This window comes from Xylanibacter ruminicola Ga6B6 (assembly GCF_000687715.1).
In the GTDB taxonomy this organism is placed as follows: domain Bacteria; phylum Bacteroidota; class Bacteroidia; order Bacteroidales; family Bacteroidaceae; genus Prevotella; species Prevotella ruminicola_B.
This window is the reverse complement of record NZ_JHXD01000022.1, coordinates 1-51,573: the sequence shown is the minus strand read 5'-3', so window position 1 is coordinate 51,573 and position 51,573 is coordinate 1. Positions and strand designations below refer to the sequence as shown.

Below are 51,573 nucleotides of genomic sequence, written 5' to 3'. Positions count from 1 at the left end.
CGACTCGAAATCAGACCGGCCTTCACCTCGTCAACCTGGGCTACGCTCTTGGCGCGCAATCCGAATCGCATAGTACCCAGACCGGGCAGTGCTACGCTATGACCCTCGGTGGCCCACGCCTTGATCACTTCGCCGGCTGCATCCCAGCATGCCTGCATCACTCCCTTGCTCACTCCGCTGCGCAGAGCAGCCTCCTTAATCACCTTGTCCTGTGTCAGGGCGGTGTACAACTCCGGCATCATGATGTAGCGATAAGTGCCCTCATACTTGCCAATCTTCTGCAACTTTTCCTGTGCTTTAACTTTCAATGCCATAATGCTAAATTTTAAGTTTGTAAAAATAATTTTAATGGATAATGTTTAATGTTTAACGTTTCATGTTTAATGAGCTTCTAGCGCCCTCGTGTGGTAGAATTTCTTAGTGCACGTGGGAAATAGTTTTGCCGCACGTGGCCGCCATCTGTCTCATTCATTTCAACGATGCAAAGGTACAATATTTTGATTGCGGTCTACGAATAATTCCCCCATTTTTTTCATTTTTTCTCGAAAAAATTTTTCTGTGCAGTCAGTAGTCATTAATGTCAATAGTCATTAAGCCTCGAACAACCCTGTTTTTAAATAAAAGAATATATATAATATATTATATATATTCTTTTAATACTTACACCACATTTCCACTACTCTTAATGACTAATGACTAATGACTACTAATGACTGAAATAGCTCGTAGGATATTGAGGTTTTTTTCTAAAGAAAAACCCGAAAAAAATTGGATGCTATCCAAAAAAGATGTATATTTGCAGCGATAAATTTTAAATGATAAATGAATGGAGATTGTTCTGAACGATTATCACAAGAAAATGAACGCTATCAAGATAGCGAAGGTTGCATATTGGAAAGCGCATCCGCTTTCGCGTGCGGAGTCCTTAAAGAGATTGAGGAACTTGCGGGAACAACGTCTTGCAAATCTCTCCTAACGGTAGGCATGATATTTTTGATGCCGTTGATGGTAATGTACTCGTTGACGATGAGGGACATCTCTATTTTATTGATACCATCATATACAAATCGGGTACAGGCGGTGTAGAGGCATACAACAGTCTTTCGCCCAGAGCTAAATCGAAATAACAATCAATATAGCTTTACCTAGCAGGTAATGATGGTTAATGAGTAGAAACATTAGCCATCATTTAAAAAAACTTAAACTCGCAAATTTTAAAGAATCACCATACTTGAAACACACATTTTTTATTTATCTTTGCCATCGTTTTTGGGCTAACTTACCCTATACCAACTTCAACTATGAGTATTATACAACTAAATATAGTAGGTATTCCTTACCGTAAAGATCTTTATGGGCACGTCAGCGAGTTTCTTGCTGAGGCGCCTGGACATGCTATGACTCTCAGACCCGAAAGCGCTAACGACAATGACAAGGTGGCTGTGCGCGCTTACGATTGGCTAGGTCGGCATGTAGGATACGTTTCGTACAATCTACTGCCCATTGTGTGGGGCGCACTACGATGTACAGAAAATTTTAAACTAAGGGGTTTGATTGTTAGCTCAAATATCAAACACCCGTGTATCACGTTCGAATGCTCGGTGCCGGGATATAAAGGGCCTGCTACCGACCTCTATCCGCAGAAAATATTTTTAGAATGGAAATACACAGGTCCGGTGCTCGATGTCCCCGAAGAGTTCGACAACCTGGTATATATGCGCGATGAAATAATGGATAGACTGGGCGAACGTGATGATTGGGATGACGAAGCGCAAGCTAATTTTATTGCGTTGGTAAAACGCTTTGCTGCTTATCTTAAATATGATATTTCGGGCGAAATGAGCGACTATCGCCAGCACCTAATACAAAAGCTTGAGGATATCGGACGCTACGAGTTTCAGGAGATTATTGACGAGCTCACAATGTCGGTCGGACGTACAGGCAGAGAAACAAGTTGCGGTAGTGTATTGGATTTTTGGAAAGAGCAGATGCAGTCGGCCGATACACGAAAACATCTGATGGTGCACCAACGAAAGTATAATGCCAAGACGGTAGAAAAGGAACTGGAAGAGTTTCCCGAAAACTTGTACTTTGAATGGAAGGCTAACCCCGAACGCTTTGTTTCAAAACTATATTATCGGCATATTCCTCGCGAGGTTATATGGCGATTTGTTTCAGGCATAGCATTTGTAGAAATGACAAATGCTATCGCCAAGAAAGCCGAAGATGAAAAGGCTATACACGAAAAGCGTAATGTGATATTAACAGGCGATAATGCTAGTTATATAGAAAATAAAGAATAATAAGATACAATGGCAAGAAGAATAATAATGACGGGTGATGAGGCGCAGTATATAGAGCGTCGTGGTGCGAATGCACAGCCCGATGACGACCGCGAGATACGTATGGAGGGGCGGCACGCCCGCTACGAGGAGTGCTCGGTAGCCCAGGTGGCTCATTTCCCTATTAACAACAATGAGGCAGCGGGCAAACAGTGGTTCGAGTTCCTGATTAGAAATGGATTTATTGCTCCTGATACCGAGATGAGCTGCTGGCAGTATCTGATGGGCTTCTCAACCAATCAGCCAACTGACATTAAACCGATAGAGTGGATGAAAACAGTTGAGACGGCACGACTGATGCTGGTAAAGGTGAATAACGAGGTGCTTGCGAAGAAACAGATGACCATAGCACACATGAACGAACTGGCAGCACAATGCTTTACCAAACAGGGGCAATCGCTTAAATTGGCCAAACCACGAAAAGAGTTATCTGCCGATGCTGATGCAATAGAGAATTTTATTCCGACCATTTCCGACCTTTAACCGAAACACCTGTAAATACTAGGTTTTCGACATATTTCTCCCGACTGTTTCCGACTGCGAAATGGTCGGGAGATACCTTTATTTTTCTGCTTTTCAATGCCAAAAAGTGCTTAATTTTGCACTCGTAAACCTGAGGCTTCTCGGTGATTTACAAGTGTTAATTTGATTTATTGATACACATTATGGAAACAAAAATCTTAAAAGTGGTGCGCCAGGGCGAGGCCTTTGGCGTACAGTCGTCGAAAACAGAAAACGGTACCATCCAGAAGTGCAACATTGTGCTGCGCGAGATGGGTGGCGGGAAGTTCGAAAACGAGTATGTGTGCGCCATGCTGGGCAATCTGGCGGCGTGCAGGTTCTACGAAGGTGATGTGGTGGCAGCCACACTTCGTTTCTCTACACATGAGTATCAGGGGCAGGTGTTCCAAGAAATACTTGCGACCGATATCGTAGTTATTAAACATTAAACATTAATTTTCTGAGTTGAGGGTGAGGAGGATATTCTCGAGTAAATGGCCAAGGAATCCGAAACTTCTTCTCGCTTAAACACTTAGAAAAAATATGAAAACAAGAAAAAGCAGAATTTTAGGAGAACAGGTAATGGTTGAAGGTCTGATGACCTTTGGCAAGTTGGAAACAGGACTGCGCACACTTGATTTTGAGTGCTGCGAGGATGTGGCGGCCGAGGCTTTTAACGGACGCTTCAAGGTGCAGGGCATGCGCGATGGCAACGTGTATATGAGCGAGTTGCCTAAGCGACCAAAGAACAAACCGCTGTTTCGTGAGGATAATTGCTCGTTGTCGCACGGTCGTAACGGTCGCTACTATTTTGTATTCTCGCTGGATGATGATGAGGTAGGGCAGTTACCCCAGAAACTAACGGAACAGGCAAACGCCATAGCTAGCAAGATGATTAGGAAGTTGCTTTTGGAAGGAGGTGAGCTGGGATGAGTTGCCACTTAGTATATTACAAGGATGGGGCGAAGATGATGCGCCCCGTCCTTTCGAGAGAGGAATATCTGGCCTTGCGAAATGGTGGCGAGCAGCGGCAACTGGTGCAGCGTATCCGCAATGGTGAGGAGCCGCTGAAACATAAGTTGCTGCAGATGAACTACAGTTGCTTGCCTAACGAAGACGACACCTTGAAGGGGAGCACCCGCATGAGCACCACTGTAGGTATGGATATCGACCACCTGTCAGCCGATGAGATGCCTGCCATCCGCGAGCGCATCCTGAGTAAGAAAGATGAGCTGGGCTTGTTGATGCTCGAAGAGAGTGCTCGTGGCGGTGGCTACCATCTGGTATTTGCACGTAAGTCCGAACTGAGCCAGGAAGAGAACCTGAAATGGGCGAGCAATCTGATATCTGTGGCCTACGATAGTGGTGCCAAGGATATTACGCGCGTGTTTTTTACTACATCGGGCAATGAACTGATTTACCTGGATGATGCTATCTTCGAACTCGAAGAGGTTTTAGGCACGGATGACACGGATTTACACGGATTAATTAAGTCCTCGGATGATAATAATTCGTGTAATTCGCGAAATTCGTGCCAAGAAAAAATCCGTGTAAATCCGTGTCGCTCGGCTTTGCCGCTTGGCTCGTCCAAGAATCCGTGCCAAAATACATTCAAGGGCATAGCGTATAAGGATATTATTGCGGAGTTTTGGCGGCGAACGGGTGGGGTTCCTAACACAGGCGAACGCAACAAGCGACTGCATCAACTGGCTGCTAACCTGCGTTCTATTTGCGACGACAGCGAGGAGTGGCTACTGGCGCTGATGCCCAACTTGGGATTACCCGATCACGAGATGCGTTCGATTATCCATTCGGCCTGCAAGGAACCCACCAAGGGCTCGCGACTGATGGACCAGATTGTGGCAGCCCTCGCCACATCTACCTATGATACCATCGATACCGACGACCAGCAATTGTCAATTATCAATTCTCAATTGTCAATTAAGAAGTTGCCTCAGGGTGTTAAGGATTCGGTGGCAGCAGTAGGTCCCGAATTGGCCATGCCAATTATTACGGCGGTTTGTCCATGCATCGGTGCGCTGGCCACGGGTGTAAAGTTGGATGTACACGGACGTGTGCGCGGACTAAACCTGATATCATATATTGTGGGTGAGTTTGCCAGCCGCAAGGGCGATATCGACCCGGTGGTGGATGCCTGGATGAGCGAGGTGAGTGCTATGGACGAGATGTATCAGCAGCAGGAGGACGAGTATCGACGAAAGAAACGAGCCTCTAAAAACAAGAAGGAACAGCCCGAAGAGATAGAACTGCCCGTGCGATATATCGCCTTGAACAACACGGTGGCTAACCTGGCCGAGCGATTGGCTAACGTTGAAGGTAAACATGCATTTTCGTTTACACCCGAGGCTGATACCGTGGCACAGAAATGGCGTTCGGCTATGAGCGATTTCTCGGTACTGCTGCGTCAGAGTTACGATGGCAGTAGGTACGATCGTGAGGCCAAGAGTGCCGAGGCGGTGAATGTGCATATTAAGCACCTGCTGTGGAATGTGGTGATGTGCGGCACACCCGATGCACTGTACCGTGTAGTAACCAATTATACTGATGGGTTCCAGAGTCGTATCGCCCTGTCGCAAACGCCCGATAATACCTATGCCAAGCTGGAGGATAAGCCCTATGTACTGACTGACCGACAGACCGAACGCATACAGCAGGTGGCGCATCTGTTACCGCTGATGGCAGGCGAAGTGGTGCTGCAAAAACTGGAAGCTAGGGGTAGGGCTTGGCTTGAAAAAATACGACTCGAAGCCATGATGAACGACGACCGTGTAAAGGCTCGTGAGCGATTCCGTACCTGTGTTACAGCCCAGCGCATGGTATGCTGCTTGATGCTGTGTAAGGTGTGCGAGCAGCTGATACAGAAACACGGACTGAATGGTGCCGAAACCCAGCTGAAGCAGAAACCCTACTTATGGAAGGAGATGCTGCAGAAAACACAGACGCCGGCTATGCTGGATATGTACGACGTGATAGCCGACCAGCTGTTGGATAGTGCGTTGTATTATTTTCGCGATCGCATAGAAAATGCCTATCGCAGCAGGGATTATGCTGCCAGTAACAGTAGGAGTCGTCGTTCTAAGAATGATACCATCTACGAGCGCCTGGATGTGCAGTTCAGTTTCGATCAAGCCATGCAGTTCAGCGTAGCCATCAAGGGTGCCGATGTTACCCGCAACAGCGTGCAGCAGATGCTGAAAAACTGGCGCAAGCAGGGGTTGGTATCGCTGACCGATGATGGGGGGTATCGCAAGGTGAGTTAGTCATTATAGTCAATAGTCATTAGTCATTAAGAACATGGACATTCAGAATAATCAAGCATGCTTTGTGCAGCTCTGGCGTCAGCTGGAGCGCACAAGGCGCGTGCTTTCAAGCTGCTATAAGCGGTTCAGTGTGCGTAACGTACTTAAGTTGTGGTTCGGTGCTGAAGCTACCGACGACTTTATTTGGCAGGTGTGCAAACATACGGTGGTAAGCGAAGAGCAGGTGTGTGGCAACGATCTGTTGTTATCTCCGAGACACTATCCCCGCATACATCGAGAGTTGCTTAGGGCTATCGTAGCCACCAAATTAGGGTTAGGCCTACGTCACGTAAAACTACCCGATTTGGATGCCGCGTATAGCATCGCATTTCCAAATAGTACACCGATTAACGTAAACAAAAAGAAAAGAAAGTATGGAACCAATAGTACAGTTAAATAGTAAAGCAAATCTCTCCGAGCACTTCTTGCTCGGGGAGTTCACCAGGAGCAAGTATCCTGAAGTTTATAACATTCCCAGCCATGAGGCGATAGCTAACCTAAAGCGATTGTGTGTTTGGCTGGAGGTGTTGAGGGAGAAAGCCTCGCAACCTATCATCATTAATTCGGGTTATCGATCGCCGCAGTTGAATCGGAAGGTTGGGGGAGCGCCCACCAGTAATCACCTAACGGGCTGTGCGGTGGATATACGTACTAATGGTATGGAACAGGCCATCTGCTATGCGGCAACCCTTATCGATTATGCTAAAGAGACGCAGCAGGATTATGACGAACTGCTGATAGAGAAGAATCGCTACGGGGCCGTGTGGCTACACTTTGCGGTGCGACCTAAGGAAAATCGGCGTAAGGTGGCGTTTCTGAATGCTTAGCTGTCAGTTCAGGCACCCTGCGTCGCGATGGCGCGGGGCACTTTTTGTTTTAAAATAAATGCATATTTATTTGGTGTTGTGCTCTTTTTTATCTACCTTTGTCACGGAAATATTTAACTAACATGATATGATGATGAAGAAATTAATAATCTTTTTACTGATGATGTGTGGCTGCTGTGGGGTTAAGGCGGCCGGACTGGATGGAAAATACCTGTCGCAGAGTGGCGAACTGATGTTTGTGTTTAAGGGCGACAGCTTGTATGTAGACGTGGCGCAGAGCATGCGTAACCTGTCGGCCTTTAAACTGGTGAAGAACAGCCAGAATAAGGTTACCACGAGCTTTAATGCGTACGAGACATACCTGAAAAACGGCGCAGTAACCTATCGCGAGGTGCTGATACGTGTAACCAAACTGGAGGAGGAAAAGACGTATCTGCTGGAGTACTTTGGTAAGGATAAGGATAGGGAGTATAACTCGAACGAGCGATATCATATTAAAAAAGTTGATGGCGAGTAACCATCAACTTTTTCTAATATAATCGACGAAGGCGTAGCGCTGGGCGTGGCGATCGTCGACGTCGTGTGATTCGCGGGTGGCCTCTTTCCACTCATCTTTGTAGGGAGGGAAGAAGGTGTCGGCCTCCTTTGGGGTGTCGTCGATTTCTGTCAAGCAGAGGCGATCGGCCAAAGGCAGGGCCTGCTGGTAAACGCTGGCACCACCGATGATATACACATCCTCGTCGGGGGCGCAATGGGCCAGGGCCTCGTCTAACGATGGATACACATCGCAACCAGGAAAAGCACTCACACTACGGCTGAGCACGATGTTACGACGATTGGGCAGGGCGCCCTTGGGTAGCGACAGGAAGGTGTTGCGACCCATGATAATGGTGTGCCCGGTAGTGAGCGCCTTGAAACGTTTCAGATCGTTGGGCAACCAATATATTAACTTGTTCTGAAATCCGATGGCTCTATCCTGAGCCACCGCTGCAATAATATTAATCATACTGATACTTCGGCTTTGATGTGGGGGTGGGGATCGTAACCCTCTAACTGAAAGTCCTCGAACGTAAAGTCGAACAGACTCTTAACATCGGGGTTGATAATCATACGGGGCAGGGTGCGAGGCTCGCGGGTGAGCTGCAGCTTGGCCTGCTCGATGTGGTTGAGATACAGATGGGTATCGCCCGTGGTATGAATAAAGTCGCCTGCCTTAAAGCCTGTTACCTGTGCCATCATCTGCAGCAGCAGAGCATAGCTGGCAATATTAAAAGGTACGCCAAGGAAGGTGTCGGCCGAACGCTGATAGAGCTGCAGCGACAGACGATCGTCGGCCACATAGAACTGGAAGATGGTGTGACAAGGGGGCAGGGCCATCTTGTTGACCTCGGCCACATTCCATGCCGACACAATCATTCGACGTGAGTTGGGATTGTTCTTCAACTGGTCGAGCACATACTGTATCTGGTCGATGGTGCCACCATTATAATCGGGCCACGAACGCCACTGGTGACCATAAACGGGACCAAGCTCGCCATTCTCGTCGGCCCACTCGTTCCAGATGCGAACACCATGGTCCTGCAGGTATTTTACGTTGGTGTCGCCCTTGAGGAACCACAACAACTCGTAGATGATACTCTTAAGGTGGAGCTTCTTGGTGGTGAGCAAGGGGAAACCATCGTCGAGATTATAGCGACTCTGGGTACCAAAGATGCTGATGGTGCCTGTACCGGTACGGTCGCCCTTCTGGGTGCCCTCGGTCAGGATGCGGTTCAGGATGTCTAAATACTGCTTCATTTATAATGTAAAAATTTAAAAATTCAAAAATGTAAAATATTGGGGGCGGCGGAGGGCAGGTGGGTGCTCTTGATGCGCCAGGGCTTGGGGTAGAGGTTGTTGGCACGGTTGCCGATGTTTTTGGCAGGTCCGAGCGGTTGCCCCTGATAGGTGACGGTGACGATGCCGCGAGGGGTATCAGGCGGCAGCACAAGGGCCTCGCCACGCAGGTACTTAAGGGCTGTAGCGAAATCGACATCTACGCACACATCGCTCTTTTCGAATTCGGCATCAAGAACTTTTAACGCCAACTTTTTGGCATTGAAAGGCTTGGGCTCTAAAGAACCAGCCTTGCGCAGGGCGCAGACAAACAGGCCTTCGCCACGGGTGATGCCAGGGATGAAACGATAAACGGGCTCATTAAAACCCTGGAGCAGCGAACCTGTGATATTCCATGATGGATCTACTGGGATATCTAGCACCTGGGCATCGTAGGTATCCAGTATCCAACGGATATTCTCCTCGTTCTCCTTAGTATTATATGTACACGTACTATATATAAGCAATCCGCCAGGATTTAAGCACTCCCAGGCATCGGCCACAATCTCGCGCTGCAGTTGCCAGCATTTCTCCACATTCTGCGCACTCCACTCGCTGATGGCGTTGGGATCCTTACGGAACATGCCTTCGCCCGAGCAGGGCACATCGCACAGGATGAAATCGAACTTGAGCTTCGATTTACGGAAGTCGCGAGGGTAATTGTTGGTAACGATGTGGTTAGGTGCGCCCCATTTGGTAACGTTCTCAAGCAGAATCTGGGCGCGATTGCCCATGGGCTCGTTGCTGATGAGCACACAATCGGGGGGCAGCACACTACGCAGGGCAGTAGATTTTCCGCCAGGGGCAGCGCACATGTCTAATGCACTTTGCGGGCAATCGCCAGACTGCTGCAAAATGTGGGTTACGAACATAGAGGAGGCCTCTTGTACGTAGTAGCAGCCGGCATGGAGTAGGGGATCGAAGGTGAACTGAGGGCGATCGGCCAGATAATATCCCTCGCTGCACCAAGGCACTCTCTCGCCGTTGGCAAGAGATACTTTGGAAGGGTTCACACGAATAGAAGTTGGCGCTTCCTCGTCGAAAGCTCCTACAAAGCGATTATATCTCTCATCGCCCATGATACGGCGTGTTTCTGCTACGAAATCTGCTGGTAATTGAACCATTATATTGGAAATTTGTGGCAAAATTAAAAAAAATCTGAGAAAAATCACTATCTTTGCAACTAAATTTAATTTTGAAACGTCAAACAGATGTAGAATTTAAAAACAAAGGAGATATGAAACAGTATTTAATCGCAATTGCCATGGTGCTCGCACTTAGCACAAACGCTAATGCAACAGCACAAAAGCATCGCCACACCCCTCGCACTGAGCAGGTGAGCGATACAGTAAAGCACAACCAAGATGCCATCGAGGCATTCTCGGACACTACTGCTACTAACAACGCCAACGCTGACGACGACGACAACTACAACGGCTACCGCCGCCACGTGGTTTACGAGGGTGAAGACGCTGAGCGCGTGGTTAGTGGAATTTTTGGAGACATGGGCGGCGCTGCCTTTATGGGCATGCTGATTCCTATCCTGGCTATCGTATGTGTAGGATTCCTGTTGCCCGTTATCCTGGTACTGCTGGTGTTCTACTTTATCAATCGCAACCGCAAAGAGAAGTACCGTCTGGCCGAAATGGCTATCAAGAACGGACAGCCTATACCCGATGCGCTGCTGAAGGACAGTAAGAACGACGACTGGGACAGCACAAGCTATAACGCTGGTATCCGACAGATGTTTACAGGCGTGGGACTGGCCATCTTCCTGGGTATCGTAGCTGGTGAAGTAGGATTTGGTATCGGCGCACTGGTATTCTTTATCGGACTGGGTAAGTGGTATATAGCCCGACAGGACCGTAACAACCGCGATAATAATCAGACATTTAATAACAACAATAATATACAGAATTATGAATAAGCGACTGATGAGATCGAACGATAGAGTGTTTGCTGGCGTATGCGGCGGATTGGCTGAGTACTTCGATTTCGACCCAACAATGGTACGTTTGGCTTACGCATTCCTGACACTCTTTACCGCTTTTAGCGGACTGATATTCTACTTTGTACTTTGGCTGGTAATGCCTGAGAAGAACTATCTTCAAAATTGATAATTGACAATTAGATGGCAAGCATCGGCGACATAGCATTAGTGACACAGGTGGCGGTGTTCCACAACAAGCAGGCCTTCGACCAGCTTGTGAGGAAGTACCAGTCGCCTGTGCGCAGGTTCTTCTTGAACCAGACGCTGGGCGATGAGCAGCTGAGCGACGACTTGGCACAGGAGACCTTTATCAAGGCTTATGTGAACATTACCAAGTTTCGTGGCATGAGCAGTTTCTCGACCTGGCTGATGCGTATTGCCTACAACGTGTTCTACGATCAGGTGCGCTCGAAACACCAGACGGATGATATCGAGGACTCGACAGCCGCTATGCGACAGACAGCATCGACTGGCGACTCGAACATGAAGATGGACATACACGCCGCGATGGCGCTACTGAAACCCGACGAACGCACATGCATTACCTTGCAGCTGATTGATGGCTATCCCATCGACGAAATCAGCAAGATAACCGGCATTGCCGAAAATACTGTTAAATCGCATCTGAAACGAGGGAAGGATAAAATGGCTAACTATTTAAGAGAGAATGGATATGGAGGATAAGAATGATATTTTACTGAAGCAGTTGTTTGAGCAGGCTGCACAGCAGCAGATTGAGGACAACGGGTTTACCGAGCGGGTGATGATGAACCTGCCTGAGGTAAAAGAGAGCCGCGTGCGTTGCTATACACGACTCTGGACGATGTTCTGTGTGGTGATAGCCATACTGATATTCTGGCTGATAAGCGGCTGGGATATGATAGAAGGCATGATGACCGGTGGCAAGCACATGCTGATAAACACCATCGAGGTGTTTATGCTGACAGCACCTACAACCGAGATTGAGATTAATCCTTGGACGGTGGTACTGCTGCTGGGCTTTGTATTAGTTTTCCTGCCTTATCAAACATTCCGTAAGTTGTCCGCAACACTTTAAACTCGGTGCGTCGGTTCATCTGATGGCATTGTTCGTGCAGTTCCTCAGGGAGCGCGTTAATCATCTCTTCGGTGAGTACGTCGCCCTCCTTGAGGAACAGATATTTTTCGGCCACACGGGCTTTGATACGCTTAGGCATGCTCTCGCCATAACCCTTTGGTGTCAGGCGGTCGGCAGCGATACCATGGGCAATGAGATAGGCCACCACGCTCTCGGCGCGCTGCTGCGACAGGCGCTGGTTGTAGGCATCGGAACCACGACAATCGGTATGGGCCGACAGCTCGATGGTAACGTTGGGATTCTGATTGAGCAGCACCACCAACTGGTCGAGCGCCGTTTTTGATTCTGGGCGCAGCGTGGCCTTGTTGAAATCATAGAAAATATTCTCGATGAGCACAGGGGCTGAGATGTTGGCCAGGGGGAACTGCAGTACATACTCGTGCGAGGCTTTTGCAGGCTGCACGCGTATCTGCTCCTGGTGGTTCAGGTAGCCCTTGCAGGTGCCCAGCAGCACGTAATCTACATCGGGCTTGATCTCCTGCACAAACGAGCCGTCGCTACGCACGCTGAGCTTGAGGTTGGTGCCATCGTTGCCCACCATATACACCTGGGCAGCGGGCAGTTCGTAGCCATCCTGCTCGTACACCCAACCCTTGATGGTTTGTACAATCTCAGGATTATAGAAGCTGTAGATGTGGTCGAACCCACGCAGGTCGCCACGATTGGAACAGAAGAAACCCTGGTTAAGCTTGCCCTCGAAGGTCATGCCGAAATCGTCGGCCTGCGAGTTGAGGGGATAGCCTGGATGGTTTATTTTACGACCGTCGGTCGTAAAATAAACATCTAAGCCTCCGAGGCCGGGGTGACCGGAGGAAGAAAAATAAAAATCGCCATTGGGACGGAAGGTGGGAAACATCTCGTCGCCAGGGGTGTTAATGGGCGCACCCAGATTCTCCATCACACCTGCCTCGGTAGCACTCAGCAGTCGGCATCGCCAGATATCAAGACCGCCCATGCCGCCACTCATATCGCTGACGAAATACAGCCATTGTCCATCGGGACTCACAGCGGGGTGGGCGAAACTGCAGGTGGTATCGTTGGAGATGATGAGCTCTTGAGGTTTGCTCCAGGCGGCATCGCTACGTTTCGACACCATGATGCGGGCGTAACGTGGGTAGGTGGGGTCGGTTTGGCACTGGGTCAGGTACATGGTCTTGCCATCGGGCGAGAAGCAGCAGGCACCCTCGTCGAAGGCCGAGTTAAGCTCTGAGGCGATGACCTGTGGCTTGCCCCATTTGCCCTTCTCATCCTTCTGGGCATAGAAGATGTCGGCACTCTTGGTGCCTGTAATGGCATTGAGCTCGTCGCCCTGCGCCTGATTGCGGGTGGAGGTGAAGTAAAGTTGGTCGTCGGCATCGCCCGCCAGCATGGGGGCGTAGTCGTCGCGTCGCGAGTTAAACAAATCCATGCGTTTAACGGTATAGGCCGAGCCCTCTTTTTTCCACCCAGGAGCCTTCTGGGCCGATTCCAAACCAACCTTCGCGAGTTTTAGATGCAAGCTATCATTTTTTAAGCTATCGCTTGCCACAGCAAAAGCCTTGGCGGCCTCTTTATAATTGCCGTTGCGCATATACAGCTGACCCAGATACAGATGGGTGAGCGAGTCGTCTTTCTTGTAGCGTACCACATTCTTATAGGCGGTGATGGCCTTGTTGGTCTGGTTCAGGCGACGGTAGCACTCGGCTAGTTTCATGGCCCGTTCGCCACGGGTGGTGCGCTCCTTGTTGGGTGTTTGGGCATAGGCCTTGCGATACTGGGCAGCGGCATCGTAATATTCGCCCACAGCCCAGAACTTATCGCCCTTTTTCACAGCCTGATCGGCCCCACAGCCACCAAGCAGCAGGGTACACATTATTATATATATATAAGCAACGAAATTTCTCATACTATCATATAAACGAAAAAGCAGGCGTTTTATTGCCTGCCTTTTATCATTTATCGCCAAGTGGCGCTCTGAAAGTACAACCTTCTTTCCAGCGGGAGCAACCATAGGCTGTTTTGCCTTTGATGATGTGACCCTGACCGCATACAGGACAAACATCGCCCTCTTTCACGCTGCCAGCCTGGGCTTGGGGGGCTGCCTCCTGTTGCTTGGCTGCTTTAGCCTTGCGTGTGGCCTTGGGCTTGGGTGCCGTTTCGGCCTTGGGCGATTTCACCTTCTTCAGGTCGGCATCCGACAGTACGGTTACGCGACGGTTGGTGCTATCAGTCATCACTTCGTTGACGATTTCAGTAACCTGCTGTTTCAGTTCCTCGATAAACTGCTGGGCATCGTACTTCTGGTGCTCAATGTCGCGCAGCTTCTTCTCCCAGATACCTGTGAGTTCGCAACTCTTCAGCAGTTCCTCGCGAATCAGGTCGATCAGTTCGATACCTGTCGGGGTGGCAATCAGGCGTTTGCGTTCGCGTTTGATATAGTGGCGCTTGAAGAGCGTCTCGATAATGCCGGCACGACTAGATGGGCGGCCGATACCATTCTCCTTCATGGCAGCGCGCAGGGTCTCGTCTTCTACAAACTTACCTGCTGTTTCCATCGCACGCAGCAGCGAAGCCTCGTTATAGTAAGCGGGTGGGGTAGTCCATTTTTCAGTCAGCGTAGGCTTGTGGTCGCCACTCTCGCCTTTAACGAAGGTTGGCAAAGTCCTCTCCATCCCCGAGTCAAGCTCGCCTACCCGTAGCCCTTCGTCATCCTGCTGTGGCTTATCGTCGCCCTCTGCTTCTTTCTGCACCTTTCCGTAAATCGCACGCCAGCCTGGATCCAGTATCTCCTTACCCGTAACCTTGAACTCAACTGTTTCGTCGCCCTTAACCTCACCAAGAACGGTGGTGGTTGAGAACTTACAATCGGGCAGGAACACAGCGATAAAGCGGCGTGCTACCAGGTCGAACACCTTGCGTTCGAGATCGGTGAGGTTCTGTGGCACCACGCCTGTAGGGATAATGGCATGGTGGTCGGTCACCTTCGAGGTGTCGAACACACGCTTGGTCTTTTTCAGCGTTTTGCCGCCAATGGGCTTGATGAACTCAGCGTAAGGCTGAACGCCGTCGAACTTAGTTTGATACAACCCATTGAGCGTTTGCGGGCACTTGGGGTAGATATCATCGGACAGGTACTGTGTATCAACACGGGGGTAGGTGGTGTACTTCTTCTCGTACAGACTCTGTATGAGGTTGAGCGTCATCTCGGCCGAATAGCCGAACTTGCGGTTACAATCCACCTGCAGCGAGGTCAGGTCGTACAGCTGTGGGGGCTGCTCCTTACCCTCTTTCTTCTCAACCTTTGTTACCTCGAAAGGCTTGCCCTCGATGGTGGCAAAGGCTTTTTCGCCTTCTTCCTGCGAGGTGAACTTACCTTTGGTAGCTGTAAAAGTGGTATCGCGATAAACGGTGGCCAGCACCCAGTAGGGCTCGGGCTTAAAGTTCTCGATCTCCTTCTGACGGTTCACGATGAGCGCCAGGGTAGGTGTTTGCACACGACCGATGGATAGCACCTGACGGTTCTGACCGTACTTAAGCGTGTACAGGCGGGTGGCGTTCATACCCAGCAGCCAGTCGCCAATGGCACGACTCAAGCCTGCCAGGTACAAAGGCTGGTAATCGCCCTGATCCTTCAAGCTGGCAAAACCCTCCTTGATGGCCTCGTCGGTCATCGACGAAATCCACAAACGCTTAACGGGGCAGGTGGCCTTGGCCTTCTGCATCACCCATCGCTGGATGAGCTCTCCCTCCTGACCGGCGTCGCCACAGTTTACGATACCATCGGCCTTCTGCATCAGCCCCTCGATAATCTTAAACTGCTTCTCGATACCCTTATCGTTTATCAGCTTAATGCCAAAACGCTGGGGTATCATAGGTAGTTGGGTAAGCGCCCAGGGTTTCCAGGCTTGTGTATAATCGCCGGGTTCCTTCAGCGTGCACAGGTGTCCGAAGGTCCACGTTACCTGGTATCCGTTGCCCTCCATATATCCATCGTGCGAGCTGTTGGCCCCCAAGATTCTTGCTATATCACGAGCTACACTCGGTTTCTCTGCTATACAAACAATCATATTCCTTTATTTGTAATTTTGGATGCAAAGATAGTGTAAATCGGCCGAAAAACCAAATTTATGACTTGATATTAAACTTTTCGCATGTTTTTTCGTCATTTAGTATAGAAATTAATCACATTATTATATTTATATGAGAAAACTATTTATTATCGCTATCCTAATGGCCGCCACTACCGTAGGGCATGCCAAGTGCCGTAACGTGTTTGTTGAGATGGGCTACCAGCCTGCTCAGGTGGATGCTAAACTGAAAGAAGTATTTAACGATGTGTTTCGTGGGCCCAACAAGGTGTATTTCGAGGTGGGCGACTCGATGGGTTATGTATCCGACATTAAGAACCACGACGCCCGTACCGAGGGTATGTCGTACGGTATGATGATAGCCGTGCAGTTTGGCGAGAAAGATATATTCGACCGCTTGTGGCGCTGGAGTAAGAAGTACATGCAGCACCAGAGTGGCAACCGCGAGGGCTATTTTGCCTGGAGCTGTAAGACCGATGGCACACGTAATGCCGACGGTGCTGCCAGCGATGGCGAGCTGTACTTTATCACAGCCTTGATTTTTGCCTCGAACCGTTGGGGCGATAACACAGGCATTAACTACAAGGCCGAGGCGCAGCACATATTGAACTGCATTCAGCCTAAGGAATATACTCCAGAACCACGCAAAGGTGGTTTTCCAGGCTTTGGTCCACAGCAGCAGGGGCCTCAGAAGATGTATCTCATCGACCCTGAGACCAAACTCATCACTTTTACGCCTGATGGTTTTGGTAACCGCTATACCGACCCTTCGTACCACATTCCCGCTTTCTACGAGGTATGGGCTAGGTGGGCCGACGATGGCAGAGCCGATCTGTGGAAGGAGTGCGCCCAGAAGAGTCGTGAGTTCCTGCATAAGGCCACACACCCTGTAACAGGACTGAATGCCGATATGTGCCAGTATGATGGTAGCGAGATGCAGATGCCTCGCTGGCCAGGCATGCCTCAGCCCAAGCCAGGTGAGAAACCTCGCCGTAATGGTAGCAACAACTTCCGCTACGACTCGTGGCGTGTGCCCATGAACATTACACTCGACTACGAGTGGAGCGGGGCCGATGCGGAGTGGCAGCGTGGGTATGGCGAGAGAATCCAGAACTTCTTCTACTCGCAGGGCGTGGATAAGTTCGTAGATCAGTATCGTCCTGATGGCTCGCTGCCCGAGGAGAACGAGATACTGCAGGCTGGCGGTTTCCGCAAGCTGCGCCATAGCATCGGACTGGTTAGTACAGTAGCCGCTGCCTCGATTATGTGTAAACATGCCAAGAGCAAAGAGTTTGTTGATGCCCTTTGGAATGCCAAGCACGAACCTTTTGAAGATGGTTATTTTGATGCATATTATGATGGCTTATTAAGGTTGTTTGCATTTATGCACCTAAGTGGAAATTACAGAGAGATTGTTCCACAGAAGTGATGATGAGCCCCGCCGCGATGGTGGGGCTTTTCATTATTTTTAGGTATTGTGGGTATTCCTGAATTGTTGTACCTTTGCACCCGCTTTAAAAAGGAAAAATACTAGGGTAAAAGAGATTAATTTAGGAATACAAAATGCGCAAAATCAACACAACAAAAATGCTGTGCGCAGTGGCTGGACTTGCTTTTTGCAATCACACAATGGCACAGACTGATCTTCATGATTCTATCGATTTACACGAGGTGCAGATTGTGGGCAAGACCAAGGCGCGCAAAATGCACGAGCAGGCTTATGCCATCTCGGTAGTAGATCTGGCTACTAAGTATCAGAGTGCGTCGGCACTCAATCAGGTGCTCAACACCGTTACATCTATCAAAATACGCGAGGACGGCGGACTGGGTTCGAACTACAGTTTCGCCATGAACGGTTTCTCGGGTAATCAGGTAAAGTTCTTTATCGATGGTATCCCCATGGACAACTTCGGCTCGTCGTTCAATCTGGCTAATATCTCAGCCAATATGGCCGACCGCATCGAGGTGTACAAGGGTGTGCTGCCCGTTTACCTGGGTAGCGACGCGCTGGGTGGTGCCGTAAACATCGTATCGCGCACCAATGCCAACTATCTGGATGCTACCTATTCGGTAGGTTCGTTCAATACCCATCGTGCGGCTGTGAATGGCGTTTACACATCGAAGGGCGGCTTTACGCTGCGCGCCAATGCGTTTGCTAACTATTCAGATAACGATTATAAAGTGTTTGCACCAATCGTGAACCTTTCTACCAACAAGCAGGAGGGTGAAGAATGGGTGCGACGATTCAATGATGGCTACCAGTCGTACGGCTTGAAGCTCGAGGCAGGTGTGGTTCGCAAATCGTGGGCCGATTATCTATTGTTTGGTGTTATTGCTTCGGCCGATAAGCGCAACGTACAGACTGGTGCCACTATGGATGCTGTGTATGGTGGCGTAAAGAATCGCAGCTGGAGCCTTATACCCAGCGTGCGCTATAAGAAGAACGACCTGCTGCTGCCAGGTCTCTCGCTCTCGCTCTACGGCACCTACAGCATGGTGAATACCTATAACGTGGATACTTTGGCACGCCGCTATAACTGGTATGGCGACTATGTGGCCAGCACCAGCGCAGGCGAGGCTTACCTGACTGATGCTACCATCAGCGAGCGCCAGTGGCAGGCTAATGCCAACCTGAGCTACATTATCAGCGATCACCACTCGCTGGTACTCAATAATGTGTTCTCGGCCAACCGCCGCAAGAGCAACGACGAGATGTATCCCGACGATGAGATGAACAACGTGCCCCAGCAGCTTACTAAGAATATTACAGGTCTGGGCTACCAGATACGCTATAACCGTTGGAATGCCAACGTGTTTGGAAAGATGTACCGTCTGTACAGCTCGACCAATAAGCTGATTGACCAGTTTACTGAGAACCAGCGCTGGGAGAAGCTGAGCGATCGCAAGCAGCGTTACGGCTATGGTGCTGCCGCTACCTATTATATCTTGCCATCGCTGCAGGCTAAGGTGAGCTTTGAGCGCGCCTACCGTATGCCCGAGGCCGTTGAGATGTTTGGCGACGGACTTGTACAGAAGGCCAACCCCGACCTGAAGCCTGAGAGCAGTAACAACCTGAATGCCGGATTGCTGTACGATCAGACCTTTGGCGCCCATCGCGTGCAGGCCGAGGTGAACTACATCTATCGCGACACCAAGGACTTTATCCTGAAGGGCGTAACCATGTCGAGCAATCCTACCACCAGCTACGATAATATCGGCAAGGTGCAGACACGTGGTATCGAGGCTTCGCTGGGTTATGCCTATAAGCGCAACTTCCACATCAATGGTAATCTCACCTATCAGAATATCAAGGACAAGATGAAGTATCAGGAGTCGCAGAACACCTTCGTGGGCGATGGCATCAGCGAGAACATCACCTACGGTCAGCGTCTGCCTAACATCCCTTACTTCTTTATGAACGGACACGCCGATTACCAGTTCTTTAACTTGGGTACCAAGGGCAATAGTCTTACCTTGAACTACGATATTCAGTATATTCACGACTACTATCTCTCGTTCACAGGTCTGGGTGCCAAGGCAACCAAGAAGGTGATTCCTGAGCAGCTGAGTCACAACATATCGGTAGGCTATAGCTTGTGCGATGGACGCTACAGCGTGGTGGCTGAGTGTAATAATCTGACTGATGCCAAGCTGTACGACAACTACCGCTTGCAGAAGCCTGGTCGCTCATTTAATGTAAAGTTCCGTTATTATTTAAGTAAGTAAAACTCAATAAGTTATGAAGAATATCTATAGTAAAGCTATTATATTGGCCGCGCTGGCTGTAGGCACTCTGACATCGTGCGACGACGACCTGGCAGCCGAGCAGGAAACACCTAACGCTCCCTATGTTCTGAGCCTGGGCGTAACCTCGAATGGTAACACCACTTACTATGTGGTTAGTACCGATAATCTGATGGAGGGTACCATTAATGCCGTGGGTAAGGGCATTGAGCAGAACGGCTATCACGACTACCAGAAAGGTGGTAACAGCATCTTCTGTATTGGCGGTCTGGGACTTACCAGCGCTACAGCCGTAGTGCGTGGTGCCGACGGTATGCTGAAGGAGCAGGGCGAGTTTGTGTTTGATAACTCGTTGAGCGGTTTCTGTCAGGTGGATGCCAACACAATGGTAGGACTGGAGTTGCCCACCAACAAGGAGAGTGGTTCGCAGCTTACTTTCTATACCGTTGATGCCAACACCGCCGCCATCCTCTCGAAGAATACCAACACCGCCGTTGATCCTATCGATCGCTTGGACTGGCCTTCGATTACTGGTATGATGTATAGTGGGGAAAATCTGTATGTAACCTACACCCCGATGAACAGCATGACCTTTGAGACGGCTTATACCGATACCTGCTTTGTGGCTGTTTACAGCTATCCTGACATGCAGTTTGTAAAGCTGATGAAGGATACCCGTGTGGGTCCTGGCGGCTCGTGGGGTGCGTTTAACGGCTTGATGAAGGACGAGAACGACAACCTGTACGTGATGTCGAACTCGGCTATCTCTAACGGTTACTCGCAGAGCACCAAACATGCAGGTTTTCTGCGTATCAACAAAGGCGAGACTGAGTTTGATGACGATTACTTCTTCGACTTCGAGGCCCTTACAGGCGGTTTGAAGCCTGCCCACGTGGCTTATGTAGGCAATGGTCTGGTGTTTGCCGAGGTGAGCACCCTGAACCCACAGACTGCCAACGACCGTTGGGGTGATAAGAGTTTGAAGTGCTGCATCATCGATCTGGTGAACCAGACGGTAACAGATGTAGAGGGCATACCCGTGCATAATGGCAACGGTGGCCGACGTTTTGCATATTTAACCGAGGGAAATAATGTATACCTTCCAGTATCCACATCTGATGGGGTTTATATCTATCGAACCGACGTTACTACAGCTAAAGCTGAACGTGGTGCGAAGGTATCAACTACATTCGTTGGTGGTTTCTTTCGACTGTGAGTAGACGACGAAACTGGTAAAAATACTGCCTGTTTTGGGGTATTTTATATCCAAAATTCGTTAAATCTTACTTTTTAAACAAAATTTAACGGTGTTTTTCTTGTTTGTTTCAAAAACTTGTCGTATATTTGCAGCAGAAAAAGATTTTAATGGTTAAGGTTTATGGTTGATTAATTTAGTTTTTTAAGTAATTTTTTTGAGAAAGTGGTTCGTTGTGAAACGAGCCACTTTTGATTTATCCAGGTGCCCAAACTGGAAGGGAAATCATGCATAAATATAAAATTCTATAAGAAATTTGCGAATATTTTTGGCAAATTGAAAGAAAAGTAGTACTTTTGCTGCCGCAAGGAACTAAATAATCGGAAAAAGATGACTAAATGAAACGTAAAACTTGCAAATTGAAAACGCTTGCTATTCTGGCAGCAATGGGATTGTGCACCATGGCAAACGCACAGCAGAAAGACAGCGACATCGACTGGATGAAGGATTTTACCAGTCGTATTACTCTGAATGGTTATGCTCAGGGCGGATGGAGTTACCAAGATCCAAATGGGCAGAAAACCAATGCTTACAACCTAAAACGTACGTTGCTTTGGGCTAAGGCCCGAATCACCGACAGATGGTCGTTTATGTTTATGCACGACTTCTCGAGCGTGGTTCAAGAGTTCTACACCGATTATCGTTTGTCAAAAGGTAACGAGATGACGGTGCGTTTAGGACAGTTCAAACACTCGTACACGATGGAGAACCCCATGAGTCCCACGCAGTTGGAGCTGGTGGATGTGTACTCGCAGGCGGTATTGTATCTGGCAGGCGAGGGACCCGACCCGCTGAATGGCGTAAACTACGGTCGTGATATGGGACTGGAGGTTTATGGCGACCTGGCTAAAGGCGTGCTGCACTACGAGTTGGCGCTGATGAGCGGTCAGGGAATCAATCGTAAGGATCTGAATAATCAGAAGGACTTTATTGCCAAGTTGGAGCTTCGTCCCGTTGACGGCTTCCGCGTGGTAGCATCTGGTTATCTGGGTACAGGTTGTGCTGTGGGTACAGCTAAGTGGAACCCTGATATCCAGGTGGGTGATAATTATAAGCGTAATCGCTACAGCATAGGTGCTGAGTACAAAACACAGGCCTATACGGGTAGTAAATATAAAGAGGCGCGTCCAGCATCGGTACGTGCCGAGTGGTTAGGCGGACAGGATGGAAAGGTGGGTAGCCGAGGTGGTTACATTACAACCTGCATACCTGTGGTTGATGCCCTCGATATCGTAGCCAGTGGCGAAACCTTTGATCGTAACACCAAGGTGGATGGCTGGGATCAGACTAATCTCACCATCGGTTTGCAGTACTGGTTCTACAAAAAGTGCCGTATGCAGCTGCAGTACACCCGTTGTCTGTGTGGCGAGAATATCAGTAGTAAGGACTACAACTGGGTGCAGGCTCAGATGCAGGTGGCCTTCTGAACATGAAACATTATAGATTAAACATTAAAGATTGAAGATTAAGTATGGTTATCAAGATACTTTTTACAGTTATATTTCTGGCCGTGATGATTGGGGTAGGACTTTACACCCGCAAGCAGGCCAGTAGTGTCGAAGGTTTTGTGTTGGGCGGTCGTGCCGTGGGTCCTTGGCTCACAGCCTTTGCCTTCGGAACCAGTTATTTCTCGGCTGTTGTATTCGTTGGTTATGCTGGTCAGTTTGGCTGGAAATACGGTTTGTCGTCGGCCTGGATTGGTATTGGCAATGCCATCATCGGTTCGCTGTTGGCCTGGCTTATCTTGGGTCGTCGTACCAAACTGATGACACAACATATCGAGAGTCGCACCATGCCAGATTTCTTTGGTACTCGCTTTAACGATCAGGGCTTGCGTGTGGCAGCATCAATCATCGCCTTTGTATTCCTTATTCCCTATACCGCTGGTGTATATAGCGGCATTTCGCGCTTGTTCGAGATGGGATTCAGTATCCCTTACGAGTATTGCGTGGTGATTATGTCGATACTCACAGCTGTATATGTGATTTTGGGTGGATACAAGGCCACAGCCATGAACGACTTTATTCAGGGTATAATCATGCTGTTTGGTATTGTGGCTGTGATTGTGGCTGTGCTGAATGTGCAAGGCGGTTTGGTGGCTGCTGTAGATAAATTGGCTGCTATGCCATCTGATGCCGATCCAACGATGAATGGTGGTTTTGCTACGCTGTTCGGTCCCGATCCCTGGGGCTTGTTAGGTGTGGTTATACTCACGTCGCTTGGTACGATGGGTCTGCCCCAGATGGTGGGTAAGTTCTACTCGATTACAGATGAGAGTGCCATTAAGCGTGGTACCGTTATCTCAACCGTGTTTGCCTTTATCGTGGCTGGCGGCTGCTACTTCTTAGGTGGGTTTGGTCGTCTGTTTGGCACACCACCTATGCTGCCTAACGGTAAGTTGGCTTTCGACTCGATTGTGCCTTCAATGCTGGTAACATTGCCCGATATATTGATTGCTCTCGTTGTGCTACTGGTGCTGAGTGCTTCGATGTCAACCTTGGCTTCGTTGGTACTCACCTCATCAAGTACCATGACACTCGACTTGATTTATCGTGATAAGAAAGCGTTGCCAGGTGAGGTAGAGGATGGCGAGATTAACGATATCGTATCCGAGAAGGTTGAGCGTCGTAAGGTGATCGTGATGCGTGTGCTCATCATGTTCTTTATCGCCATCTCGTTGCTCATCGCCCTTAACCCACCAACGTTTATTGCCCAGCTGATGGGTATTTCGTGGGGAGCTTTGGCTGGTGCATTCCTGGCACCATTTATGCTGGGTTTGTATTCACGTCGCATCACTACCATGAGTGTGTGGGCTTGCTTTGTTTGGGGCGTTGGTCTTACCGTTGTCAATATGCTGGCTGGCAACCCCATTAACCCAATTAACTGTGGTGCCATAGCCATGGTAGGCGGTTTCCCTGTGGTTTGGTTGGTAAGTATGTTTACTCGTCAGATGTCGAAGGCCCGCGTGGATGCTATTTTTGAGTGCTACAATAGACATTAAACATTTTATATAACATTAAGATTAAAAATTAGACTTTATGAAGAAATCCGTTTTAACCGTTACTTTACTGGGGGTGGCCATCACATTGATGGCTGCCTCGTGTGCCAACAAACCAAAGGCTGCTGCTGCCCCTGCTGCAGAGGCTACCGAGGTGGCTGTGGATGGCGAGCTGGCACCCGATTTTGAACTGCCTAATCTGCAGGGGTCGACTACCAAACTGTCGTCGCTGCGTGGCAAATATGTAGTACTCGATTTCTGGGGTTCATGGTGCGTTTGGTGCATTCGTGGTATCCCACAAATGAAGACGGCTTACACCAAGTACAAGGACAAAATGGAAATATTAGGTGTTGACTGCCGTGATACTGAGGAAAAGTGGAGGGCTGCCGTCGACGAGCACCAGTTGCCTTGGTTGCAGGTGCGTTGTCCTGATGAGCAGCTGCAGACAATCGCAGCACAGTATAGCATCGAGGGCTTCCCCACAAAGGTTATCATCGATCCAGAGGGAAAACTCGTAAGAACGGTAGTAGGCGAGGATCCTGCCTTCTACACCTTCCTTGATGAGTTGTTCAAGTAGTTTTTTTTAGGCACGGATTTACACGGCTTAAATAAATTTAAAACACGGCCTTAGTTACAATGCTAAAGCCGTGTTTCTTTATAAAAGAGCCGTGTAATCCGTGCCTAATAATTAGTAAGCGTGGTCGTCACCTTGGAGTTCTTCCTTGGTGATTTTTTTCTTGTCGATAGCGCGCCAGGCGTAGATGATGTAAGCCAGTACAAATGGTACTAACAGCGATACATAGAACATGGTGCGCAAGGTGAACTCGCTTGAGCAGGAGTTAGCCAAGGTGAGCGAACTCTGCAAGTCGGCTGTCGAAGGATAGTAAGCGGTATGGTTCCAGGCACAGCTGAGCAAGAGTGCCAGAACGGTTAGCACAGTACCTATGCCTGCAGGCCAGATGCCACCATTATACCCCTTACTGAAGATGGTCTTACCAATACCAAACAGCACCAATACTACACCTATTAATAATAATACCAACAGGTACCACATCTCCAGGAAATTGTTCAGATACTTGTAGGGCTCCATGTAGATAACACCCTCGTCGTTATAGGCAAAGCCGTCCTTCAGCAGTACATGTACCAAATAGGCTACAAACAGCAGCAGGAAAGGTACGGCTGCACCCACCAATCGCACGCTGCCACGCGAACGGATATCCTCGTCGGCAACGTTGTTCATGACGTAGAGTATACCTAAAACACGTGCTAAGAACACCACAGCAAAGCCCAGAACCAGTACCCAGGGATTTAGCAGGGCATCCAGTCCGTGCGAGGCGTTGGCCCAACGACTGATGATAGGTGTGATGGCACCAGCATCAACCAGATTGTCCTTGGCGATGATAAAGTTGGAACCCTCGAAGAAAGTGGCTACAGCACCCCCCAACAACAGCGGACCAACGATACCATTTAGTGTAAGGAAGAATTGGAACGTCTTGGGACCCAGGAAATTACCGATCTTATTCTGAAACTCGTAACTAACGGCTTGCAGCACAAATGTAAACAGGATAATCATCCACAACCAATAGGCGCCGCCAAAGCTGGTAGAGTAGAATAGAGGGAACGAAGCAAAGAATGCACCCCCAAAGGTAACAAGTGTGGTAAACGTGAACTCCCACTTGCGACCAGTAGAGTTATACACCAGTCGGCGTCCCTCTTCGGTATAGCCTAACGAACGGGCTACAGAATTGGCTCCCTGAACAAAAAGCAAAAATACCAGTATCGCTCCTAACAGCGAAACGATAAAACACCAATAATGTTGTAAGAAATCGTATGTCATAACTCTGGCCCTTTCTTAATTTGTTTAAGTAAAATATTTATCTCAACCGCCAGCATGGTGGTGAAGAGTACGAGGAACAGGAAGAACGTAATGATAACGCTCTGTGACTGCAGATCGCTCACCGATGCCCATGTGGGCAGCATGTCCTGGATGGTCCAAGGCTGGCGTCCGAATTCGGCTACCAACCAGCCGCATTCTGAACCGATATAGGCCAGCGGGATGAGCAGGATGGCTACCCAATAATGCCAGGCGGGTAGGGTGGTAATGTCGTACTTCTTGAACAGCGCCTTGGGGAACTTGTAGGTTACAGCCAGGATAACAGCAAAGAACAGAATGAACAAGCAACCCACACCTACCATCACTCTGAATGCCCAGAAGTTTACCAGAACAGGTGGTACCAAGTCGGCCTTATCCTTTACATAGCCATAACCAAAGTACTTCATGTTCTCGTTGATGGTTGTCAGGTATTGGGCAATGGTGGCTTCGTCAGCACCATCGGCTTTGGCCTTACGATAGGCAGCAAGTGCCTCGATGGCCTTCTTGCCTCGTGCAATCTTCTCGTCGGCACTTGGCTCTGTCTTGCCATCGGGTGTGGTATAGCCGTTCAGCAAGTCGTTAATACCTGGCACATAGCCCTTGGGGTCGTTGGTGGCCATGATACTCAGTCCGTAAGGCACCTCGATACCCTCGATAAGCTTCAAACCTTGTTCGGTTCCGCCATCGTAAAGCGCCTCCATAGCAGCCAGCTTCATGGGTTGAACCTCGGCCACATCCATACCCGACTTATGACCGGTAGCGCCTGCCAACAGGGCAGCCACCAGACCTACGCCAGCACCAATCTTCATACTCTCTACGGCCAATCGGGTGTGACGTTTCTTCATCAGATACCAGCAGCAAACGCCTACGCAGAAGATACCGCCGATAATCCACGATGAGGTAACGGTGTGGCAGAACTTAGAGATAGCGAAGGGCGAGAGGGCCACTTCGGCAAATGATACCATCTCGTTACGCATGGTGTCGGGGTTGAACTCGCAACCCACAGGATACTGCATCCAGGCGTTGGCCACCAGAATCCACCAGGCCGATATCGTGGCTCCTAAGCCTGTAAGCCACGTTGATGCCAAGTGGAAGCCTGGCGAAACCTTTTTCCATCCAAAGTACATCACGGCAACAAAGGTGCTCTCCATAAAGAAAGCCACAATACCTTCTACGGCCAGCGGGGCACCAAAAATGTCGCCTACAAACCATGAGTAGTTACTCCAGTTGGTACCAAACTCAAACTCGAGAATGATACCCGTAGCCACACCCATGGCGAAGTTAATGCCGAAAAGCTTCTGCCAGAACTTGGCTGCTTCTTTCCAGAACTCATCTTTTGTTTGGTAATACTTGGTCTCAACAATCCCCATGATAACTGCCAAACCCAGCGTCAGAGGCACGAAGAGCCAGTGGTAGATTGCCGTCAGCGCAAATTGTGCTCTCGACCAGTCGATCGTTCCGGCATCAATGTTTAGTAATAGGTTTTGTAGCATAATTATAATGTTTAATATTTAATGTTTAATCTTTAATGTTCAACGTCTTCCAACAATTGCTTTGCCACATACTCTGGCTCATTGCCATCGGCATGCGTTTTCAGAAAATCAGGGAAGAAAAAGAGCTTAAGCACCACGAAGATAATAAACAATTTGATGAGAATGATGACCCAAAGCGTCTTACCAAGCGTCATCGAGCGGAACCCATCGTAATACAGATGGAACACCTTACTGAAAAAGTTGTTCTTACTCATGCAGATTGTTGTAAAATGATGTGGCAAATATACATTTTTTATTCTTACGTTCCAAATATTTAAGGTATAAACTGCAAAAATTGGTCTAAATCACGCTATTTTTCTAATTTTTAATGTTGCTTAAATGTTTGAAACATAAAATTCTTTGTTATTTCAATGAAATAACCTATATTTGCACCCGAAAATATAAAGAAAGTTATGAATAAGAAAGTTTTAATACCCCTGATTGTTGTTATTCTGGCACTCTGTGGTGCTGCTACATGGTTGTTTTTGAGTCTGCAGGAACAGAAGCAGGTTGTGCAGGACATGGAGGAACTGGCCGAACTCGACAAGCAGGAAATGGAGAATGAATATGAGCGTTTCACCATGCAGTATAGCGAGATGAAAACGCAGATTAACAACGACTCTATTATCGCCCAGCTGACCGAGGAGCAGATGAAGACCCAGAAGTTGCTGGAGGAGTTGAAGCAGGTAAAGGCCAGCGATGCACGCGAGATTGCCCGACTGAAGAAGGAGTTGGCAACCGTTCGTGAGGTGCTGCGTGATTATGTGTATCAGATTGACTCGCTGAACCGTTTGAACGAGAATCTGAAGGCCGAGAACAGTCGTGTAAACGCTGAGTTGAACGAGCGTAACGCACAGGTGGCAGGCTTGAACAGCGAGAAGGCATCGCTCTCAGAGAAGGTGGCTATTGCAGCCCAACTCGATGCAACCAATATCCAGATGCAGATTCTGGGTAAGAACGGTAAGACAGCCAAGAAGTTGAAGGATTGCAAGCAGATGCGCGTAAACTTCACTATTACCAAGAATGTAACCGCCTCGAACGGTAACCGTACCGTTTATGTTCGTATTCAGAACCCTGGTGGTAACACCCTGAGTGGCGGCGGCAGCTTTGCTTACGAGAACCGTAATATTGAGTGCTCGGCTAAGAAGGTGATTGAGTACACGGGTGAGGAGACTCCTGTAACCGTTTATTGGAACATGACACAGATGCTGGAGGCTGGTGACTACCGCGTTAGCATTTTTGTGGATGGCAATATGATTGGAACGAAGACATTTAGTTTTAAATAAGAGATATGATGAAAAAAACTTTTGGAATTTTTCTGCTTTCGGCAGTCATCACGCCTGTTTGGGCTCAAAGAATATTGAGCTTGGACAGTTGCCGACAGATGGCGCTGAGAAACAATAAGCAGTTAGGCATTTCCAAACTTAAACAGGATGTGGCCGAGAATGCTCGTAAGTCGGCGCGCACCAAGTACCTGCCCCACGTGAGTGCTATAGGTACCTATGAGTTTACGAGCGAGGAGATATCGATTCTTAATGATGGTCAGAAGGCTGCCTTAGGTGGTCTTGGTACTGTTGTTGGTGGTACCCTGCAAAACACATTGGGTTCGTTGGTAGCCACGTTGCCACCAGCCGCCCAGATGCAGATGGCGCAGGATATGGCTAATGTAACAGCTGGTTTGAACCAGAAGGGCCAGAACATCGTAGATGCTTTCCGTACCGATACCCGTAACATCTTTGCAGGTTCGGTTGTGGTTACCCAGCCCGTATTTATGGGTGGTGCCATCGTGGCTCTGAACAAGATGGCCGACATCACTACCGAGATGGCCAAGAATTCGATGGATGCCCGTCGCCATGCTACGTTGTATCAGATTGATCAGGCCTATTGGCAGGTGGTATCGCTCCATCATAAAAAGGCTTTGGCCGAGAGCTATCTCGAACTCGTTAAGAAGTTTGATAGCGATGTACATAAGATGATTGACGAGGGAGTGGCTACACGTAGCGACGGACTGAGCGTTGACGTGAAGGTGAACGAGGCCGAGATGACCCTGACAAAGGTGAACGACGGTTTGGTACTCTCACGTATGCTGCTCAATCAGTTGTGCGGACTGCCCTTGAATGAGTCTGTGATTCTTCAGGACGAGCAGACTGATAATATTGCTGTAGTAGAGCTGACCCCACAGTTGGATGTTGAGAATGCTGTGGCACATCGCCCAGAGCTTAAGATGCTGCAGAATACAGTAGATCTGAGCAAGCAGGCCACTAACGTGCTCAAGGCTGCTAACCTGCCTCAGGTAGCGCTGATGGGCGGCTATGCTGTTAGCAATCCTAACGTGCTGAATGGTTTCGAAAAGAAGTTTGCAGGTTACTGGCATCTGGGCGTTATCGTCCGTGTGCCCATCTGGAACTGGGGCGATGTCATGTATAAGGTTCGTGCCTCGAAGGGCGCTACCGCCATTGCTACTCTCGAACTCGACGAGGCGCGCGAAAAAATTGAACTTCAGGTTAACCAGACCACCTTTAAGGTTGATGAGGCTAACAAGAAGCTGACGATGGCTCAGAAGAACATCCAGCGCGCCGACGAGAATCTTCGTACCGCTAACCTGGGATTCCAGGAGGGTGTTATCAGTCCTACCGTTGTGATGGAGGCTCAGACAGCTTGGCTGCAGGCCCAGTCGCAGAAGATAGATGCAGAAATTGATGTTAAACTTAGTCAGGTTGACCTGCAGAAGGCCCTTGGCACATTAGAATAAAGGATATTATGACAGAACAAGCAAAACGCCAGCATAACAACATTCTGCTTGCCATCGTTGGTTTTGCGGCAGTAGTGATTATCGTGGCTTTAATTGGATTCTTTGCGCTGGATCGTGATCCAGACGTTATCCAGGGACAGGTAGAGGTTACAGAGTACCGTGTATCTAGCAAGGTGCCAGGTCGTATTCTTGAACTTCGCGTAAAAGAGGGCGACTATGTCAAGGTGGGTGATACACTTGCTATACTTGATGCCCCTGAGGTGCGTGCCAAGATGGAACAAGCCCAAAGCGCCGAGAGCGCCGCTGCGGCTTTGGAGTTGAAGGCTCAGAATGGTGCTCGCAAAGAGCAGATTCAGGGCGCTTTCTCTGTTCTTCAGCAGGCTAAGGCAGGACTTGAGATTGCAGAGAAATCTTACAATCGTGTGCAGCGCCTGTTCGACGAGGGCGTGATGAGTGCCCAGAAACGCGACGAGGCCTTTGCCAATTACAAGGCGATGGAGGCACAGGTGAAAGCCGCTCAGAGCCAGTATGACATGGCTGTGAATGGTGCGCGCCGCGAGGATAAGATGGCTGCTGCTGCTCAGGTGGGGCGTGCCCGTGGTGCCGTGCAGGAGGTTAACTCTTATATTCACGAGACGGTTCAGGTGGCCCAGATGGAAGGCGAGGTTTCTGATGTTTATCCAAAGGTAGGTGAGTTGGTTGGTACTGGTTCGCCCATCATGTCGATAGCTGTGATGCAGGATCTCTGGGGTACATTCAATGTGCGCGAGGATCAGCTGAAAGGTATGCAGATGGGTAGTGAGGTTAATGCCTATGTGCCTGCGTTCGATAAAATCATCAAGATGAAGGTTTACTACCTGAAAGATCAGGGTTCATATGCCGTGTGGAAGGCCACCAAGGCTAATGGTCAGTACGACCTGAAAACCTTTGAGGTTAAAGCCCGTCCGGTTGAGAAGATGGAAGGCTTGCGCCCTGGCATGAGCTTGATTATTAAGGATTGAAGAGTTTAAGAGTTGAACAATTGAAGTACTTAGCTTTGATATGGGAGATAGCTTTGCGTGAGATGAAGATTCTGAAAAAGAATCCCATCTACGGCTTCTGTATGGTGGTTTTCCCGCTGTTGACGATGGTGTTTTTTACATCGCTGCTCGACGATGGCCTGCCGCAGGACTTGCCAGTGGGTGTGGTTGATCTCGACAATACCTCGACTACCCGTGCGCTTACTCGTAAACTCGATGGCTTTCAGAATTCGCGGGTAGTGGCTCATTTTCAGTCGGTTGCCGAGGCGCGTCATGCGATGCAGGAGAACGAGATCTACGGTTTCCTGTATTTCCCCAAAGGCACTACCAGCAACCTGATGTCGGCCCGTCGCCCAAAGATATCTTTCTATTATAGTAATGTGTCGTTGGCGGGTGGTTCGATGGTGATGAAGGATCTGAAAACCGTTACCACCCTTGGTTCGGCTGCGGTAGGTATGGCTACCCTTCGTGCCAAAGGTGCTACCGACCAGCAGATTCAGGCTTTTTTGCAACCCATCCGTATCGATCTGCACCAGGTGGCCAACCCTTGGAGCAATTATAATGTGTATCTCTCAACCGTGTTTGTGCCGGGTGTGATGATGCTCTTTATGTTCCTGATATCAGCTTATTCGTTGGGTATGGAACTCAAGTTTAATCGTGGTAAGGAGTGGATCGAGAAGGCCGATGGTCATATCGTGGTAGCCATTCTGGGCAAGTATCTGCCGCATGCGGTGGTATTCCTGCTGCTGATATCGTTCTATCAGTTCTACATCTATCATGTGCTCCAATTCCCACATGTTGGTGGATGGGCTATGATTATACTTCTGTCGGTGCTCTGCGTGTTTGGCTCAATCGGCTTTGGTATCTTTGCCTTTGGCTTGATGCCATCGTTGCGTATGAGTATGAGTGTATGCTCGTTGTGGGGCGTTCTTAGTTTCTCGCTGGCGGGTTCTGCTTTCCCGGCAATGGGTATGGATGCTCCTCTGCAGGCGCTCACGTGGCTATTCCCGTTGCGCCATTATTATATGCTATTCCAGATAACGGTATTTAATGGCTATCCGCTTATTGATGCCTGGTTCCATCTGGTAGCGCTGATAGGTTTCACGCTGATGCCTTGGTTTGTTATCAGTAAGGTTAAAAATGCTATGCTCACTTATGTCTATATTCCATAAAATCATACAGGCTTTAAATGATGCCGCTTATATCTGGCGACAGGAGTTCAAGCAGGTGCTTCGCGACGAGGGCGTGCTGATTTTCTGTGTCATTGTGCCTTTGGTTTATCCGCTGCTTTACTCGTGGGTTTATAATAATGAGACCGTTCGCGAGGTGCCTGTAGTAGTGGTCGATATGTCGCATTCGCATCAGTCGCGCCAGTTTATCCGCATGTGCGATGCTTCGCCCGATGTGCAGGTGGTTAGTCATGCTGTAGATTTGGATGAGGCTAAGAGTCTGGTGAGTCGCCAGGTGGCCAAGGGTATCTATTATATTCCCGAGGATTTTGCCACGAAGCTGAATCGCATGGAGCAATCCACCATTAGCGTGTATTGTGATATGGCGCTGATGCTTACCTATAAAGCTATTTATCAGACGGCGATGGCTGTGAGCACCAAGATGGGTGCGCAGATGCAGGTGGCGCTGGCTGGCAACTATACTGCGCGCGAGGATGTGATAACCGTTAGTCCACTCGAAGTAGAGGAGGTGCCGATGTTTAATCCCCAAGGTGGTTATGGTACATCGGTTTTGCCTGCCGTGCTGATGCTGATTATCCAGCAGACGTTGGCGCTTGGTATCGGTCTGGCTGCAGGTACGGCCCGCGAAACCAATCCTTATGGCGATCTGGTGCCTGCGCATCCCGCTTATTCGGGCATCTATCGTATTGTAGGTGGTAAAGCGCTTTGCTATCTCATGGTGTATGCCGTGATGGGGGCTTATCTGGTAACGGTGGTGCCCAGAATGTTTGATTTCCTACAGATAGCGCCTTGGCAGAGTCTGTTGGCTCTGATGACACCTTATCTGCTGGCCTGCGTATTCTTTGGCATGACGGTATCGTGCCTGGTACGCTATCGCGAGAATGTGATTCTGCTGATGGTGTTCATCTCGCTGCCGCTGCTGTTCATGACGGGTGTGTCGTGGCCGCAAAGCAGTATTCCAGGCGCTTGGCAGGGTGTGTCGTGGTTGTTCCCCAGCACCTTTGGTGTTAGAGCTTATCTGCGTTTGAACAGTATGGGTGCCAGCATCGGCGATGTAGCCCTCGAGCTGCGTTGTCTCTGGATTCAGGTTGCCTTCTACTTCGGAATGGCATGTCTGGTATATGGTCATCAGTTGCGCGAATCGCGCCGTCACAATTTAGCAGCATAAAAGAATATGAGAAAGTGGTTTGTCATCGCATTTGTTTGTCTGACCGCCGGCGTTAAGGCGCAGGAGGTTGAGCGTGGTGCGTTGTTACAGCCCGATACCACCTTCTCGTTATCCCCGCTTACGTATCGTGGCACGATTGCTACCTATCCGTACTTGGGGGCTATGTACACCGGTCTGGGCAATTGGGACTTGCATCCCGGACTGAATGCTTCGTTCTCGGCATCGGCTATTTTCGGGGTGGGCAAGCATTCCAGTAGCGGCTTTGCCAATAGCGCGGCTGTGATGTATGCCGGCCAGCTCTCGCCAAAACTCTCGTTCTCGATAGGTGGCTATAGCTCGTTCATGGACTATGGGCACCACCAGATGAAGGATGCCGGATTAACGGCAATGCTTAACTACCGCTTTGATGAGCATTGGGAGGCAGGCGTGTTCGGCCAGAAATCGATGATGCAGCCCAATATGCCACTACAGAATATGTGGTGGCTGGGTAACGACTTTGGCGACAAGATTGGCGCTATGGTAAAATATAACGTGAATCCCAACTTTAGCTTTCAGCTGAGTGTGTGGAATCAGCGAAATGGTTTTGATAATAGATGGTAAAAAGATATTTTATTTGGTTGAGTTACGATGGCACCAACTATCACGGTTGGCAGGTGCAGCCTAACGGTATCTCCGTTCAGGGCGAGCTGCAACGCGTACTCTCAACCTTACTCCGACAGGAAATCAGTATTACTGGCGCAGGCCGAACGGATGCAGGTGTGCATGCCCGTGTGATGGCGGCGCATTTTGAGATAGAGGGCGATATCGATTGTAAGCAGCTGGCTTATAAGATGAACCGCATGTTGCCACAGGATATCGTGGTTGATAGGATAGAGGAGGTTTCGCTCGATATGCATGCCCGTTTCTCGGCTACCGAGCGTACGTACCATTATTATATACATATGCGAAAGTGTCCGTTCGAGCGCCACTATTCGTGCGAGATTCATTACCCCTTGGATTTCGAGAAGATGAACGAGGCTGGACGAATCCTTACCACCTACGAGGACTTTGGTGCTTTCTGTAAGGCGCATAGCGATGTGAAAACCACCCTTTGCCACGTAACGCGTGCCGAGTGGATACAGACAGGCGATACTACCTGGTACTTTGTGATTACGGCCAACCGTTTTTTGCGTAACATGGTGCGTGCCGTGGTAGGTACGTTGGTAGATGTGGGGCGTGGCCGACTGACGCTTGATGAGTTCCGAAGCGTGATTGAGGGCAAGCGCCGCAGCGATGCTGGCGAATCGATGCCTGGTAACGCCTTGTTCCTTGAGGATGTGAAGTATTAAGAATAGAAGGATTGTAAGATTTAGATATTGAAGTTTTTAGGATAACAGATTATGTGGTTATTATTGGCGTTTATGTCGGCAGCTTTGTTGGGCTGCTATGATTCATTAAAGAAACAGGCCCTGAAGGGCAATGCGGTTATTCCCGTGCTGTTTCTCAATACGTTGTTTTCAAGTTTGTTTTTCCTGCCGTTCATCGTGCTGAGTGGTACTACCCAGGTGCTTGATGGCAGTATATTCCATGTATCGGCAGGCGGTTGGGATATGCATAAGTATATCCTGCTCAAGTCGCTCATTGTGCTGTCGAGCTGGATTCTGGGCTATTTCGGCATGAAGCATCTGCCACTTACGATTGTGGGGCCTATCAACGCAACACGTCCTGTGATGGTGCTGGTGGGTGCGCTGTTGGTGTTTGGCGAGCGACTGAACCATTGGCAATGGATAGGTGTGCTGCTGGCTATCGCCTCGTTCCTGCTGCTGAGTCGTAGCGGAAAGAAGGAGGGCATCGACTTTAAGCACAACAACTGGATATTTATGATTGTGGGTGCTGCCATACTGGGTGCTGTAAGTGGTCTGTACGACAAGTTCCTGATGGCGCCAGTAGAGAATGGTGGCGTGGGACTCGACCGTATGATGGTGCAGTCGTGGTATAACATCTACCAATGCTTTATGATGGGTGCTATGCTGTGGTTGCTGTGGTGGCCTAAGCACGAGCAGACTACACCGTTCCATTGGTCGTGGTCGATTGTGGGTGTGAGTCTGTTCCTGAGCATCGCCGACTTTATGTACTTCTACTCGCTCTCGTTGCCCGAGGCCATGATTTCTATCGTATCGATGATTCGTCGTGGTAGCGTGATCGTAAGCTTTACGTTTGGTGCGATGTTCTTCCACGAGAAGAATCTCAAGGCCAAAGCTTTCGACTTGGCGCTTGTGCTCCTTGGAATGGTATTCCTCTACATCGGTAGCAAGTAGTTTTTTTAGGCACGAAAATCTCTCTGTGCCTATTTCTTTTCTTTGCGTTTACGTTTCTTCGACGAGAACAGATCGCGGATACCGTTGAAGTCCTTCTTCATGATAAGGCCGATACCTTGCGTGTTAAGACTCGACTTGGTGAAATAGCGATCGTTTGTCTGGTTGTATACCTTCAGGGCTAAGTTGCCGTTGGGGTAGAGGAGGTATTGCACGTCGAAGTCGCCTATAAACGATGGGTTGGCCTGTGTGGCGTTGTCGCGATAGCCAAACTGACCGTTAATCAGCAATCGGTTGTTCAGCATGCGTCCGTTAATAATGCCCTCGTATTCGGCATTATGCCAGCCCTCGTTACCTGTAGATATGTTGGCGCCAAAGTTCCAGTTGTCGTTCTTGATAAACTGGTTGATGAGCGTGTTGATCTGCGACGAGAGCGTACCCGACAGGAAACTCTGCATGGCCAGCGATGTCTGGTCGGTTCGCTCGCCTGTGGCGCTGGTGCTGTTGTTGGCGCCCTGATTGTAGAATCGGCCGATAGCCAACAGATATACCACCTGCTGGTTCATCTCCTGCTGTCCGTTGATAACCGAGCGTACCATCTGCTGCTCGTCGGCATTTACCGTTGGCATCTCCAGGTCGAAGTCAACCTGTGGTGCTGCGGGCTGTCCGCCGATGTTCATCAAGCAGTTTACGCGGATGGTGTTGCTGCTGAACGAGTTGCCGATGTTCAGGTCCGACAGACTCACGCCGCTAACGGTATAAACGGCCTGCAGGTTGAGTGCTGCCTGATAGGGATCGCCACCAAACACGATGGTACCACCACGGTTAAACGTAAAGTTCTTCTTGATAATATTCTGGATGGTGATGCCGTACGTGCCGTGATCAACGGTGTAGGTACCAAACATGTTAAACGAGCCCTTGTTGTGGAACGATGCACGTATAGAACCGTTACCATAAAGGGTGATGTAATCCTTGGTACCCTCGTCCATCAGCAGCTTTAGGGCGGCGTTGGGCGTGGCGTTAATCTGGAAGTTGATGTAGATATCCGTATCGTCGGCCCTAGAGCTAGTTGGGCTAGATATGCTCGATTGGCTGGTAATACCAGATTCTCTAGTTGGTTGCTCCCATGTAATAAACTCCTGATTGCTGATGGCATCTGGACTGGCGGCATTATATACAAACACGCTACCAGGCTGTGGCGTTACGTTACAATCTATAATCACATCGTTGCCATGACCGCTGATGGATACGTTACCACCAGCATAAACGGTGCCGTAGAAGGTTGACTCGCTACCATCGGGATTCGTAAAGTCCTTAAAGTCGTAGGCCAGCAGGTTGTCGGTCTCTACAAACAAGTCGAAACTCAGGTTGGTCAAGCTCTGGTGATGTATGCCACCCGAGAGTATAGCCTTGTTGCCTAAGGCGTCGTAGATAGGCATGTGGCGCAACTCAATCTCGTTGGGTACCATTACTACTGTGTCGCGTACTAACTTATAGGTGGTGTTCAGCGGCGTAACGGTAGCCTCGCCATCTACAATCAGCTTACCCGTCAGGTTGATGTCGTCGAGCGTACCAGCCACACGGGCCAGACCCTCGCCACGTCCGGTAATGCTCGAGAGGAAGCTCTTGGTAAAGTTGTGCATGAACTCGATGCTGGTACCATCGGCTTCGATACCAAGATCGATGGTGTTATGTACGGGCGATACGTAGCCGTTGATACGTGTCTGGGCATCGGGTCCGTCGTCGGCCACCGCATGTATATCAATCTGCTGTGCCTCGTGGTTCCAGTTGGCAAGGGCATGCAGCACACCCATGCGGCCGCGCTCAAACTTAAACTCATCTACGGTCAGGTCGGCATTAGCCTTAAACTCGTCGAAGAGCGACCAGGCGCGTGCCTTACCCGTGGCCTTTCCGCTGAACTCTACGCTGTGGAAGTTTACCAGGTCGAGAATATACCCCACCTCAACCTCGCGCAGATCCACGGTGAGCGAGTCGGTAGCGTTCTTCGAGGCGATACCATCCACGATGATATGCTGGCGTCCGTGTTGAACCGAGAAGTGGTCTACCAGCAGGAACTTATCGCTATACAGCACATCCGATGGTTCTACATCCCAACCCTCGCCACGCAGGATGATGTGCGACGGCATGAAGCGCAGGTGCGCCTCTTGCTTGCCTGCCACGTTGTGATAAAGCTGCATGATGGTGTTCAGCTCGCCGCTCATGTGCTCGCTCTCGTTGTGGTTGTCCCAGTAGAGCGATGTGGTGAGGTTGTTGTTGGCGGCATGAGCCGAGAGTCCCAGATCCAGGTGCTGGCCGTTGTCCATCAGCTTGCGGATGTTCAGGTTGCAGCGCATGGTGTCGGCTGGCGACGAGATGTTTACGTAGCCATCGCTATACCACGAGCCGTTGTAGGCAAACGATGGGATATCGCCATTCAAGTATAGCTCGTTGGTAAAGTCGTTTACGCGGGCTTGCAGGGTTACGGGCTGTCGCAACTGCAGGTCGACGTTGAATACACGTCGCAGCCAGTCGCTCTTGCTTACCATCAGGCGTACCACAAAGTTATTGTGGGTCTTGGTGGTGGTAGCAGGCAGAATGGGCAGGGTGGGCAGCTTGCTCTTCAGCAGGTTTACAAACGAACCAGCCAGCGTGCTAAAGTCGAACTGACCTTTCAGCTCTGCATCGGCAAAGTCGCTTTTCACGGTAAGGAAGTGGATACCATCCTCGCGTCCGGTCGTGATGTTCAGATTATCCAGACGGTAGGCAGGATGCTGCTCGGTAGCCGAGATGTTGAAGTTACTCAGTCGGATGTTACCTTGCGCATCGTTCAGGGTACGAGCGGCCAGATTGGCCTCCAGCTGTCCACTCAGCGTAGCGCCGCCCCATTGGTCGGTCAGATGCAGGGCGTGCGGGTTGTATCGTTCGATGTTTGCCTGCAGCTTAATGCTGTTAAGCGGCTTGTCGTTCAGGTGCTGGTCGGCCAGCTCTGCTGTAATCTGCGCCTCCAGATTGGGGTCGTTAATATCAAAGTTACCGGTTATCACACCCTGATTGTAGCCGCCGTTAAGCGCCAGGTTATGATAGGTATAGCCCTTGTAGTCGAAATCGCTGATAATGCCATCCACATTCACGTCGGGCTTCTGCCCCTCGTGCAGCTGACCCTTCAGGGCGAGGGTAGTGGTTAGCTTGCCCAGGTCGTTGCTGGCCAGCAGCTGCTGCAGGTTCAAGGCTGCAACTTCAACCGTACCGGCAAACGATTGGTCGGCTGCCAGGTTCATATCCACCTTGGCATCGCCGGCGCCTGAATGCACATCGGCCTGCAGGTTGCCCGCCCCTTGCTGGTTGCGCTCGCTTTCGGCCGATAGCTGTACGCCACCCAGTCGTGTCAGCTCCTCAGGAATCTGTGGAAAGGCGTTGGCAAGCGTGGCCAGATAGCCCTCCGAAACCGCCAGGCGGTTCAGCTGTACGCTCCACGATGGGCGCTTCTGCCAGTCGGCCACCCAACCATGGGCGTTGATGTCTAATTCGTGTCCTGCCGACGATATCTGTAGGCTTGGAACGGTTACTTTTGTATCGGTTCCATTAAAGCTGGTGGCGATGGATAAACGGTTTGATAATCCCTTTAGCTGTGGAACGAAATAGCCTAGCTCTGAGGGAGTTATGCTGGTGTTAGAAATCTTTCCATAGTAGTCTAACGAGCCCTTCTGCAAGCCGCTGTCGGTCATCAGATAGGTGGCGTTCAGCGTGTCGATCTGCAAGCGCGACAGGGGGAGCTCTACCAGCAGATTCTCTAATTGCGACTGCTTCTTGCCGGCTGCCAAGTGGAACTTTAAGCGCTTTACCACCAGTCCGCAACGCTCCTTCAACTCCAGTCGTTTTACGTTCACGTTCAGCGAGTCGTCGGTCAGCGCCTTCAGGTTGATATGCGCGCTCAGGTCGCTTATCTTCAGGTGCGAGGGATTAAACACGCCGATGGTTACGGGCTTGTATTTCTCGTCGTAGGTTACGCTGGTGCGACGTACGATGAGCGAGTTGATACGCAGGTCGAGTGGGGTATGACTGGTGGTATCTTTTGATGCCAGCGAGTCGAGTACGAACTGAAAGTTGGTTTTGCTGCGCTCGTTCTCCTTATATAATATAAGATGTGCTCCAAACAGCTGGGCCGACGAGATGGAAATCTTGCCATCCAGCAGCGGCAGCAGTTCCAGGCGTACCGACAGGCGGCCTACACGCAACATGTCCTGCTGCTGTTGGTCCTTAATTCGCACATCATCTATAATCACACGGTTAAATAGTCCCAGATCAACGCGGCCGATGCTTACCTGGGTGCCTAATTTATCGGCAATAGCATCGGCTACCTTGCTGCCAAGGTAGTTCTGAGCCTGGGGTATATATGAGACGGTCATGAGTGCCACATTAAGTAGAATGACACCCCAAATTGTCCAACTAACGAATCTTTTGAGTAACTTCACGAGGCAAAATTACGACTTTTTGTTGTGATTTTGGCTTTTTTTTCTCATTATTTGTTATTATGTGGCTTTTTTTATGTAATTTTGCACTCGCAACGACACTATTCAATAAAATTTCTGATATAAATGGCAAATGTGATTAAGTTACGCAAAGGCTTAGACATTACCCTTGAGGGCAAGGCCGAGGAGAAGAAAATCCAGCTTAAATCGAACGGCAAGTTTGCGCTTGTACCCGACGATTTCGAAGGAGTAACTCCAAAGGTTGTTGTCAAGGAGGGCGATCATGTCAAGGCCGGGGATGCCTTGTTTATCAACAAGCAGTATCCTGAGGTAAAGTTTGCCTCGCCTGTAAGCGGAACCGTCCGCGAGGTGGTGCGTGGTGAACGAAGAAAAGTGCTCTGCGTGAGAGTTGATGCCGACGAGAAGCAGGAGTTTACCGACTTCGGCAAAAAGAACGTCAGCAAGCTTGTAGACGAGCAGGTTATTAATGCGCTGTTAGAGGCAGGTATCTTCGGATACATTAACCAGTTGCCCTACGCTGTTTCCACCAATCCTAGTGTGAAGCCGAGGGCAATTTTCGTTTCTGCCCTGCGCGATAAGCCCCTGGCTTGCGATTTTGAGTACGAGGTAGAAGGACAGATTGACGATTTCCAGACTGGTATCGACGCCCTGTCGCGTATTGCTAAGGTTGTTTTGGGTGTAGGAGTTGGTTCTAAACTCGAGAACACCAAGAATGCCGAGGTATATGTATTCGATGGTAAGTGCCCTGCAGGTAACGTAGGCGTACAGGTTAACAACATCGCTCCTGTGAACAAGGGCGAGGTGGTTTGGACCATCGGCGACCCATCGGTAGTACTGTTCATCGGTCGCCTGTTCAATACAGGTAAGGTTGATTTGCGCCGTACCGTAGCCCTGTGTGGTAGCGAGGTTAAGAATCCTGCCCACGTGGATATGCTGGTAGGTGAGGAGCTCTCAACCCTGTTGAGCAACAGCTACGATGCTCAGAAGAGCGTACGTATTATTAATGGTAACGTGCTTACTGGCCGTCCAACAACCAAGGATGGTTTCCTGGGTGCACACACCAGCGAGATTACCGTTATCCCCGAGGGTAACGATGCCGACGAGATGCTGGGTTGGATTCTGCCACGCTTTAAGCAGTTCTCGGTTAACCGCAGCTATTTCTCTTGGCTGTGTGGCAAGAAGAAGTATGCTCTTGATGCCCGCGTAAAGGGTGGCGAGCGCCACATGATTATGAGTGGCGAGTACGACAAGGTGCTGCCTATGGACATCTATGGCGAATACCTGATCAAGGCCATCATCGCTGGCGATATCGACCGTCAGGAGGCTCTTGGTATCTACGAGGTTGCTCCAGAGGACTTTGCACTTGCAGAATTCGTAGATTCTTCTAAACTTGAGTTGCAGCGCATCGTGCGTGAAGGTCTGAACATTTTACGTAAAGAAAACGCATAATAATATGAGCTTTTTAAGAAATTATCTCAATAAGATCAAGCCGAACTTTGAGGAGGGTGGCAAGCTTCATGCTTTCCGCTCGGTGTTCGACGGCTTTGAGACCTTCCTTTATGTGCCTAACGACACAGCGAAGGCTGGTGGCGTGAATATTCACGACTCTATCGACTCGAAGCGCATTATGAGTATGGTGGTTATCGCCCTGATGCCTGCCATGCTGTTTGGTATGTATAACATCGGCTATCAGAACTATGCTGCTGCCGGCACATTGGCAAGCGCAAGTTTCTGCGAGATTTTTGCTTACGGCTTCCTGGCTGTTCTGCCAAAAATCCTGGTTAGCTATATCGTAGGTCTGGGCATTGAGTTTGCCTGGGCACAGTGGAAGGGTGAGGAAATCCAGGAGGGTTATCTCGTATCGGGTATCATCATCCCATTGATTATTCCTATCGGCTGCCCTCTGTGGATGCTGGCTCTGGCCTGCGCATTCTCAGTTATCTTCTGTAAGGAGATCTTCGGTGGTACAGGTATGAATATCTTCAACCCCGCTGTTGCAGCACGTATGTTCCTGTTCTTCGCTTATCCTTCGAAGATGACTGGTGATACCGTTTGGGTAGCCCAGAACTCTATCTTCGGTCTGGGTAACGACCTGCCCGATGGATTCACAGCTGCTACACCGCTCGGTGAGCTGGCACAGCACATCACTCCCGATGCCTCAATCCTGGATATGGCCCTCGGCTTTATCCCCGGTTCAATCGGTGAGACATCGCTTGTGGCTATCGCTATCGGTGCTGCTATCCTGCTGTGGACAGGCATCGCCTCTTGGCGTACCATGCTCAGCGTATTCGTGGGTGGTATCGCACTCGCCGTACTGTTCGAGCAGACTGGTCAGGGCATGACATGGTGGCATCACCTGGTAATGGGTGGCTTTGCATTCGGTGCTGTGTTTATGGCTACCGACCCTGTTACATCATGCCGCACAACCACAGGTCAGTACATCTACGGATTCCTGATTGGTGCTATGGCCATCATCATCCGCGTATTGAATGCCGGTTATCCTGAGGGTATGATGCTCGCCATCTTCTTTGGTAATATGTTTGCTCCTACTATCGACCACTTCGTTGTGGAGCGCAATATCTCTAACCGTTTAAAGAGAGGAGGTCGCAAATGAAACTGAATACAAACTCTAACGCGTACATTATTATATATAGCGCGATACTCGTTGTTATCGTGGCCTTCCTGCTGGCTTTCGTTTATCAGGCCTTGAAGCCTATGCAGGATGCTAACGTAGCACTTGATGTGAAGAAGCAGATTCTCTACTCGCTCAACATCCGCAATCTGGATGGTGCCGAGGCCGAGGCCAAGTATGCCGAGGTGGTAAAGACCGAGAAGGAGGACGAGAATAATGGTCAGAAGGCCTATGAGTGCCAGATTGATGGTAAGAACGTTACTGTAGTTAGCCTGAAGGGTATGGGCCTTTGGGGTGGCATCAGCGGTTATCTTGCTATCGACGAAGAGGGCAAGGTTTACGGTGCCTACTTCAACCACGAAGGTGAGACCGCTGGTCTGGGTGCCGAAATCAAGGACTCTCAGGCTTGGCAGGAGAAGTTCATCGGCAAGAAGATCTGGGACGAGAACGGCAACGTAGTACTCTCAGTTGTGAAGAAGGTTGAGGATCCCGCTACTCAGGTCGACTGTGTAACTGGTGCAACCCTTACTTCGAATGGTGTTGACGCCATGCTGAAGGACGGATTGAAAGGTTTCCAGACCTATGCTATCGGCCGAATGCTCGAGACTGTTGCAAATACTGATTCAACTAAAGTAGTGGAGGAATAAACTATGGCATTATTCAGTAAACAAAATAAGGAGGTTTTTACAAACCCATTGAACGTCGACCATCCTATTCTGGGACAGGTGCTGGGTATCTGCTCGGCCTTGGCTGTAACATCGCAGCTTAAGCCTGCCATCGTAATGGGACTCGCCGTTACTGTGATTACCGCATTCTCAAACGTAATTATCTCAATCATCCGCAACACTATCCCTAACCGCATTCGTATTGTGGTTCAGCTGGTGGTTGTGGCTGCGCTGGTAACTATCGTTAGCCAGATTCTGAAGGCTTTCGCTTACGATGTGAGCGTTCAGCTGAGTGTATATGTAGGACTGATCATTACCAACTGTATCCTGATGGGTCGCCTCGAGGCGTTCGCCATGCAGAACAAGCCTTGGCCTTCGTTCCTCGATGGTGTAGGTAACGGTCTGGGCTACGCTATGATTCTGGTGATTGTTGGTGCCGTTCGTGAGTTGCTGGGCCGCGGCAGTCTGCTGGGCTTCCAGATTGTGCCCGATGCCTGCTACGACTTCGGTTACGTTAACAACGGTATGATGACGATGCCTGCAATGGCGCTGATTCTCGTGGGATGTGTGATTTGGGTTCATCGTGCTTACTTTTATAAGGAGAAATAAGATATGGAACACGCAATATCATTACTATTCAGGTCGATCTTTGTCGACAATATGATCTTCGCCTTCTTCCTCGGCATGTGCTCTTACCTGGCTGTGTCGAAGACTGTGAAGACTTCGTTAGGACTCGGTCTCGCTGTAACCTTCGTGCTTACCGTTACCGTTCCTGTTAACTATCTGTTGCAGACCAAGGTGCTGGGCCCCGACTGTCTTGTCGAGGGTGTTGATCTCAGCTACCTGTCGTTCATCCTCTTCATCGCCGTTATTGCCGGTATGGTGCAGCTGGTTGAGATGACTGTAGAGAAGTACTCACCATCGCTCTATGCAGCGCTGGGTATCTTCCTGCCTCTGATTGCCGTAAACTGCGCTATCATGGGTGCTTCGCTGTTCATGCAGCAGCGCATCCTGATGGACCCCTCTAACTCGCAGGCCATTACCAGCGTTTGGGATGCCATCGTTTATGGCTTCGGCTCTGGTATCGGTTGGGCGCTGGCCATCGTGGCTATGGGTGCCATCCGCGAAAAGATGCAGTATAGCGACGTGCCCAAGCCTCTGCAGGGCCTCGGCATCGTGTTTATCACCGTGGGCCTCATGGCTATGGCGATGATGTGTTTTAGTGGACTTAATATCTAATGGAGAGTATGGCACAGTTTATAGCATATAGTATAGGGGTTTTCCTCGCGGTAATCATCCTGCTGGTGATTATCCTGTTGGTGGCTAAGAAGTATCTCAGCCCCAGCGGTAATGTGAATATTACAGTTAACGGAGATAAGGTGCTGAACGTACCACAGGGCAACAACCTGATGGCTACCCTCAACGAGAACGGCATTTTCCTGCCTTCGGCTTGTGGTGGTAAGGCCAGCTGCGGCCAGTGTAAGGTTCAGGTACTCGAGGGTGGTGGCGAGATTCTCGACTCTGAGAAGCCTCACTTCACCCGTAAGCAGATTAAGGACCATTGGCGCCTGGGTTGCCAGTGTAAGGTTAAGGGCGACCTGAAGATTCACGTAGATGAGTCGATCCTGGGTGTTAAGGAGTACGAGTGTACCGTTATCTCTAACAAGAACGTGGCTACCTTCATCAAGGAGTTCAAGGTGCAGCTGCCTGCTGGTGCTCACATGGACTTCCTGCCTGGATCGTATGCCCAGATTAAGATTCCTAAGTTTGATTGTATCGACTACGATAAGGATATCGACAAGAGCCTGATTGGCGACGAGTATCTGCCCGCATGGGAGAAGTTCGGTTTGTTCCCACTCAAGTGTAAGAACCCCGAGGACACCATCCGTGCTTACTCAATGGCCAACTATCCTGCCGAGGGTGATGTGTTCATGCTCACCGTTCGTATCGCTACACCTCCATTCAAGGCCGACCGTTCGGGCTTCATGGATGTTAACCCTGGTATCGCTTCATCTTACATCTTCTCGCTGAAACCTGGCGACAAGGTAATCATGAGCGGACCTTTCGGCGACTTCCACCCACACTTCGACTCGAAGAAGGAGATGATTTGGGTTGGTGGTGGTGCCGGTATGGCTCCTCTGCGTGCTCAGATCATGCACATGACCAAGACGCTGCACACCACCGATCGCGAGATGCACTACTTCTATGGTGCACGTGCGCTGAACGAGGTGTTCTATCTCGACGACTTCCTGGGATTGGAGAAGGAGTACCCCAACTTCCACTTCCACCTGGCTCTCGACCGTCCAGACCCAGCAGCCGATGCAGCTGGCGTAAAGTACACTCCAGGCTTTGTTCATCAGGTAATGCTGAACACCTATCTGAAGGACCACGAGGCTCCCGAGGATATCGAGTACTACATGTGCGGTCCTGGCCCAATGTCGAAGGCCGTTGTATCTATGCTCGACTCGCTCGGCGTAGATCCCGAGTCAATCATGTACGATAACTTCGGCGGATAATCCGTTATCCCCCGCAAATCATAAAGTGCAGCAACCACCAACGGTTGCTGCACTTATTTTATTGTGTAATCCCCATTCGATTTGGGCTATTATAAAGCAACATCTGCCTCAACCTTCTGCTCTAAAGCATCCTTAATATAGGTGTTTAGCGTTTGTCCAGCCTGGCGTGCAAGGATGGCAATCTGGCGATGGATAGCAGGTGTGAGCCTAACATTTAGTACGCCGCTATAGCTTTTATCAGGCTCGATGCCCTCATCTTCACAGTAAGCCAAATAGTCATCAACAGCTTCATGAAAAGCATCGGTCAACTCCTTCACGCTATCGCCCTCAAAGTTCACCAATCCGTTAATGCCTTCTACTTTTCCGAAAAACACATTGTCCTTCTCGCTAAAAGCTACCGATCCGATATATCCTTTGTAAGATGTACAAAATGGACAGAGAAAAATGCATAACCAAAAGCAGCGTCTTTAGTGTGATACGCTGCTTTTGGTAAAATTTAAATTCTTATCCTGTCAAAACTTTGATATGGGAATCACGTCTATGGTGTAGCCGGCTTTCTCTATGGTGCGCTCTTCGTCGCGGGTGACAATGGTGAGATGGCTGCACTTCAGTTCACCAGCGCATTCCACGATGCTGTCAATCTCGCGCTTCTCCGTTTTAGAACTGCTCATATCATAGCACACTTGCACCAGGCGCTCTATCTTTGCGCCTTTGCGTAGCACAAAGTCTACCTCCTTGTCGTTGCGCGAACGATAATAGAACATGGTCTTATCGGTATCATATCCGCGACGTATAAGTTCTACAAAAACCTGATTTTCAAGCAAACGACCAAGATTCTCACTCACGGCAAAAGCCTTGGCGGCCACAAATCCATTATCCACCACATAGACCTTCCGTGGGGCCTTCTTCATCAGTTTAAGTTTGTTGTTGTAGCGCGACAGATAGTAGAATAAATATGGTTCGTGCAGATAGTCCATGTATTTCTTGGTAGTGCTAACACTCGATAATCCCAATTCTTCTGAGAGGTTGTTGGCACTCAGCGGATTGCAGAAGTTGGAAACCAAATACATGGCAAGGTTATTAAGGTCGGTGATGTTCCGTACATTGTGTCGCTTTGCCACATCCTTCCAAATGATAGAATCGAATAAGGTGTCGAGATAACTGCGCACTAATGAGCGCGAAGCTACCACTTCCGGATAACCACCATTTTGCATATAGTCGTCTGTCAGAGCGTTCGCCTCTGCTTGCTGTTCCGGCTGCATTACATTGAGATTGAGTTTGTGCCAATCGAAAAACTCTTCCATACTGAAGGGTAGCATCTCTATTTGGAGATATTTTCCCGTAAGCACCGTTGCCATTTCGCTCGATAGCATCTTGGCGTTGCTACCTGTTATGACCAGATTCTTACCCATCCTGTAGAGTTCGCTCACCCATAAGTCCCAAGCGTCGAGATTCTGTACTTCATCGAGTAGCAGATAGTCATAGCCAGGATAGACATCATCAAGCATTCGCATCACAAGATTAGCATCCCAGGCATCCAGGAGCGGCTGATTATCGAAATTCAGATAGGCAAAGTTCTTATTACGCAGCATCAGCAAGGCCTGAGTTGACTTGCCTACACGACGCGGACCTGTAATCAACTTTATAAGCTGACTGTTCAGTAGCACGTTTTCATCCTGATTAGTTCTACGTGTAAGATAAGGGCGCGACAGCAACTCGTCACGTTCTTTTCGTTGGTTCAGAATAATTGTCTTCATCATCTCAATATTATATTTCGGGTGCAAATATATGGTATTTTCTTCAATTTTGCAAGTGTATTGAATAAAAAACGTACTATTTTATCCAATACAGCGGTTGAAATGCATAAAAAAGTGCAGTAACACGAAGTTGCTGCACTTGTTTTTTTGATCTGCGGCGGGAATTTTACTTGGCGCCGAGGATTTCCTTGGCGCGGGATAGCTGCTCGGCAGTGGGCGGGGCCACATCCTTCAGCGTGTAATCTACGCCCAGCTGTTCCCATTTAAAGGTGCCCAGGGTGTGATAGGGCAGAACCTCTACCTTCTGCACGTTCTGCAGCGTGTCGATGGTGTGTCGTAGCTGTTTGAGCTGCTCCTCGTCGGTTGTGATGCCAGGCACCAGTACGTGACGGATCCACACGGGCTTGGCGATATCCGCCAGATAGCGGGCGCAATCCAGAATGTGCTCGTTGCCGTGACCTGTGAGCCAGCGGTGCTTCTCGCTGTCGATATGCTTGATGTCGAGCAGCACCAGGTCGGTACTCTGCATCAGGCGCTCGAACTTACCGAAGAAAGGCTCCTCGCGGGTAAAAGGCTGTGCAGCGGTATCCAGACAGGTGTTGATGCCACGGCGATGTGCCTCCTCAAACAGGTCGATCAGGAAATCAATCTGCAGCAGCGCCTCGCCACCGCTCACGGTGATACCGCCATCGGGGCCCCAGTAGCTGCGGTAGCGCTCGGCTTTGTTCAGCAGCTCATCAACGGTAGCTGTTGTGCCGCAGGCATCCGAGCCCAATTTCCATGTGTCAGGATTGTGGCAGTAGCGACAACGCATACGGCAACCCTGCATGAAAATCAAGAACCGAATCCCTGGCCCATCAACAGAGCCAAAGGATTCGGTACTATGTATATAGCCTTTTCTAGACATACTAGTATTTCTAGATTATCTAGTTTAGAGCGATTCGTGCGACTGGCGTGCAATTACATCCTCCTGCTGCTCGCGAGTCAGGTCGATGAACTTCACAGCGTAACCAGATACACGGATGGTGAAGTTAGCGTACTCGGGCTTCTCAGGATGCTCCATAGCATCGCGCAGCTTGTCGACACCAAACACGTTTACGTTCAGGTGGTGAGCACCACGGCTGAAGTAACCGTCCATTACGCGAACCAGCGTGTTAGCACGCTCCTCGTCGTTCTGGCCCAGGGTGTTGGGGCTGATGGTCTGAGTGTTAGAGATACCGTCGAGGGCATACTCGTAAGGCAGCTTAGCTACTGAGTTGAGCGAAGCCAGCAAACCGTTCTTCTCGGCACCATAGCTTGGGTTAGCACCTGGCGACAGAGGAGTACCAGCACGACGGCCATCGGGCAGGTTACCTGTGTACTTACCATATACCACGTTAGATGTGATGGTGAGGATAGAGCAGGTTGGGGTAGCGTTACGATAGGTAGCGTGCTTACGGATCTTCTTAACGAAGGTCTTCAGCAGCCATACTGCGATCTCGTCGGCGCGGTCGTCGTCGTTACCGTAGCGTGGGAAGTCGCCCTCGGTTACATAGTCAACGTTGAATCCCTCCTCATCGCGAATCATTTTTACTTTCGCATACTTAACGGCAGAGATAGAATCTACAACGTGTGAGAAACCTGCAATACCGGTAGCGAATGTACGACGTACGTTGGTATCAATCAGGGCCATCTCGGCAGCCTCGTAGAAGTACTTATCGTGCATGTAGTGAATCAGGTTCAGGGTGTTTACATATACACCAGCCAACCAGTCCATAGCCTGGTCGAAGCGTGGCTCCAGCTCCTCCCATGTCAGGTACTCGTCCTTGATGGGGCGGAAACCAGGAGCAACCTGCTCGCGGGTCTTGGCGTCGACACCACCGTTACATGCATACAGGAAACACTTGGCCAGGTTGGCGCGTGCTCCGAAGAACTGCATCTCCTTACCAGTCTGTGTAGCACTTACACAGCAGCAGATGCTATAATCGTCGCCCCATACAGGACGCATAACCTCGTCGTTCTCGTACTGGATCGAGCTGGTCTTAACCGAGATCATAGCAGCGTACTTCTTGAAGTTCTCGGTGAGGCGTGGAGAATAAAGCACGGTGAGGTTTGGCTCGGGCGAAGGACCCATGTTCTCCAGGGTGTGCAGGAAACGGTAGTCGTTCTTGGTCACCATGTGGCGTCCGTCCATACCCATACCACCTACCTCGAGAGTAGCCCAAACGGGGTCGCCCGAGAACAGTTCGTTGTATGATGGGATTCGTGCGAACTTAACCATGCGGAATTTCATTACCAGGTGGTCGATGAGCTCCTGAGCCTCGCTCTCGGTCAGGGTACCCTCTTCCATATCACGCTGGATGTAGATATCCAGGAATGTAGATACACGACCAACCGACATGGCAGCACCGTTCTGAGTCTTGATGGCAGCCAGGTAGCCGAAGTACAGCCACTGTACAGCCTCGCGAGCGTTGTTAGCAGGCTGCGAGATGTCGAAGCCGTAGATCTGAGCCATAGCCTTCATCTCCTTCAGGGCCTTAATCTGCATTGAGATCTCCTCACGCTGACGGATGATATCGTCGCTCATCACACCACAACCGCAGTTGCGCTTGTCGGCCTCCTTCTCGGCAATGATAAAGTCGATACCATACAGAGCCACACGACGGTAGTCGCCTACGATACGGCCACGGCCATAAGTATCGGGCAGACCGGTCAGGATGTGGTTGTGACGTACGTGCTTCATCTCCTCGGTGTAAGCATCAAATACGCCGTCGTTGTGGGTTTTGCAATACTTTGTGAAAATCTCGTGCAGCTTCTCTGATGGCTTGTAACCGTAGTTGGTGCAAGCCTGCTCAGCCATCTTGATGCCGCCAAAAGGCATGAAGGCGCGCTTCAGGGGTTTATCGGTCTGCAGACCAACTACCTTCTCCAGGTCCTTCTTACTCTCGTCGATGTAGCCAGGGCCATAAGCTGTCATGCTCGATACGATCTCTGTTTCCATGTCGAGCACACCGCCCTTGGCACGCTCTTCCTTCTGCAGCTCCTGCAGACGGCCCCACAATACGTTTGTGGCATCTGTAGGCTCAGCCAGGAAGGTCTCGTCGCCCTCGTAAGCTGTGTAGTTGTTCTGAATAAAGTCTCTGAGATTGACCTCCTCGGTCCACTTGGTTCCTTTAAAACCACGCCATTCTTTACGCATAAATCAATTAGTGTTTTATATAAAAAAAATAATACCTATCGCAAAATCGGGTGCAAAGGTACTATTTTTTTTTGGACTACGCAAATATTTACGTAGCAATCACAAAAAAAGAGGCAAAACTTTTTTTGTTCTGCCTCTCCGGATATGATACAGTCTGTGTGTGATACCTTAGTATCCCTTTAGTTTTGCAGCCGGAAGCTAAGAGTGCTAATAATCTTAATAAAGATTAATAATGAGGTGAACCAATTAGTACCGAAGAAAGAAAATATCTATGCATGGGTTTGGACCTTTATTAGTACCCTTAGTTTCCGTTGTTGAATAATGCAAAACTGAGACATATGCAAAAAGAAGATTGTGATTGTGTTGGTGTCGATGTTTCCAAGAGAACATTGGATGTAGCTCTTTACCGTGGTGAAGTGGACTGGAAAAATGGACACATTAAGGTCGAGAATAACAAAACTGGTTATAAAG

The 51,573-nt window shown here is 49.6% G+C and carries 44 protein-coding genes and 2 pseudogenes; 32 read left to right on the top strand and 14 right to left on the bottom strand.

The window, feature by feature from the left end:
- Nucleotides 1–314 (bottom strand): annotated as a pseudogene (locus T500_RS0112225) (DNA-binding protein); the annotation flags it as partial.
- A gap of 1,083 nt (nucleotides 315–1,397) precedes the next feature.
- Between T500_RS0112225 and T500_RS0112215 the strand changes: the two are divergent.
- The 8 genes from T500_RS0112215 to T500_RS0112180 all read left to right on the top strand — a co-directional run bounded on the left by T500_RS0112215 (nucleotide 1,398) and on the right by T500_RS0112180 (nucleotide 7,507).
- Nucleotides 1,398–2,303: a hypothetical protein gene (locus T500_RS0112215; RefSeq protein WP_155267541.1), complete on the top strand. Its 906-nt coding sequence runs from the start codon at nucleotides 1,398–1,400 to the stop codon at nucleotides 2,301–2,303.
- A 9-nt stretch (nucleotides 2,304–2,312) separates the two neighbouring features.
- Complete coding sequence (locus T500_RS0112210) at nucleotides 2,313–2,825, top strand: hypothetical protein (RefSeq protein WP_143040068.1); 513 nt, start codon at nucleotides 2,313–2,315, stop codon at nucleotides 2,823–2,825.
- 182 nt (nucleotides 2,826–3,007) lie between these two features.
- On the top strand, nucleotides 3,008–3,292 hold the full coding sequence (locus T500_RS0112205; protein ID WP_028908348.1) for a hypothetical protein: 285 nt from the start codon (nucleotides 3,008–3,010) through the stop codon (nucleotides 3,290–3,292).
- Nucleotides 3,293–3,386: 94 nt separating this feature from the next.
- Nucleotides 3,387–3,776 carry a hypothetical protein gene (locus T500_RS0112200; protein ID WP_155267540.1) on the top strand — a complete coding sequence of 130 codons (390 nt, stop codon included), beginning with the start codon at nucleotides 3,387–3,389 and terminating at the stop codon, nucleotides 3,774–3,776.
- Nucleotides 3,777–3,931: 155 nt separating this feature from the next.
- A complete protein-coding gene (locus T500_RS0112195) occupies nucleotides 3,932–6,124 on the top strand; it encodes a DUF3987 domain-containing protein (RefSeq protein WP_080694885.1) in 2,193 nt (730 codons plus the stop codon).
- Nucleotides 6,125–6,158: 34 nt separating this feature from the next.
- A complete protein-coding gene (locus tag T500_RS0112190) occupies nucleotides 6,159–6,563 on the top strand; it encodes a hypothetical protein (protein WP_028908345.1) in 405 nt (134 codons plus the stop codon).
- Nucleotides 6,538–6,990: a YcbK family protein gene (locus T500_RS15965; protein ID WP_036909065.1), complete on the top strand. Its 453-nt coding sequence runs from the start codon at nucleotides 6,538–6,540 to the stop codon at nucleotides 6,988–6,990. The genes T500_RS0112190 and T500_RS15965 overlap by 26 nt, the downstream gene beginning before the upstream one ends.
- Nucleotides 6,991–7,123: 133 nt before the next feature.
- Entirely contained in the window at nucleotides 7,124–7,507 is a 384-nt protein-coding gene (locus T500_RS0112180; RefSeq protein ID WP_155267539.1) for a hypothetical protein, read from the top strand.
- 3 nt (nucleotides 7,508–7,510) lie between these two features.
- Here the strand turns inward: T500_RS0112180 and T500_RS0112175 are convergent, their stop codons facing one another.
- The 3 genes from T500_RS0112175 to T500_RS0112165 are packed head-to-tail and all read right to left on the bottom strand — an operon-like array spanning nucleotide 7,511 to nucleotide 9,989.
- On the bottom strand, nucleotides 7,511–7,996 hold the full coding sequence (locus T500_RS0112175; RefSeq protein WP_028908343.1) for a dihydrofolate reductase: 486 nt from the start codon (nucleotides 7,994–7,996) through the stop codon (nucleotides 7,511–7,513).
- A complete protein-coding gene (locus tag T500_RS0112170; protein ID WP_028908342.1) occupies nucleotides 7,993–8,787 on the bottom strand; it encodes a thymidylate synthase in 795 nt (264 codons plus the stop codon). Before T500_RS0112170 ends, T500_RS0112175 begins: the two co-directional genes overlap by 4 nt.
- A gap of 23 nt (nucleotides 8,788–8,810) precedes the next feature.
- Nucleotides 8,811–9,989 (bottom strand): methyltransferase RsmF C-terminal domain-like protein, encoded by a 1,179-nt coding sequence (locus T500_RS0112165; protein ID WP_036909056.1) that lies wholly within the window; start codon nucleotides 9,987–9,989, stop codon nucleotides 8,811–8,813.
- A gap of 113 nt (nucleotides 9,990–10,102) precedes the next feature.
- Between T500_RS0112165 and T500_RS16520 the strand changes: the two genes are divergently transcribed.
- The 4 genes from T500_RS16520 to T500_RS16715 are packed head-to-tail and all read left to right on the top strand — an operon-like array spanning nucleotide 10,103 to nucleotide 11,912.
- Nucleotides 10,103–10,792, top strand: coding sequence for a DUF6249 domain-containing protein (locus tag T500_RS16520; protein ID WP_155267538.1), 690 nt, complete (start codon nucleotides 10,103–10,105; stop codon nucleotides 10,790–10,792).
- Entirely contained in the window at nucleotides 10,785–10,982 is a 198-nt protein-coding gene (locus tag T500_RS0112155; RefSeq protein ID WP_074762322.1) for a PspC domain-containing protein, read from the top strand. The genes T500_RS16520 and T500_RS0112155 overlap by 8 nt, the downstream gene beginning before the upstream one ends.
- A 14-nt stretch (nucleotides 10,983–10,996) precedes the next feature.
- On the top strand, nucleotides 10,997–11,539 hold the full coding sequence (locus T500_RS0112150) for an RNA polymerase sigma factor (RefSeq protein ID WP_028908339.1): 543 nt from the start codon (nucleotides 10,997–10,999) through the stop codon (nucleotides 11,537–11,539).
- Complete coding sequence (locus T500_RS16715; RefSeq protein WP_196243516.1) at nucleotides 11,529–11,912, top strand: DUF5056 domain-containing protein; 384 nt, start codon at nucleotides 11,529–11,531, stop codon at nucleotides 11,910–11,912. The genes T500_RS0112150 and T500_RS16715 overlap by 11 nt, the downstream gene beginning before the upstream one ends.
- On the opposite strand, the gene T500_RS15955 is transcribed toward T500_RS16715, so the two are convergent.
- Nucleotides 11,824–13,857: an OmpA family protein gene (locus T500_RS15955; protein WP_036909054.1), complete on the bottom strand. Its 2,034-nt coding sequence runs from the start codon at nucleotides 13,855–13,857 to the stop codon at nucleotides 11,824–11,826. The two genes, T500_RS16715 and T500_RS15955, sit on opposite strands and share 89 nt — an antisense overlap.
- 46 nt (nucleotides 13,858–13,903) lie before the next feature.
- Nucleotides 13,904–16,018, bottom strand: coding sequence for a DNA topoisomerase 3 (locus tag T500_RS0112140; RefSeq protein WP_028908338.1), 2,115 nt, complete (start codon nucleotides 16,016–16,018; stop codon nucleotides 13,904–13,906).
- 196 nt (nucleotides 16,019–16,214) lie between these two features.
- Here T500_RS0112140 and T500_RS0112135 point away from each other — a divergent pair.
- From T500_RS0112135 to T500_RS0112110, 6 genes and pseudogenes are all read left to right on the top strand, one after another.
- Nucleotides 16,215–17,468 (top strand): annotated as a pseudogene (locus T500_RS0112135) (glycosyl hydrolase family 8); the annotation flags it as partial.
- 200 nt (nucleotides 17,469–17,668) lie between these two features.
- Complete coding sequence (locus tag T500_RS0112130; protein WP_230580905.1) at nucleotides 17,669–19,765, top strand: TonB-dependent receptor; 2,097 nt, start codon at nucleotides 17,669–17,671, stop codon at nucleotides 19,763–19,765.
- Between the two features lie 13 nt (nucleotides 19,766–19,778).
- Nucleotides 19,779–20,999: a DUF4374 domain-containing protein gene (locus tag T500_RS0112125; protein WP_028908335.1), complete on the top strand. Its 1,221-nt coding sequence runs from the start codon at nucleotides 19,779–19,781 to the stop codon at nucleotides 20,997–20,999.
- A gap of 377 nt (nucleotides 21,000–21,376) precedes the next feature.
- Nucleotides 21,377–22,465 (top strand): porin, encoded by a 1,089-nt coding sequence (locus tag T500_RS0112120; RefSeq protein WP_155267537.1) that lies wholly within the window; start codon nucleotides 21,377–21,379, stop codon nucleotides 22,463–22,465.
- A gap of 44 nt (nucleotides 22,466–22,509) precedes the next feature.
- Entirely contained in the window at nucleotides 22,510–24,039 is a 1,530-nt protein-coding gene (locus tag T500_RS0112115) for a sodium:solute symporter family transporter (RefSeq protein ID WP_028908333.1), read from the top strand.
- 37 nt (nucleotides 24,040–24,076) lie between these two features.
- Nucleotides 24,077–24,613, top strand: coding sequence for a peroxiredoxin family protein (locus T500_RS0112110; protein WP_230580904.1), 537 nt, complete (start codon nucleotides 24,077–24,079; stop codon nucleotides 24,611–24,613).
- A gap of 111 nt (nucleotides 24,614–24,724) precedes the next feature.
- Here the strand turns inward: T500_RS0112110 and T500_RS0112105 are convergent, their stop codons facing one another.
- Genes T500_RS0112105 through T500_RS0112095 form a run of 3 tightly spaced genes read right to left on the bottom strand, consistent with a single transcriptional unit; the run spans nucleotide 24,725 to nucleotide 27,656 of the window.
- A complete protein-coding gene (locus T500_RS0112105; protein WP_028908331.1) occupies nucleotides 24,725–25,873 on the bottom strand; it encodes a cytochrome d ubiquinol oxidase subunit II in 1,149 nt (382 codons plus the stop codon).
- On the bottom strand, nucleotides 25,870–27,402 hold the full coding sequence (locus tag T500_RS0112100) for a cytochrome ubiquinol oxidase subunit I (protein ID WP_028908330.1): 1,533 nt from the start codon (nucleotides 27,400–27,402) through the stop codon (nucleotides 25,870–25,872). Before T500_RS0112100 ends, T500_RS0112105 begins: the two co-directional genes overlap by 4 nt.
- A gap of 32 nt (nucleotides 27,403–27,434) precedes the next feature.
- Nucleotides 27,435–27,656, bottom strand: coding sequence for a DUF4492 domain-containing protein (locus T500_RS0112095; protein ID WP_028908329.1), 222 nt, complete (start codon nucleotides 27,654–27,656; stop codon nucleotides 27,435–27,437).
- 198 nt (nucleotides 27,657–27,854) lie between these two features.
- Here T500_RS0112095 and T500_RS0112090 point away from each other — a divergent pair, with 198 nt between their 5' ends.
- The 8 genes from T500_RS0112090 (at nucleotide 27,855) to T500_RS0112055 (ending at nucleotide 35,867) form a co-directional block, all read left to right on the top strand.
- On the top strand, nucleotides 27,855–28,727 hold the full coding sequence (locus tag T500_RS0112090) for a hypothetical protein (RefSeq protein WP_028908328.1): 873 nt from the start codon (nucleotides 27,855–27,857) through the stop codon (nucleotides 28,725–28,727).
- An 8-nt stretch (nucleotides 28,728–28,735) separates the two neighbouring features.
- Entirely contained in the window at nucleotides 28,736–30,193 is a 1,458-nt protein-coding gene (locus tag T500_RS0112085) for a TolC family protein (protein ID WP_028908327.1), read from the top strand.
- Nucleotides 30,194–30,201: 8 nt separating this feature from the next.
- Complete coding sequence (locus T500_RS0112080) at nucleotides 30,202–31,194, top strand: HlyD family secretion protein (protein WP_028908326.1); 993 nt, start codon at nucleotides 30,202–30,204, stop codon at nucleotides 31,192–31,194.
- Between the two features lie 62 nt (nucleotides 31,195–31,256).
- The gene (locus T500_RS0112075) at nucleotides 31,257–32,384 is read left to right on the top strand and encodes an ABC transporter permease (protein ID WP_051612054.1); all 1,128 of its coding nucleotides are present in this window, start codon (nucleotides 31,257–31,259) and stop codon (nucleotides 32,382–32,384) included.
- Complete coding sequence (locus T500_RS15950; RefSeq protein ID WP_080694883.1) at nucleotides 32,368–33,570, top strand: ABC transporter permease; 1,203 nt, start codon at nucleotides 32,368–32,370, stop codon at nucleotides 33,568–33,570. Before T500_RS0112075 ends, T500_RS15950 begins: the two co-directional genes overlap by 17 nt.
- A gap of 6 nt (nucleotides 33,571–33,576) precedes the next feature.
- On the top strand, nucleotides 33,577–34,170 hold the full coding sequence (locus T500_RS15945; RefSeq protein ID WP_051612053.1) for a hypothetical protein: 594 nt from the start codon (nucleotides 33,577–33,579) through the stop codon (nucleotides 34,168–34,170).
- The gene (gene truA, locus T500_RS0112060) at nucleotides 34,164–34,898 is read left to right on the top strand and encodes a tRNA pseudouridine(38-40) synthase TruA (RefSeq protein ID WP_028908324.1); all 735 of its coding nucleotides are present in this window, start codon (nucleotides 34,164–34,166) and stop codon (nucleotides 34,896–34,898) included. The genes T500_RS15945 and truA overlap by 7 nt, the downstream gene beginning before the upstream one ends.
- A 51-nt stretch (nucleotides 34,899–34,949) precedes the next feature.
- A complete protein-coding gene (locus T500_RS0112055) occupies nucleotides 34,950–35,867 on the top strand; it encodes a DMT family transporter (RefSeq protein ID WP_028908323.1) in 918 nt (305 codons plus the stop codon).
- Nucleotides 35,868–35,896: 29 nt separating this feature from the next.
- On the opposite strand, the gene T500_RS0112050 is transcribed toward T500_RS0112055, so the two are convergent.
- Entirely contained in the window at nucleotides 35,897–40,270 is a 4,374-nt protein-coding gene (locus tag T500_RS0112050; protein WP_036909052.1) for a translocation/assembly module TamB domain-containing protein, read from the bottom strand.
- A gap of 189 nt (nucleotides 40,271–40,459) precedes the next feature.
- Between T500_RS0112050 and T500_RS0112045 the strand changes: the two genes are divergently transcribed.
- From T500_RS0112045 to nqrF, 6 genes are read left to right on the top strand one after another with little or no spacing between them, the layout of a single operon-like run.
- On the top strand, nucleotides 40,460–41,803 hold the full coding sequence (locus T500_RS0112045; protein WP_028908321.1) for a Na(+)-translocating NADH-quinone reductase subunit A: 1,344 nt from the start codon (nucleotides 40,460–40,462) through the stop codon (nucleotides 41,801–41,803).
- A 4-nt stretch (nucleotides 41,804–41,807) separates the two neighbouring features.
- Nucleotides 41,808–42,968, top strand: coding sequence for an NADH:ubiquinone reductase (Na(+)-transporting) subunit B (locus T500_RS0112040; RefSeq protein WP_028908320.1), 1,161 nt, complete (start codon nucleotides 41,808–41,810; stop codon nucleotides 42,966–42,968).
- A 2-nt stretch (nucleotides 42,969–42,970) separates the two neighbouring features.
- Entirely contained in the window at nucleotides 42,971–43,633 is a 663-nt protein-coding gene (locus T500_RS0112035) for an FMN-binding protein (protein ID WP_051612057.1), read from the top strand.
- Between the two features lie 3 nt (nucleotides 43,634–43,636).
- The gene (locus T500_RS0112030) at nucleotides 43,637–44,260 is read left to right on the top strand and encodes an NADH:ubiquinone reductase (Na(+)-transporting) subunit D (protein WP_013065051.1); all 624 of its coding nucleotides are present in this window, start codon (nucleotides 43,637–43,639) and stop codon (nucleotides 44,258–44,260) included.
- A gap of 3 nt (nucleotides 44,261–44,263) precedes the next feature.
- A complete protein-coding gene (gene nqrE, locus T500_RS0112025; RefSeq protein ID WP_028908318.1) occupies nucleotides 44,264–44,890 on the top strand; it encodes an NADH:ubiquinone reductase (Na(+)-transporting) subunit E in 627 nt (208 codons plus the stop codon).
- An 8-nt stretch (nucleotides 44,891–44,898) separates the two neighbouring features.
- Nucleotides 44,899–46,167, top strand: coding sequence for an NADH:ubiquinone reductase (Na(+)-transporting) subunit F (gene nqrF / locus T500_RS0112020; protein ID WP_028908317.1), 1,269 nt, complete (start codon nucleotides 44,899–44,901; stop codon nucleotides 46,165–46,167).
- Between the two features lie 89 nt (nucleotides 46,168–46,256).
- Here the strand turns inward: nqrF and T500_RS0112015 are convergent, their stop codons facing one another.
- From T500_RS0112015 to pflB, 4 genes are all read right to left on the bottom strand, one after another.
- Entirely contained in the window at nucleotides 46,257–46,541 is a 285-nt protein-coding gene (locus T500_RS0112015; protein WP_230580903.1) for a type II toxin-antitoxin system HicB family antitoxin, read from the bottom strand.
- 138 nt (nucleotides 46,542–46,679) lie between these two features.
- Nucleotides 46,680–47,927, bottom strand: a complete 1,248-nt coding sequence (locus T500_RS0112010; protein ID WP_230580902.1) for an ATP-binding protein — start codon at nucleotides 47,925–47,927, stop codon at nucleotides 46,680–46,682.
- A gap of 163 nt (nucleotides 47,928–48,090) precedes the next feature.
- Nucleotides 48,091–48,831: a pyruvate formate-lyase-activating protein gene (pflA, locus tag T500_RS0112005; RefSeq protein ID WP_028908314.1), complete on the bottom strand. Its 741-nt coding sequence runs from the start codon at nucleotides 48,829–48,831 to the stop codon at nucleotides 48,091–48,093.
- Nucleotides 48,832–48,855: 24 nt separating this feature from the next.
- Nucleotides 48,856–51,102, bottom strand: coding sequence for a formate C-acetyltransferase (gene pflB, locus T500_RS0112000; protein ID WP_028908313.1), 2,247 nt, complete (start codon nucleotides 51,100–51,102; stop codon nucleotides 48,856–48,858).
- Nucleotides 51,103–51,573: the final 471 nt, after the last annotated feature.

What these genes read in the sequence shown, in the direction of transcription:
- T500_RS0112215 (WP_155267541.1), top strand. Translation starts at nt 1,398, where the DNA reads ATGACTCTCAGACCCGAAAGCGCTAACGACAATGACAAGGTGGCTGTG.
- T500_RS0112210 (WP_143040068.1), top strand. Translation starts at nt 2,313, where the DNA reads ATGGCAAGAAGAATAATAATGACGGGTGATGAGGCGCAGTATATAGAG.
- T500_RS0112205 (WP_028908348.1), top strand. Translation starts at nt 3,008, where the DNA reads ATGGAAACAAAAATCTTAAAAGTGGTGCGCCAGGGCGAGGCCTTTGGC.
- T500_RS0112200 (WP_155267540.1), top strand. Translation starts at nt 3,387, where the DNA reads ATGAAAACAAGAAAAAGCAGAATTTTAGGAGAACAGGTAATGGTTGAA.
- T500_RS0112195 (WP_080694885.1), top strand. Translation starts at nt 3,932, where the DNA reads ATGAACTACAGTTGCTTGCCTAACGAAGACGACACCTTGAAGGGGAGC.
- T500_RS0112190 (WP_028908345.1), top strand. Translation starts at nt 6,159, where the DNA reads ATGGACATTCAGAATAATCAAGCATGCTTTGTGCAGCTCTGGCGTCAG.
- T500_RS15965 (WP_036909065.1), top strand. Translation starts at nt 6,538, where the DNA reads ATGGAACCAATAGTACAGTTAAATAGTAAAGCAAATCTCTCCGAGCAC.
- T500_RS0112180 (WP_155267539.1), top strand. Translation starts at nt 7,124, where the DNA reads ATGAAGAAATTAATAATCTTTTTACTGATGATGTGTGGCTGCTGTGGG.
- T500_RS0112175 (WP_028908343.1), bottom strand. Translation starts at nt 7,996, where the DNA reads ATGATTAATATTATTGCAGCGGTGGCTCAGGATAGAGCCATCGGATTT.
- T500_RS0112170 (WP_028908342.1), bottom strand. Translation starts at nt 8,787, where the DNA reads ATGAAGCAGTATTTAGACATCCTGAACCGCATCCTGACCGAGGGCACC.
- T500_RS0112165 (WP_036909056.1), bottom strand. Translation starts at nt 9,989, where the DNA reads ATGGTTCAATTACCAGCAGATTTCGTAGCAGAAACACGCCGTATCATG.
- T500_RS16520 (WP_155267538.1), top strand. Translation starts at nt 10,103, where the DNA reads ATGAAACAGTATTTAATCGCAATTGCCATGGTGCTCGCACTTAGCACA.
- T500_RS0112155 (WP_074762322.1), top strand. Translation starts at nt 10,785, where the DNA reads ATGAATAAGCGACTGATGAGATCGAACGATAGAGTGTTTGCTGGCGTA.
- T500_RS0112150 (WP_028908339.1), top strand. Translation starts at nt 10,997, where the DNA reads ATGGCAAGCATCGGCGACATAGCATTAGTGACACAGGTGGCGGTGTTC.
- T500_RS16715 (WP_196243516.1), top strand. Translation starts at nt 11,529, where the DNA reads ATGGAGGATAAGAATGATATTTTACTGAAGCAGTTGTTTGAGCAGGCT.
- T500_RS15955 (WP_036909054.1), bottom strand. Translation starts at nt 13,857, where the DNA reads ATGAGAAATTTCGTTGCTTATATATATATAATAATGTGTACCCTGCTG.
- T500_RS0112140 (WP_028908338.1), bottom strand. Translation starts at nt 16,018, where the DNA reads ATGATTGTTTGTATAGCAGAGAAACCGAGTGTAGCTCGTGATATAGCA.
- T500_RS0112130 (WP_230580905.1), top strand. Translation starts at nt 17,669, where the DNA reads ATGGCACAGACTGATCTTCATGATTCTATCGATTTACACGAGGTGCAG.
- T500_RS0112125 (WP_028908335.1), top strand. Translation starts at nt 19,779, where the DNA reads ATGAAGAATATCTATAGTAAAGCTATTATATTGGCCGCGCTGGCTGTA.
- T500_RS0112120 (WP_155267537.1), top strand. Translation starts at nt 21,377, where the DNA reads ATGAAACGTAAAACTTGCAAATTGAAAACGCTTGCTATTCTGGCAGCA.
- T500_RS0112115 (WP_028908333.1), top strand. Translation starts at nt 22,510, where the DNA reads ATGGTTATCAAGATACTTTTTACAGTTATATTTCTGGCCGTGATGATT.
- T500_RS0112110 (WP_230580904.1), top strand. Translation starts at nt 24,077, where the DNA reads ATGAAGAAATCCGTTTTAACCGTTACTTTACTGGGGGTGGCCATCACA.
- T500_RS0112105 (WP_028908331.1), bottom strand. Translation starts at nt 25,873, where the DNA reads ATGACATACGATTTCTTACAACATTATTGGTGTTTTATCGTTTCGCTG.
- T500_RS0112100 (WP_028908330.1), bottom strand. Translation starts at nt 27,402, where the DNA reads ATGCTACAAAACCTATTACTAAACATTGATGCCGGAACGATCGACTGG.
- T500_RS0112095 (WP_028908329.1), bottom strand. Translation starts at nt 27,656, where the DNA reads ATGAGTAAGAACAACTTTTTCAGTAAGGTGTTCCATCTGTATTACGAT.
- T500_RS0112090 (WP_028908328.1), top strand. Translation starts at nt 27,855, where the DNA reads ATGAATAAGAAAGTTTTAATACCCCTGATTGTTGTTATTCTGGCACTC.
- T500_RS0112085 (WP_028908327.1), top strand. Translation starts at nt 28,736, where the DNA reads ATGAAAAAAACTTTTGGAATTTTTCTGCTTTCGGCAGTCATCACGCCT.
- T500_RS0112080 (WP_028908326.1), top strand. Translation starts at nt 30,202, where the DNA reads ATGACAGAACAAGCAAAACGCCAGCATAACAACATTCTGCTTGCCATC.
- T500_RS0112075 (WP_051612054.1), top strand. Translation starts at nt 31,257, where the DNA reads ATGAAGATTCTGAAAAAGAATCCCATCTACGGCTTCTGTATGGTGGTT.
- T500_RS15950 (WP_080694883.1), top strand. Translation starts at nt 32,368, where the DNA reads ATGTCTATATTCCATAAAATCATACAGGCTTTAAATGATGCCGCTTAT.
- T500_RS15945 (WP_051612053.1), top strand. Translation starts at nt 33,577, where the DNA reads ATGAGAAAGTGGTTTGTCATCGCATTTGTTTGTCTGACCGCCGGCGTT.
- truA (WP_028908324.1), top strand. Translation starts at nt 34,164, where the DNA reads ATGGTAAAAAGATATTTTATTTGGTTGAGTTACGATGGCACCAACTAT.
- T500_RS0112055 (WP_028908323.1), top strand. Translation starts at nt 34,950, where the DNA reads ATGTGGTTATTATTGGCGTTTATGTCGGCAGCTTTGTTGGGCTGCTAT.
- T500_RS0112050 (WP_036909052.1), bottom strand. Translation starts at nt 40,270, where the DNA reads ATGACCGTCTCATATATACCCCAGGCTCAGAACTACCTTGGCAGCAAG.
- T500_RS0112045 (WP_028908321.1), top strand. Translation starts at nt 40,460, where the DNA reads ATGGCAAATGTGATTAAGTTACGCAAAGGCTTAGACATTACCCTTGAG.
- T500_RS0112040 (WP_028908320.1), top strand. Translation starts at nt 41,808, where the DNA reads ATGAGCTTTTTAAGAAATTATCTCAATAAGATCAAGCCGAACTTTGAG.
- T500_RS0112030 (WP_013065051.1), top strand. Translation starts at nt 43,637, where the DNA reads ATGGCATTATTCAGTAAACAAAATAAGGAGGTTTTTACAAACCCATTG.
- nqrE (WP_028908318.1), top strand. Translation starts at nt 44,264, where the DNA reads ATGGAACACGCAATATCATTACTATTCAGGTCGATCTTTGTCGACAAT.
- nqrF (WP_028908317.1), top strand. Translation starts at nt 44,899, where the DNA reads ATGGCACAGTTTATAGCATATAGTATAGGGGTTTTCCTCGCGGTAATC.
- T500_RS0112010 (WP_230580902.1), bottom strand. Translation starts at nt 47,927, where the DNA reads ATGATGAAGACAATTATTCTGAACCAACGAAAAGAACGTGACGAGTTG.
- pflA (WP_028908314.1), bottom strand. Translation starts at nt 48,831, where the DNA reads ATGTCTAGAAAAGGCTATATACATAGTACCGAATCCTTTGGCTCTGTT.
- pflB (WP_028908313.1), bottom strand. Translation starts at nt 51,102, where the DNA reads ATGCGTAAAGAATGGCGTGGTTTTAAAGGAACCAAGTGGACCGAGGAG.